Annotated in this window: 52 protein-coding genes and 1 tRNA gene (1 of these 53 only partly in view); 25 read left to right on the forward strand and 28 right to left on the reverse strand. The window is 67.9% G+C overall.

Translation table 11 applies throughout. The annotated features are described in order from the left end of the window. Together AC5Y5B_RS19340 and AC5Y5B_RS19345 are read left to right on the forward strand one after the other, a co-directional pair. On the forward strand, positions 1-787 hold the 3' portion of the coding sequence (locus AC5Y5B_RS19340; protein WP_112633862.1) for an Rv0792c family HTH-type transcriptional regulator. It extends 35 nt beyond the left edge of the window; only the last 787 of its 822 coding nucleotides appear in the window; its start codon lies off the left edge, out of view; it ends in the stop codon at positions 785-787. Positions 788-876: 89 nt separating this feature from the next. After that, entirely contained in the window at positions 877-1,344 is a 468-nt protein-coding gene (locus AC5Y5B_RS19345) for a YbjN domain-containing protein (RefSeq protein WP_112633861.1), read from the forward strand. Positions 1,345-1,356: 12 nt separating this feature from the next. Here the strand turns inward: AC5Y5B_RS19345 and AC5Y5B_RS19350 are convergent, their stop codons facing one another. Continuing rightward, entirely contained in the window at positions 1,357-2,430 is a 1,074-nt protein-coding gene (locus tag AC5Y5B_RS19350) for an NAD-dependent epimerase/dehydratase family protein (RefSeq protein WP_500006145.1), read from the reverse strand. A 148-nt stretch (positions 2,431-2,578) separates the two neighbouring features. Between AC5Y5B_RS19350 and AC5Y5B_RS19355 the strand changes: the two genes are divergently transcribed. Beyond that, complete coding sequence (locus tag AC5Y5B_RS19355) at positions 2,579-3,394, forward strand: lysophospholipid acyltransferase family protein (protein ID WP_112633859.1); 816 nt, start codon at positions 2,579-2,581, stop codon at positions 3,392-3,394. Between the two features lie 49 nt (positions 3,395-3,443). Then, positions 3,444-4,859, forward strand: coding sequence for a WS/DGAT/MGAT family O-acyltransferase (locus tag AC5Y5B_RS19360; protein WP_500006146.1), 1,416 nt, complete (start codon positions 3,444-3,446; stop codon positions 4,857-4,859). On the opposite strand, the gene purQ is transcribed toward AC5Y5B_RS19360, so the two are convergent. The 3 genes from purQ to AC5Y5B_RS19375 all read right to left on the reverse strand — a co-directional run bounded on the left by purQ (position 4,826) and on the right by AC5Y5B_RS19375 (position 6,535). Beyond that, positions 4,826-5,500: a phosphoribosylformylglycinamidine synthase subunit PurQ gene (purQ, locus tag AC5Y5B_RS19365; RefSeq protein WP_112633857.1), complete on the reverse strand. Its 675-nt coding sequence runs from the start codon at positions 5,498-5,500 to the stop codon at positions 4,826-4,828. The genes AC5Y5B_RS19360 and purQ overlap by 34 nt on opposite strands. Continuing rightward, a complete protein-coding gene (purS, locus tag AC5Y5B_RS19370; RefSeq protein ID WP_112633856.1) occupies positions 5,497-5,736 on the reverse strand; it encodes a phosphoribosylformylglycinamidine synthase subunit PurS in 240 nt (79 codons plus the stop codon). Before purS ends, purQ begins: the two co-directional genes overlap by 4 nt. 64 nt (positions 5,737-5,800) lie before the next feature. Next, positions 5,801-6,535 carry an ATPase gene (locus AC5Y5B_RS19375; protein ID WP_205869143.1) on the reverse strand — a complete coding sequence of 245 codons (735 nt, stop codon included), beginning with the start codon at positions 6,533-6,535 and terminating at the stop codon, positions 5,801-5,803. Between AC5Y5B_RS19375 and AC5Y5B_RS19380 the strand changes: the two genes are divergently transcribed. Then, complete coding sequence (locus AC5Y5B_RS19380; RefSeq protein WP_112633854.1) at positions 6,512-7,150, forward strand: MBL fold metallo-hydrolase; 639 nt, start codon at positions 6,512-6,514, stop codon at positions 7,148-7,150. The genes AC5Y5B_RS19375 and AC5Y5B_RS19380 overlap by 24 nt on opposite strands. Positions 7,151-7,216: 66 nt before the next feature. Here AC5Y5B_RS19380 and AC5Y5B_RS19385 read toward each other — a convergent pair whose 3' ends face one another. Further along, positions 7,217-8,884 (reverse strand): FAD-binding dehydrogenase, encoded by a 1,668-nt coding sequence (locus tag AC5Y5B_RS19385; protein ID WP_112633853.1) that lies wholly within the window; start codon positions 8,882-8,884, stop codon positions 7,217-7,219. Positions 8,885-8,931: 47 nt separating this feature from the next. Further along, on the reverse strand, positions 8,932-9,636 hold the full coding sequence (locus AC5Y5B_RS19390) for a DUF2334 domain-containing protein (RefSeq protein WP_112633852.1): 705 nt from the start codon (positions 9,634-9,636) through the stop codon (positions 8,932-8,934). A 156-nt stretch (positions 9,637-9,792) separates the two neighbouring features. Between AC5Y5B_RS19390 and AC5Y5B_RS19395 the strand changes: the two genes are divergently transcribed. Continuing rightward, positions 9,793-11,400 carry a DHA2 family efflux MFS transporter permease subunit gene (locus AC5Y5B_RS19395; protein ID WP_430919410.1) on the forward strand — a complete coding sequence of 536 codons (1,608 nt, stop codon included), beginning with the start codon at positions 9,793-9,795 and terminating at the stop codon, positions 11,398-11,400. Positions 11,401-11,541: 141 nt separating this feature from the next. Further along, on the forward strand, positions 11,542-13,155 hold the full coding sequence (locus AC5Y5B_RS19400) for a DHA2 family efflux MFS transporter permease subunit (protein WP_112633850.1): 1,614 nt from the start codon (positions 11,542-11,544) through the stop codon (positions 13,153-13,155). Between the two features lie 12 nt (positions 13,156-13,167). On the opposite strand, the gene AC5Y5B_RS19405 is transcribed toward AC5Y5B_RS19400, so the two are convergent. Next, a complete protein-coding gene (locus tag AC5Y5B_RS19405; RefSeq protein WP_112633849.1) occupies positions 13,168-15,291 on the reverse strand; it encodes a S9 family peptidase in 2,124 nt (707 codons plus the stop codon). After that, positions 15,288-16,178, reverse strand: coding sequence for a phosphoribosylaminoimidazolesuccinocarboxamide synthase (locus tag AC5Y5B_RS19410; protein ID WP_112633848.1), 891 nt, complete (start codon positions 16,176-16,178; stop codon positions 15,288-15,290). Before AC5Y5B_RS19410 ends, AC5Y5B_RS19405 begins: the two co-directional genes overlap by 4 nt. A gap of 52 nt (positions 16,179-16,230) precedes the next feature. Here AC5Y5B_RS19410 and AC5Y5B_RS19415 point away from each other — a divergent pair, with 52 nt between their 5' ends. Further along, positions 16,231-16,851 carry a hypothetical protein gene (locus tag AC5Y5B_RS19415; protein WP_112633847.1) on the forward strand — a complete coding sequence of 207 codons (621 nt, stop codon included), beginning with the start codon at positions 16,231-16,233 and terminating at the stop codon, positions 16,849-16,851. Here AC5Y5B_RS19415 and AC5Y5B_RS19420 read toward each other — a convergent pair. Genes AC5Y5B_RS19420 through purB form a run of 3 tightly spaced genes read right to left on the reverse strand, consistent with a single transcriptional unit; the run spans position 16,816 to position 20,506 of the window. Beyond that, complete coding sequence (locus tag AC5Y5B_RS19420) at positions 16,816-17,838, reverse strand: tellurite resistance/C4-dicarboxylate transporter family protein (protein ID WP_112633846.1); 1,023 nt, start codon at positions 17,836-17,838, stop codon at positions 16,816-16,818. The genes AC5Y5B_RS19415 and AC5Y5B_RS19420 overlap by 36 nt on opposite strands. Further along, positions 17,835-19,091, reverse strand: coding sequence for a cytochrome P450 (locus AC5Y5B_RS19425; RefSeq protein WP_112633845.1), 1,257 nt, complete (start codon positions 19,089-19,091; stop codon positions 17,835-17,837). Before AC5Y5B_RS19425 ends, AC5Y5B_RS19420 begins: the two co-directional genes overlap by 4 nt. Then, positions 19,088-20,506 (reverse strand): adenylosuccinate lyase, encoded by a 1,419-nt coding sequence (purB, locus tag AC5Y5B_RS19430; RefSeq protein WP_112633844.1) that lies wholly within the window; start codon positions 20,504-20,506, stop codon positions 19,088-19,090. The genes AC5Y5B_RS19425 and purB overlap by 4 nt, the downstream gene beginning before the upstream one ends. Before the next feature lie 49 nt (positions 20,507-20,555). Here purB and AC5Y5B_RS19435 point away from each other — a divergent pair, with 49 nt between their 5' ends. Next, entirely contained in the window at positions 20,556-21,302 is a 747-nt protein-coding gene (locus tag AC5Y5B_RS19435; protein ID WP_112633843.1) for a DUF429 domain-containing protein, read from the forward strand. 7 nt (positions 21,303-21,309) lie between these two features. Here the strand turns inward: AC5Y5B_RS19435 and AC5Y5B_RS19440 are convergent, their stop codons facing one another. After that, positions 21,310-21,927, reverse strand: coding sequence for a TetR/AcrR family transcriptional regulator (locus tag AC5Y5B_RS19440; RefSeq protein WP_430919403.1), 618 nt, complete (start codon positions 21,925-21,927; stop codon positions 21,310-21,312). Positions 21,928-21,988: 61 nt separating this feature from the next. On the opposite strand from AC5Y5B_RS19440, the gene AC5Y5B_RS19445 reads away from it, so the two are divergent. After that, positions 21,989-22,906 (forward strand): alpha/beta hydrolase-fold protein, encoded by a 918-nt coding sequence (locus tag AC5Y5B_RS19445; RefSeq protein ID WP_112633876.1) that lies wholly within the window; start codon positions 21,989-21,991, stop codon positions 22,904-22,906. A 39-nt stretch (positions 22,907-22,945) separates the two neighbouring features. Continuing rightward, the gene (locus AC5Y5B_RS19450) at positions 22,946-24,529 is read left to right on the forward strand and encodes a gamma-glutamyltransferase family protein (RefSeq protein ID WP_112633842.1); all 1,584 of its coding nucleotides are present in this window, start codon (positions 22,946-22,948) and stop codon (positions 24,527-24,529) included. 7 nt (positions 24,530-24,536) lie between these two features. On the opposite strand, the gene purD is transcribed toward AC5Y5B_RS19450, so the two are convergent. Together purD and AC5Y5B_RS19460 are read right to left on the reverse strand one after the other, a co-directional pair. Next, complete coding sequence (gene purD / locus AC5Y5B_RS19455; RefSeq protein WP_112633841.1) at positions 24,537-25,805, reverse strand: phosphoribosylamine--glycine ligase; 1,269 nt, start codon at positions 25,803-25,805, stop codon at positions 24,537-24,539. A gap of 50 nt (positions 25,806-25,855) precedes the next feature. Then, the gene (locus AC5Y5B_RS19460) at positions 25,856-26,263 is read right to left on the reverse strand and encodes a MarR family winged helix-turn-helix transcriptional regulator (RefSeq protein WP_112633840.1); all 408 of its coding nucleotides are present in this window, start codon (positions 26,261-26,263) and stop codon (positions 25,856-25,858) included. 74 nt (positions 26,264-26,337) lie between these two features. Here AC5Y5B_RS19460 and AC5Y5B_RS19465 point away from each other — a divergent pair, with 74 nt between their 5' ends. Next, positions 26,338-27,432: an aldo/keto reductase gene (locus AC5Y5B_RS19465; protein ID WP_112633839.1), complete on the forward strand. Its 1,095-nt coding sequence runs from the start codon at positions 26,338-26,340 to the stop codon at positions 27,430-27,432. Between the two features lie 10 nt (positions 27,433-27,442). Here the strand turns inward: AC5Y5B_RS19465 and AC5Y5B_RS19470 are convergent, their stop codons facing one another. The 4 genes from AC5Y5B_RS19470 to AC5Y5B_RS19485 are packed head-to-tail and all read right to left on the reverse strand — an operon-like array spanning position 27,443 to position 30,985. After that, positions 27,443-27,880, reverse strand: a complete 438-nt coding sequence (locus AC5Y5B_RS19470; protein WP_112633838.1) for a carboxymuconolactone decarboxylase family protein — start codon at positions 27,878-27,880, stop codon at positions 27,443-27,445. After that, positions 27,880-28,740: an NAD(P)-dependent oxidoreductase gene (locus AC5Y5B_RS19475; protein WP_112633837.1), complete on the reverse strand. Its 861-nt coding sequence runs from the start codon at positions 28,738-28,740 to the stop codon at positions 27,880-27,882. Before AC5Y5B_RS19475 ends, AC5Y5B_RS19470 begins: the two co-directional genes overlap by 1 nt. Then, positions 28,737-29,486: an SDR family oxidoreductase gene (locus AC5Y5B_RS19480; protein ID WP_112633875.1), complete on the reverse strand. Its 750-nt coding sequence runs from the start codon at positions 29,484-29,486 to the stop codon at positions 28,737-28,739. Before AC5Y5B_RS19480 ends, AC5Y5B_RS19475 begins: the two co-directional genes overlap by 4 nt. 29 nt (positions 29,487-29,515) lie before the next feature. Beyond that, complete coding sequence (locus tag AC5Y5B_RS19485) at positions 29,516-30,985, reverse strand: aldehyde dehydrogenase (RefSeq protein ID WP_112633836.1); 1,470 nt, start codon at positions 30,983-30,985, stop codon at positions 29,516-29,518. 210 nt (positions 30,986-31,195) lie between these two features. Between AC5Y5B_RS19485 and AC5Y5B_RS19490 the strand changes: the two genes are divergently transcribed. From AC5Y5B_RS19490 to AC5Y5B_RS19530, 9 genes are all read left to right on the forward strand, one after another. Next, entirely contained in the window at positions 31,196-31,831 is a 636-nt protein-coding gene (locus AC5Y5B_RS19490; RefSeq protein WP_112633835.1) for a TetR/AcrR family transcriptional regulator, read from the forward strand. Continuing rightward, positions 31,832-33,052 (forward strand): cytochrome P450, encoded by a 1,221-nt coding sequence (locus tag AC5Y5B_RS19495; protein WP_112633834.1) that lies wholly within the window; start codon positions 31,832-31,834, stop codon positions 33,050-33,052. Beyond that, entirely contained in the window at positions 33,053-33,880 is an 828-nt protein-coding gene (locus AC5Y5B_RS19500; RefSeq protein ID WP_112633833.1) for an SDR family oxidoreductase, read from the forward strand. A 57-nt stretch (positions 33,881-33,937) separates the two neighbouring features. Continuing rightward, positions 33,938-35,290, forward strand: coding sequence for a lanosterol 14-alpha demethylase (gene cyp51, locus AC5Y5B_RS19505; RefSeq protein WP_112633832.1), 1,353 nt, complete (start codon positions 33,938-33,940; stop codon positions 35,288-35,290). 12 nt (positions 35,291-35,302) lie between these two features. After that, the gene (fdx, locus tag AC5Y5B_RS19510; RefSeq protein ID WP_112633831.1) at positions 35,303-35,512 is read left to right on the forward strand and encodes a ferredoxin Fdx; all 210 of its coding nucleotides are present in this window, start codon (positions 35,303-35,305) and stop codon (positions 35,510-35,512) included. Between the two features lie 3 nt (positions 35,513-35,515). Beyond that, positions 35,516-36,070: a nuclear transport factor 2-like protein gene (locus AC5Y5B_RS19515; protein ID WP_112633830.1), complete on the forward strand. Its 555-nt coding sequence runs from the start codon at positions 35,516-35,518 to the stop codon at positions 36,068-36,070. Between the two features lie 144 nt (positions 36,071-36,214). Next, positions 36,215-37,342 carry an NDMA-dependent alcohol dehydrogenase gene (locus AC5Y5B_RS19520; protein ID WP_112633829.1) on the forward strand — a complete coding sequence of 376 codons (1,128 nt, stop codon included), beginning with the start codon at positions 36,215-36,217 and terminating at the stop codon, positions 37,340-37,342. A gap of 45 nt (positions 37,343-37,387) precedes the next feature. After that, positions 37,388-39,421, forward strand: a complete 2,034-nt coding sequence (locus AC5Y5B_RS19525; protein ID WP_500006151.1) for an oxidoreductase — start codon at positions 37,388-37,390, stop codon at positions 39,419-39,421. A 16-nt stretch (positions 39,422-39,437) separates the two neighbouring features. Then, positions 39,438-39,866, forward strand: coding sequence for a ketosteroid isomerase family protein (locus tag AC5Y5B_RS19530; protein ID WP_112632239.1), 429 nt, complete (start codon positions 39,438-39,440; stop codon positions 39,864-39,866). 17 nt (positions 39,867-39,883) lie between these two features. On the opposite strand, the gene AC5Y5B_RS19535 is transcribed toward AC5Y5B_RS19530, so the two are convergent. Then, positions 39,884-40,543 (reverse strand): dihydrofolate reductase family protein, encoded by a 660-nt coding sequence (locus AC5Y5B_RS19535; RefSeq protein WP_112632238.1) that lies wholly within the window; start codon positions 40,541-40,543, stop codon positions 39,884-39,886. Between the two features lie 158 nt (positions 40,544-40,701). Between AC5Y5B_RS19535 and AC5Y5B_RS19540 the strand changes: the two genes are divergently transcribed. Then, positions 40,702-41,106, forward strand: coding sequence for an HIT family protein (locus AC5Y5B_RS19540; protein WP_112632237.1), 405 nt, complete (start codon positions 40,702-40,704; stop codon positions 41,104-41,106). Here AC5Y5B_RS19540 and AC5Y5B_RS19545 read toward each other — a convergent pair. Beyond that, a complete protein-coding gene (locus tag AC5Y5B_RS19545) occupies positions 41,094-42,536 on the reverse strand; it encodes a sensor histidine kinase (RefSeq protein ID WP_112632236.1) in 1,443 nt (480 codons plus the stop codon). The two genes, AC5Y5B_RS19540 and AC5Y5B_RS19545, sit on opposite strands and share 13 nt — an antisense overlap. A gap of 38 nt (positions 42,537-42,574) precedes the next feature. Then, positions 42,575-43,294: a two-component system response regulator PhoP gene (phoP, locus tag AC5Y5B_RS19550; RefSeq protein ID WP_112632235.1), complete on the reverse strand. Its 720-nt coding sequence runs from the start codon at positions 43,292-43,294 to the stop codon at positions 42,575-42,577. A 158-nt stretch (positions 43,295-43,452) separates the two neighbouring features. Here phoP and AC5Y5B_RS19555 point away from each other — a divergent pair, with 158 nt between their 5' ends. Both AC5Y5B_RS19555 and AC5Y5B_RS19560 read left to right on the forward strand, forming a co-directional pair. After that, positions 43,453-44,169, forward strand: coding sequence for a hypothetical protein (locus AC5Y5B_RS19555; protein WP_112632234.1), 717 nt, complete (start codon positions 43,453-43,455; stop codon positions 44,167-44,169). 28 nt (positions 44,170-44,197) lie between these two features. After that, a tRNA-Thr gene (locus AC5Y5B_RS19560) sits at positions 44,198-44,269 on the forward strand. Between the two features lie 45 nt (positions 44,270-44,314). Here the strand turns inward: AC5Y5B_RS19560 and AC5Y5B_RS19565 are convergent. From AC5Y5B_RS19565 to AC5Y5B_RS19575, 3 genes are all read right to left on the reverse strand, one after another. Further along, positions 44,315-44,815: a DUF309 domain-containing protein gene (locus AC5Y5B_RS19565; RefSeq protein ID WP_500006147.1), complete on the reverse strand. Its 501-nt coding sequence runs from the start codon at positions 44,813-44,815 to the stop codon at positions 44,315-44,317. A gap of 68 nt (positions 44,816-44,883) precedes the next feature. After that, positions 44,884-45,147 carry a hypothetical protein gene (locus AC5Y5B_RS19570; protein ID WP_112632232.1) on the reverse strand — a complete coding sequence of 88 codons (264 nt, stop codon included), beginning with the start codon at positions 45,145-45,147 and terminating at the stop codon, positions 44,884-44,886. 225 nt (positions 45,148-45,372) lie between these two features. Further along, positions 45,373-46,158, reverse strand: coding sequence for a DUF732 domain-containing protein (locus AC5Y5B_RS19575; RefSeq protein WP_112632231.1), 786 nt, complete (start codon positions 46,156-46,158; stop codon positions 45,373-45,375). Positions 46,159-46,305: 147 nt separating this feature from the next. Here AC5Y5B_RS19575 and AC5Y5B_RS19580 point away from each other — a divergent pair, with 147 nt between their 5' ends. Then, positions 46,306-47,247, forward strand: coding sequence for a lytic transglycosylase domain-containing protein (locus AC5Y5B_RS19580; protein ID WP_500006148.1), 942 nt, complete (start codon positions 46,306-46,308; stop codon positions 47,245-47,247). A gap of 179 nt (positions 47,248-47,426) precedes the next feature. On the opposite strand, the gene AC5Y5B_RS19585 is transcribed toward AC5Y5B_RS19580, so the two are convergent. The 4 genes from AC5Y5B_RS19585 to AC5Y5B_RS19600 all read right to left on the reverse strand — a co-directional run bounded on the left by AC5Y5B_RS19585 (position 47,427) and on the right by AC5Y5B_RS19600 (position 50,685). Then, positions 47,427-48,428 carry an MAP_0585 family protein gene (locus AC5Y5B_RS19585; protein WP_500006149.1) on the reverse strand — a complete coding sequence of 334 codons (1,002 nt, stop codon included), beginning with the start codon at positions 48,426-48,428 and terminating at the stop codon, positions 47,427-47,429. A gap of 35 nt (positions 48,429-48,463) precedes the next feature. After that, on the reverse strand, positions 48,464-48,931 hold the full coding sequence (locus tag AC5Y5B_RS19590; protein WP_112632228.1) for a lipoprotein LpqH: 468 nt from the start codon (positions 48,929-48,931) through the stop codon (positions 48,464-48,466). Between the two features lie 121 nt (positions 48,932-49,052). After that, positions 49,053-49,721, reverse strand: a complete 669-nt coding sequence (locus tag AC5Y5B_RS19595; RefSeq protein WP_500006150.1) for a S1 family peptidase — start codon at positions 49,719-49,721, stop codon at positions 49,053-49,055. 88 nt (positions 49,722-49,809) lie between these two features. Further along, on the reverse strand, positions 49,810-50,685 hold the full coding sequence (locus AC5Y5B_RS19600) for an alpha/beta fold hydrolase (protein WP_205869055.1): 876 nt from the start codon (positions 50,683-50,685) through the stop codon (positions 49,810-49,812). Between the last annotated feature and the right edge of the window lie 117 nt (positions 50,686-50,802).

Consider the following 50,802-nt stretch of genomic DNA (forward strand, 5'->3'; position numbering starts at 1 on the left):
CCTCCGGATATCCCGCGGCAGCGTCCCGGCCAGCACCCAACTCGCCGAGGCCCTCAAGGCCGCGATCGTCAAACAGCGCCTGCCCCGCGGCGCGCGATTGCCCACCGAGCGAGAGCTCATCGATCGCACCCGGGTGAGCCGGGTGACCGTGCGCGCGGCGGTCGGGCTGCTCGAACGTCAGGGATGGCTGGTACGAAAGCAGGGCCTGGGCACCTTCGTCGCCAACCCGGTCAAACAAGAACTTGGCCCCGGGGTGCGCACCATTACCGAGGTATTGGCCGGCTCCGGCATCACGCCGAACGTCGACGTGTTGTCGCACCGCGTCGAAGATGCGCCGCAGCGAATCGCCGAAATACTCGGCCTGTCCAAAGTCCTCTGTGTCCACCGGCGCTTCCGCGACGGTGAGCAGCCGCTGGCCCTGATGATCGCTTACCTGCCAACCGGATTGGGCGAGGCCGTGCAACCGCTGCTGAAGAGCGCGATCGAGGAGCAGACCGCGCAGGCCATGGAAAGCACCTACACCATGTGGGAGCGCCGACTCGAGGTCCCCATCGCGCGGGCCAACTATGAGATTCATGCGGCCGGCGCATCGCTGGAGGTGGCCGGCGCCCTGAACCTGCCGCTCGGTTCTCCCGTGCTGGTCCTCGAACGCACCAGCTACGGCCATGACGACAAGCCCCTCGAGGTGGTCGAATTCCACTACCGCCCCGAGCGATACCGGTTCTCGGTCACGTTGCCGCGCACGGTGCCCGGCCCCGGCGCCGGCATCTTGGAACGGCGGGCGTGACGGCCACTCAGCGAATTCTCAACGAATTCTTTCCTACCGCATCGCCTGGCTCCCAGCCTCTGCAAAGCCATCGGCCGCAACATTTATTCATGACGAATGAGCAGCTGTGCGCGAACCTGGTCGAGCGTTACCTGCGCACCCGCGGTCGACGCTATTTTCGCGGCCACCACGACGGCGAATACTTCTTCGTCACCAGCGCTCCGCGGCGCCTGCACATCCACTTCGAGGTTTCGCCGGCGCATGACGACGTGCTGATCATCCGCGTCAGCCCCGGGTGCTACTTCCCGGCGGCCGACCGCCCCTGGCTGACGTACTTCGCCGACAGGTGGAACCGTCTTAACCGTCACGTCACCGCGATCGTGCACGGCTCGTCGGATCCGCAGCGCATCGGCGTGGTGGCCCGCAAGTCGCAATGGGTCCGAAACGACGTCTCGTTCAACGATTTCGCGTCGTTCGTCGACCGGACCATCGCGGACGCCACCGAGCTCTTCGAGGAGCTGAGCCCCACCGCCGAGTTGCCGTCCATCGAACGGTCGTGGTTGCGCGACGCCGGCTGAAGGCCGGGCGAGCTACTCAACCGACGGGGCATCCGGGCGCGGCTCGCCCAACTTGGCGCGTATCGCGCCCCACGGGTCGGCGTAGCGTCCCGGCGTATTGCGGTAGGCCGCACGACTTTTCAGGAATCGCCGCGCCAGCGGCGAAATCACCCGCATCGGGTAGCGCCGCCACCCCGCGGTGGCTCGCATCTCGGTGAGCATGTCCGGCCACGAGTGGTGCTGGAATTGCAGAACCTGTTGGGAGCGATCGGTATCCATCCAGTCCGTGACAAACCAGTCGTCGTCGCTGTCCGGATCGCCCGGGCGGCCCCCGGGCAAGACGTCGACCAGACCCCGCGCGGCCGCCAGCGCCTTGCCGACCTCCCCCTGGCGAAGCCGATGCGACTCGTCACCGGCGATCAGCAGCGTCTCACCGGCGACGTCGGCGGTCACCGCCGCCGCGAACGCGCGCGCGACGTCGCGCACGTCGACGGTGTGGATGCGACCATCGGTCGGCAGGGCGCTTTCGAAGTACAACGCGTCGACGCTGAACGGCATCGCGTCCGGCTCCACGCTCATCACCCCGGCCAGGCGCAAGATGACCCACTCGAGATCCGCGGATCGGATGTGCCGTTCGGCTTCGGCCTTGTGGGCACCGTAGAGGTCGGCCGGCTTCATCGGGGAGTCCGGACGTAACAGCTCGCGATGGCGGTGGGGGTTGCGCGCGCCGTACACGGCGTTGCTCGACGCCTGAATGAACCGCACCGGATGCGACCGCGATTGCGCCGCGCTCAGCAATGCGACGGTCGCGTCGACGTTGACGCGGCGCCCCAACGCGGGCTGGCGATAGATCACCGGCGGGATCACCGCGGCCAGGTGAACGATGGCCGTGGGCGACGTCGCGGCGAGCAGCCGATCAACCTGACCCGGGTCGGTCAGATCCGCCCAGTGCGCCTCGGCGCCGGCCGGCAGCGACTTCGCGGCCTTGCGCTGGGCGGCGGTGCCGAGGTCGGTCGCGACGACCCGATGGCCGTCGGCAACCAGCCGCCGCACCGTCTGGGACCCGACCAGGCCGAAACCCCCAGTAACCAGAACCTTTTCGGACATGCTCCCCCACTGCTCGCTTGCCCCCCAGCAAACGGATATGACATTCTCCTAAATGGAGAGTAGCATATGCTAGCCAGGGGTCCAGGTTTGAGACCGGCGTCACACCGGCAACAAATAGCAAAGAGCGCAGTACGGACAGCGGGGAGCCATGACGGGCAACGGTGTGGAGGCGGCGGACAACCAGGAAACCGCCAAATGGGATCCGGCCTTCACCGAACAGGTCACCAAAGTGCTCGGGCCGGCCATCAAACGGTATTACCGCGCCGAGGTGCGCAACATCGACAACATCCCGCCCTCGGGCGGAGCCCTGGTGGTGTCCAATCACTCGGGCGGCATGCTGACCCCGGACGTGTTGATCTTCTCCCCCGCCTTCTACGAACGCTTCGGCTACGACCGGCCGGTCTACACCCTGGGCCACTACGGCCTGTTCATCGGCCCCTTGGACGGCTGGCTCCGCCGCCTCGGGGTGATCGAGGCCAGCCGCGAAAACGCCGCCACCGCACTGCATTCCGGCGCGGTGGTGCTGGTGTTCCCGGGTGGCGACTACGACTCCTACCGGCCGACCTTCAGCGCGAACACGATCGACTTCAATGGCCGCACCGGATACGTGCGGACCGCCATCGAAGCCGGAGTGCCCATCGTGCCGACGGTCTCGATCGGCGCCCAGGAGACCCAGCTGTTCTTGACCCGCGGCAACTGGCTGGCCCGCAAGCTGGGGCTGACCAAGGCCCGGATGGACATCCTGCCGATCAGCGTCGGCTTCCCGTTCGGGCTGAGCGTGATCTTCCCGCCCAACGTGCCCCTGCCGGCAAAGGTCGTCACCGAGGTTCTCGAGCCGATCGACATCACCGCCCAATTCGGCGAAGACCCCGACGTCGACGAAGTCGACACCCACGTGCGCGCCGTCATGGAGGCCGCGCTGCAGCGGCTGGCCGAGCAGCGCCGGTTCCCGATCCTGGGCTGACGATGACCGGGGCGTTTCGCCGGGATGCGTCGGCACGGGGAGGTGACCTGTGAAACGACTCAACGGTATGGACGCGATGCTGCTCTACAGCGAGACGCCCAACCTGCACACGCACACCCTGAAGGTGGCTGTCATCGACCCCGCGGACGTGGACGGCGAGTTCGGATTCGACGCCTTCCGCCGCCACGTGCGTCGCCGGCTCCATCTGCTGGAACCGTTGCGCTACAAGCTCGTTGACATCCCCTGGCATCTGCATCACCCGATGTGGCAGGAAAATTGCGAGGTCGACCTGGACTACCACCTGCGCCGAGTGCGGGTGCCCGCCCCGGGGGGGCGCCGCGAGCTCGACCAGGTGATCGGCGAGGTGGCGTCGGTTCCGCTGGACCGCAGCCGCCCGCTGTGGGAGTTCCATTTCGCCGAGGGGCTGGCCGGTGGGCGGTTCGCCTTGGTCGGCAAGGTCCATCACGCGCTGGCCGACGGCGTCGCCTCGGTCAACCTGCTGGCCCGCGCGATGGACCTGCGCGACGGGCGCACCGATGAGCGCGACAACGACGAAGCCGGCGTCACGATGTCCAACGCCGACCTGTTGCGCGCGGCGGCGCGCGACCATGTCCGGCAGATCGGCGAGCTGCCCGGGCTACTCAAGGACGCGGCCGTCGGGATGATGCGGGTGCGCCGCCGGTCCCGCGAGCGCGGCGATCACCCCGACCTGGCCGACGCGTTCGACGCACCGCCGACCTTCCTCAACCATGTCGTCTCGCCGCGGCGCTGGTTCGCCAGCACCTCGTTGTCGCTGCCCGAGGTCAAGGCGACGGCAAAAGCCTTGGGCATCACGGTGAACGACGTCGTGCTGGCGATGGCGGCCGGGGGGTTGCGAACGCTGTTGCTGGCCTATGACGGCGCGGCCGATCGGCCGATCATCGCCTCGGTCCCGACGGCCACCGACAAGTCGGACCGGATCACCGGCAACGAGATCAGCGGGCTGATGATCTCGTTGCCGGTCCACGTCGACGACGCCGTGGAACGGGCCCGCCTGGTCGCCCTGGCCACCAGGATCGCCAAGGAGGACCACGAAGTCCTGGGCCCGGAGCTCTACGGGAAAATGATGGCCTACCTGCCGAGCGCCTTCGCCCCCGCCGCGTTCCGATGGCTGGGCCTGCGCGACGCGCCGAACAAGCTGATGAACGTCGCGGTGTCCAGCGTCGTGGGCCCGCGCGAACGGGGCCACTTCGGCGGCGCGGCCGTCAGCGAGATCTACTCCACCGGCGTGCTGTCCCCCGGCGCCCCGGTCAACATCACCGTGTGGAGTTATGTCGACCGACTCGGCATCGCGGTGCTCACCGACGACCGGACTTTCAACGACCCGCACGAGGCCACCGACGCCATCGGCGCGTCCTTTGCCGAATTACGCGACGCCGCAGGGGTTTCCGCTCAGCCCGCGAGCACGCCGTCCAGCACCGAATAGAACAGGCCCAGGCCGTCATCCGACGGCCCGGTCAGCGCTTCGATGGCGTGCTCGGGATGCGGCATCAGACCCACCACGCGGCCGTTGGCGGAGCTCACCCCGGCGATGTCGTGCAGCGAGCCGTTGGCGTTCTCGTGGTAGCGGAACACCACCCGCCCCTCGCCCTCGAGCTCCTCGATCACCTCGGCGGGCGCCACGTAACGCCCCTCGCCGGATTTCAGCGGGACCAGCAGATCCGCGTCCGGCTCGAAGCGCGACGTCCACGCCGTCGAGGTCGAGGCCACCCGCAGCCACACGTCGCGACAGATGAAGTGCAGACCCACATTGCGCGTCAGGGCACCGGGTAGCAGTCCCGCCTCGCAGAGCACCTGAAAACCGTTGCAGATGCCCAACACCGGCATGCCGCCCCGGGCGGCCGCCACCACCTCGGTCATCACCGGGGCGAACCTGGCGATCGCACCGGCCCGCAGGTAGTCACCGTAGGAGAAGCCGCCGGGCACCACCACGGCGTCGACGCCCTTGAGATCGGCGTCGGCGTGCCAGAGGCTGACCGGCTCGGCCCCGACGCGGCGCGCCGCGCGGGCGGCGTCCACGTCGTCGAGCGTGCCGGGAAAGGTGATGATCCCGATGCGTGCCGTCACGGTGTCTCCCGGCTGATGGACCAGTCCTCGATCACCGTGTTCGCCAGCAGCGATTCGGCGATCTCGGCGAGCGCCGAATCATCGACGCTGTCGTCGACTTCGAGCTCAAAGCGTTTGCCTTGCCGCACTTCCGAGATTCCCGGATGTCCGAGCCGACCCAGCGCGCCGACAATCGCCTGACCCTGCGGGTCGAGAATCTCCGCTTTGGGCATCACGCTTACGATCACCCGGGCCACCGGCGCTCCTCCTGAAAAGTTGGCGTTTCCGCGCCAACTCTACCGGCGAAAGCGCAGCTCGGGGTCACGGGCACGAGCCAATGTAGGCCTCGCACAGCGGCGCGCTCATGGCGCCCAGCACCGGATCGTCCGCCATCGCCGGCCAGGACGCCTGCGGCGGCGCCGTCGACCAGAGCGTGACCTCGCTGATTGTGCTGCTGGCCGGGTGGGCGAACAGATAGGTGTGCATCACCACCGGGCCGCTGATCACGGCGGCCATCCGGTTCGTCTCGTCGCTGGTCAGCGACGGCGACTCCTGGGGTGCGCGCTGCTGGCAGGCCCGCAGCGCGGCGACGGCGTTGCTGAACGCCGTGACCGCGGTCGCGCCGCCGCGGGCCGTGTCACCACGCCAGTGCAAGATCTGGGCCTGCAGTTGCCACTGCCCGTCGGGATGCTGAACCGTCGAGCGCGCCGCGACGGCCGACTCACGAGAGTCCTGCGGTATCGCCGGCGCCGCGCACAGCTCCTCGAACCGGAAACGCGGCGCGGGCGCCGAACCGGTCGTCTGCACCGCCTGGCCGGCCAGCGCGGGCCAGTGATACACGGCGTCCAGCGGCACCGCATGCTGATCGATCCACGCGGTGTTGGGGATCCGATCGCACAGCGCCGGGCACGTCTCCGGCTCGGCGTGCGCGGGAATGACGACAACCAGGGCGACCGCGAAGCTGCCGGCGACCAGCATCGTGGCCAGGATCATGCGTATCGGCAGCGTGTCCATCAAGGCACAATCGTAGATATGCAACTGACGCATTTCGGCCATTCGTGCCTACTTGCCGAGTTCGACCACACCCGCGTGCTCTTTGACCCCGGTACCTTCGCGCACGGCTTCGAGGGAATCACCGGCTTGACCGCCATCTTGATCACCCATCAGCATCCCGACCATGTCGACGTCAACCGGCTGCCGGCACTGCTGGAGGGTAACCCGGACGCGGTGCTCTACGCCGACCCGCAGACCACCGCGCAACTGGGCGCGCCCTGCCGGGCGGTCCATGTCGGCGACGAGCTGAAGATCGGTGAACTGACCGTGCGCGCCGTCGGCGGCAAGCACGCGGTCATCCACCCCGAAATCCCTGTGATAGAAAACATTTCGTTTCTGGTGGGCGACGCCGACCATCGTGCCCGGCTGATGCACCCCGGTGACGCGCTGTTCGTGCCCGACGAGCCGGTGGACGTCTTGGCCACGCCCGCGGCCGCGCCGTGGATGAAGGTGTCCGAGGCGGTCGACTACCTGCGTGCGGTGGCCCCCCAGCGGGCCGTTCCCATTCATCAGGGGATCATCGCCCCGGACGCGCGGGGCATCTACTACGGACGCTTGACGGAGATGACCAGCACCGACTTCCAGGTGCTGCCCGAGGAAGACGCCGTCACGTTCTAGCGGGTTCGCGATTGGCTCGTGTCATGCTGGCGTGACGCTCGCGGTCCGGCGGGCCACATCAGCCCGCTACGTGATGTCGTCGGCGGCGCCGCGCCCGGCGGCGCGCCCGGAGAAGATGCAGCCGCCCAAAAAGGTGCCCTCCAGCGCGCGATAGCCGTGCACGCCGCCTCCCCCGAACCCGGCGACCTCGCCGGCGGCATACAGACCGCTCAACGGCGTGCCGTCGGCCTTCAGCACCCGCGAGGCCAGGTCGGTTTCGATGCCGCCCAACGTTTTTCGGGTCAGGATATGCAGCTTGACCGCGATCATCGGCCCGGCCTTGGGATCGGTCAGTCGATGCGGGGCGACCACCCGCCCCAGCCGATCACCCAAATAGTTGCGGGCGGCGCGGATCGCCGTGATCTGCCCGTCCTTGCTGAACTTGTTGGCCACTTCCCGATCCCGCGCGGTGACCTCGGCCTCGACCGTCGCGTAGTCCAGCGGCTGCACATCGGGCAGCTTGTTCATCGCAGTCACCAAGTCTCGCAACGAGTCCGCGCTGACGAAGTCCACGCCGCGGTCGACAAACGCCTGCACCGGTCCCGGCGGCCCGGAGCTGGCCCGGTTGCGCAGCAGCTGGCGAATGCTCTGCCCGGTCAGGTCAGGATTCTGTTCCTGCCCGGAGAGCGCGAATTCCTTCTCAATGATCTTGGCGTTCAACACAAACCAGGTGTAATCAAACCCGGATTTGGTGATGTACTCCAAGGTGCCCAGCGTGTCGAAGCCCGGATACAGCGGCACCGGCAACCGGTTGCCGTTCGCGTCCAGCCACAGCGACGACGGGCCGGGGATGATGCGGATGCCGTGCAGCGGCCAGATCGGGTCGTAGTTGGTGATGCCCTCGACGTAGTGCCACATGCGGTCGGGGTTGATCACCCGCGCGCCGGCCCGCTGCGAAATCCCGATCATCCGGCCGTCGACATGGGCCGGCACCCCGCTGAGCAGTTGCTCGGGGACGCGGCCCATGCGTGTGGGCCAATTTTTGCGCACCAGCTCGTGATTGGCCCCGATGCCACCACTGGTGACGATCACGGCATCGGCACGAAACTCGAACTGACCTAACGCTTTTCGCGACGACGCGACGCCCCGCGGGGTGGCGGAGGGCTCCAGCACGGCGCCCCGCACGCCGGTCACCGCCTCGCCCTCGACGATCAACTCGTCGACCTGATGGCGATGCGCGAAGCGCACCGATGAGCGGTCGCGCAACTGACGGGCGAAGATCTCCACCAGCGCCGGCCCGGTTCCCCAGGTGATGTGGAAGCGGGGAACCGAATTGCCGTGTCCCTGTGCGCCATACCCGCCGCGTTCCGCCCAGCCCACCAACGGGAACAGTTTGAGCCCCCGCGAACGCAACCAACTGCGTTTCTCCCCCGCGGCGAAATCGACGTAGGCGTGCGCCCATTGGCGTGGCCAATAATCCTCGGGCCGGTCGAACGCCGCCGTGCCGAGCCAGTCCTGCAACGCCAATTCGTGGCTGTCGCGGATGCCCAACCGGCGCTGCTCGGGGCTGTCGACGAAGAAGAGCCCTCCGAAGGACCAGAAGGCCTGACCGCCGAGGTTGGCGCTGTTCTCCTGGTCGACGATGAGCACCCGCAAGCCGCGATCCACCAGTTCGCACGCGGCGACCAGGCCGGCCAGGCCCGCCCCGACGACGATGGCATCAGCGCCGAACCCCGCAACCGAAGAATCGCTCATGTCGGACCAGGGTAATGCCCCGACGAGCAGGTCAGGCGGTCGCTGCCTCAGGCGGCGTCGAGCACGGCCCTGGCCTGATCCCAGCGGTACACGCTGGGGGCGCAGCCGTGCATCAACGCCAGGTCGACCGCGTCCACCATGGCCTGCAGCGGCCCGGGTTTCCGTAGGTGACGCGCCGCGACGGCAACGCGCACGACGCCACCGCGCCGAGCGATCCGTTCGGCGGACAGCACCACCATCCGGCACCACCACGGCTCGGTGAGGAAGCCTTCGCCGATGCCGAGCACTCGGGCGCGCACGGTGGTGTGACGGACCAGATCGGTGATCCCGTGCAGATCGGCTAGCAACCGGAACCCGTTGCCCGGCAACGCTTTCACGACGCCCGGCGACACCACCCAGCCGGGCGCCGCGAACAGCCGGGTGCGCAGCCCGAGGTGCTCGAGCACCCGGTCGGCGGCCATCAATCGCAGATTGGCCTCGTGCGCCCGCAATATCGCGAACTCGCCGCGGCGCTTCTTCGTGACCGCGTCGTCGTAGCCGTGCAGCACGATGGCGTCACCGCCGGCGCGCCGGGTGGTCAGCCACTCGACGGTTCCCGGGTCGTGGTCGAGCCGGTAGTCGCCGGACAGGCGGGGTGCCACGAGTAACGACACCGGTACCGTGCGGGCGTCCATTTGCGCGCAGAACGCCTCGACGTCAGGCAGGGTGCGTTCACCGATCCCCGAGACCGAGACGATCAATTTTCCAGACACACCAGCAGTTTGCCGATCCCAAGTGTCGGAATGGTGAAGGACACGCAGACAGCAGGCGTATATGCACGCGCCAAGCCCGATAACTGATTTCGGCGACCGGACGAATTCGCGCAGGCCGCCGACGCCGCAAGCGCCAGGCCCGGCGATCAGTTCGATATGCTAAGCAACGCCATGGACGAGGCCTCGTATGCGGCGGCCAAAACGCCGCCGCCCCACGCCCCGGGTGTCGAGGAACGGGTATATCCCGACAAGCTCGATGCCGCGCTGTTGCGGATCTCCGGCGTGTGCATCTTGGCCACGGTGATGGCGATCCTGGACGTCACGGTCGTCAGCGTCGCCCAGCGAACCTTCATCGATCAGTTCGCGTCCTCGCAGGCCGTGGTGGCCTGGACGATGACCGGCTACACGCTCGCGTTGGCGACCGTGATCCCGATAACCGGGTGGGCCGCCGACCGGTTCGGCACCAAACGCCTGTTCATCGGATCGGTGGTGGCCTTCATCCTGGGCTCGTTGCTGTGCGCGATCGCGTCAAACATCCTGCAGCTCATCGTCTTTCGGATGGTGCAGGGAATCGGCGGCGGCATGCTGCTGCCGTTGGGGTTCATGATCCTGACCCGCGAAGCGGGCCCGGGACGGCTCGGGCGCCTGATGTCGATCCTGAGCATCCCGATGCTGCTCGCCCCGATCGGCGGCCCGATCCTGGGCGGCTGGCTGATCGACACCTCGAGCTGGCGATGGATCTTTCTGATCAACGTCCCGATCGGATTCCTCACCGTCGCGCTCGCCGCCATCGTGTTTCCGCGCGATCACCCCGCGCGCTCAGAAACCTTCGACGCCGTCGGCGTGCTGCTGCTCTCGCCGGGCCTGGCGATGTTCCTGTTCGCGGCGTCCTCGGTACCGGGTCGGGGCACCGTGGCCGACCGCCACGTGGTGATACCGGCGATCATCGGCCTGGCGTTGATCGCGGGCTTCGTCGTGCACGCCTGGCATCACGCCCATCACCCGCTGATCGATCTGCGCCTGTTCCGCAATCCCGTGCTCACCCACGCCAACGTGACGATGCTGGTCTTCGCCGGGGCGTTCTTCGGCGCCGGCCTGCTGCTCCCCAGCTACTTTCAGCAGGTGCTGCACCAGACGCCGATGCAGGCGGGCGTGCACATGATCCCGCAGGGGCTGGGCGCCATGCTGACCATGCGGCTGACCGGCCCGCTGGTGGACCGGCAGGGCCCGGGCAAAATCGTGCTGGTCGGGATTGCGCTGATCACCGCCGGCCTGAGCGCCTTCGCCGTCGGGGTGGCCACCCAGGCCCACTATCTGCCGACGCTGCTGGTGGGGCTGGCGATCATGGGCCTGGGCATGGGCTGCACCATGATGCCGCTGTCGGTCGCGTCGGTGCAGGCGCTCGCGCCCCATCAGATCGCCCGGGGGACGACGCTGATGAGCGTGAGCCACCAGGTGGGCGGCTCGGTGGGAACCGCGTTGATGTCGATGATCCTGACGAATCAGTTCAATCGGAGCCCGGACATCGTCGCAGCAAACAAGCTTGCCGCGCTGCACCAGAAGTCGGCCGTCAACGGGGTGCCCGTCGACCAGACCGCGATACCCCCGCAGTCGCTCGCGCCCGGCTTTTGGAGCAATGTCGTGCACGATCTTTCCCACGCCTATACGGCGGTATTCGTGATTGCCGTGGCGCTGGTGGTTTGCACGTTCATTCCGGCGTGGTTTCTGCCGAAAAAACCCGCAAGCGAAACCGCCGCCGAATAATATGTTCGCCCAGGTAGGACCGCCACCAGCCCGTTTATCGGTTTAGTCGCGGTCGCGGCACAAATCGGCGCGCGGTGAATTACACGCGTGCTAATAGGCGAATACGCGTAAAAACGCTTCAGCCGGGGCAACCCTGTGGATATGCTCAGCGGCGCCATGCAGAAGACCCGTTCCGCAAGCTTCAACGTCCCGTTGCCGACCGCTCCGGGACCCTCGCTGCGCGCCGACGAATATCCCGACAAGCTGGACGCGGCGCTGTTCCGGATCGCCGGGGTGTGCGGACTGGCCTGCATCATGGCGGTGCTCGACAGCACCGTCGTCGCCGTCGCGCAACGCACCTTCATCGCGCAGTTCGGGTCCACCCAGGCCGTCGTCTCGTGGACGATCGCCGGCTACATGCTCGCGTTCGCCACCGTGATCCCGGTTACCGGATGGGCGGCGGATCGGTTCGGCACCAAACGACTCTTCATGGGTTCGGTGCTGATCTTCACGGTGGGATCGCTGCTGTGCGCGATCGCGCCGAACATCTTGCTGCTCATCCTGTTCCGGGTGGTCCAGGGCATCGGCGGCGGCATGCTGCTGCCGCTCAGCTTCGTCATCCTGACGCGCGAGGCGGGACCGAAACGGGTCGGTCGGCTGATGGCGGTGGGGGGAATCCCGATTCTGCTCGGCCCCATCGGTGGGCCGATCCTGGGCGGCTGGCTGATCGGCGCGTACGGCTGGAAATGGATCTTCCTGATCAACCTGCCGATCGGGCTGACGGCGTTCGCGCTCGCGGCGATCATGTTTCCGAAAGACCGCTCCGCCCCGTCGGAGGCCCTCGACATCACCGGCGCGCTGCTCCTCTCGCCCGGCGTGGCGATCTTTTTGTGCGGGGTGTGTTCCATCCCGGGACGACACACCATCGCCGATCGCTACGTGTTGGTGCCCGCGCTCGCCGGCCTGGGCCTGATCGCCGCGTTCATCCTGCATGCCTGGTATCGGACCGATCACCCCCTGATCGACCTGCGGCTGTTCCGCAACCCGGTGGTCACCCAGGTCAATGTCACGCTGCTGGTGTTCGGGGCCGCCTCGGTGGGCGTCGGCCTGCTCGTGCCCAGTTTCTTTCAGATCGTCGGGCACGAGACGCCGATGCAGTCGGGTCTGCACATGCTGCCGATCGGGATCGGTGCGGTGCTGACCATGCCGCTCGGCGGCGCCTTCATGGACAGACGCGGCCCCGGCAACATCGTGCTCATCGGCCTGCCGCTGATGGCGGTGGGCCTGGGCGTCTTCACCTACGGGGTCGCCAGCCAGGCCGCGTACTCACCGGTTCTGCTGACGGGCCTCGCGATCATGGGTCTGGGTATCGGCCTCACCACCACGCCGCTGTCCGCGGCGCTCATGCAGGCGCTGGCCCCGCATCAGGTCGCCCGCGGGACGACGCTGATCAGCGTCAACCAGCAGGTGGGCGGATCCATCGGGGCCGCGCTGATGGCGGTGATCCTGACCAACCAGTTCAATCGCAACGAGGCCCTGATGGCGGCGAACGAGATGGGCGGGGCCCGCCCCGGCGCCGGCAAGCGGGGCCTGCCGGTCGATCCCTCGGGCGTCCCGCAGCAGCAGCTCGCCCCCGACCTGGCCAGCCACGTGTCCCACCACTTGGCGCACGCCTACGCGGTGGTGTTCGTGCTGGCCGTCGTGCTGGTGGCGTTCACCATCGTCCCGGCGTCGTTCCTGCCCAAGAAGCCGCCGACCCCGCCGGTGGGCGACTAGCGCGAAAGTGGCCTACGCCGACGTCGGCGCGCCCGCGGCGGCCAACAGCCACGCGTATTGGAACGCCGCTTCCTCCCACGCCTTGTAGCGTCCGCTGACGCCGCCGTGCCCGGCGTTCATCTGGGTCTTCAACAGGACGGGGCTGCCGTCGCCGTTGGCGTGCCGCAGCGCCGCCACCCACTTGGCCGGCTCCACGTAATAGACCCTCGTATCGTTGAGCGACGTCATCGCCAAGATCGCCGGATACCGCTTGGCCGCCACGTTCTCATACGGCGAATAGGACTTCATGTAGGAGTAGACGTCCTTGTCCGCCAACGGGTTTCCCCATTCGTCCCACTCGGTGACGGTCAGCGGCAATGAGGGATCCAAGATGGTGGTCAGCGGGTCGACGAAGGGAACCTGCGCGAGAATTCCGGCGAAGAGCTCCGGCGCCAGGTTGGCCACCGCGCCCATCAGCAAACCACCGGCGCTGCCGCCCAACGCGACCAGTCGATCAGGCCGGGTGACGCCGCTGTCCACCAAATGCTTTGCGACGGCGACGAAGTCGGTGAACGTGTTCTTCTTCTCCATGAGCTTGCCGTGCTCGTACCACAGCCGGCCCATTTCGCCGCCGCCACGCACGTGAGCGATCGCGAACACCATGCCGCGATCCAGCAGCGACAACCGGGCGATGGAGAAGCTCGGGTCGGTGCACAGCTCGTAGGCGCCGTAGCCGTAAAGCAATGCCGGCGCCGGGAATTCGATATCGGCGCGGTGCACGATGGACACCGGGATCCGGGTTCCGTCGTCGGCAACGGCCCAGTCACGCCGTTCCACATAGTCCTCGGGCCGATAACCGCCGAGCACGGGTTGTTCGCGCAGCAGTGTGCGGTCACCCGTCGCGAGGTCGATGTCGTAGACACGCGCCGGAGTCACCAGGGATCCGGCCCTGATCCGCAGCTTGGGCGAGTCCCAGTTGGGATTACCGGCCAGCCCGGACGACATCAGCTCGGAGTCGAAGGAAATCTCCTCGGGCCGACCGTATGTGCCGTCGGCGTGGATGGGCCACAGCTGCAGCCGGGGCAGCGCTTCCCGCCGGTAGCCGACGACGAGGTGGCCGGCGAATGCGTCCACCCCGTCGAGCCGGACGTCGTCGCGGTGCGCGATCAGGGTGCGCTGCTGTGTCGGATCGCTGACCGGCGCCTCGGCGAGGGTGAAGTTGACTGCGCCGTCGTTGTGCAGGATCAAGAACCGGTCCTGGCCGCCGATGACCGCGTGTTCGACCGCGTACTCGACGCCCTCGCGGCGCGGCAGCACGACCGTGAACGATGCCTGCGGGTCGGCGGCATCGGCGTAGCGATACTCCGAGGTGATCGAGGATCCCGAGGCGATGAAAACATAGGCCTCGCTGCGCGTCAGACCCACACCCAGCCAATACTTTTCGTCGGCTTCGTGATACACCAGCTCGGGGTCCGCACCCGAGCCCACCCGATACCGCCACACTTTGTCGGGACGGTGGGCGGCATCCAGGGTCAGGTAGTACACGGTGCGGTTGTCGGCGGCCCAGGTCGCGCCCGCCCCGATGTCGGCGATCTCGTCGGTGTACAGCTCGCCGGTGCGTAAGTCCTTGAACCGCAACGTGTAACGCTCATCGCCGAGGGTGTCGACCGAATAGGCCAGCAGATTCCCATCCAGGCTCACCGTCGCGGCGCCCAGGGAGAAGAATTCGTGTCCCTCGGCCTCGGCATTGGAATCGAGCAGGACCTGCTCACCGGGGATCTCGGTGCCCTCGTCCAGGATCGGCGGGTCCCAGTCGCCGGATCCGCTTATCGGACAACGGCACTGGACGCGGTACTGCTTACCCTCATAGGTCCGCGCGTAGTACCACCACTGGCCCTGCCGGGTGGGCACCGACAGATCCGTCTCCTTGGTGCGCGCCTTGATCTCGGCGAAAATCTGCTGCCGCAGCGGCTCGAGGTGCGCGGTCATCCGATCGACGTAGTCGTTTTCCGCCTCGAGATGGGCGATGACTTCGGGGTTGGTCTTTTCGCGCAGCCACTCGTACGGGTCGATGAAGACGTCGCCGTGATGCTCGCGCCGACTCTCCACCCGCTTGGCGACCGGGGGCACCGCTCCCTCATGCAGCGTTTCGGTCATGCGCCGGGACCAATCCAGTCATCGAAGCTCCGGCCGGAAATGCGTTCGTAGGCCTCGATATAGCGATTACGGGTGGCCTCGATGATGTCGGCGGGCAGCGGCGGCGGGGGCTGCGAACCGTGGCGGTCCCAACCGGACTCGGGACCGGTCAGCCAGTTGCGGACGAACTGTTTGTCGAAGCTGTTCTGGACGACGCCGACCTGGTACTCGTCGGCCGGCCAGTACCGCGACGAATCCGGCGTGAAGATTTCGTCGGCCAGCAGCAGGTTGCCGTCGCGGTCGGTGCCGAACTCGAACTTGGTGTCCGCGATGATGATTCCCTTCCGGAGCGCGTGATCGGCGGCCTGAACGTAGATTTGTAGGGTGCGGTCACGGAGTTGGTTGGCGGGCACGGCACCGACCATCTCGATCACCCGCGCGAAGGAGATGTTCTCGTCGTGGTCGCCCAGCGCGGCTTTCGTCGCCGGGGTGAACAGCGGCTCGGCGAACCTGCTGGCTTCGACCAGCCCGGGCGGCAGGGTGATGCCGCAGACCTTTCCCGTCGCCTGGTAGTCCAGCAGTCCCGAGCCGGTGAGGTAGCCACGCGCCACGCATTCCACCGGAAGCATGTCGAGCTGACGCACCACCAGCGCGCGGCCCAGCACCTCGTCGGGGATGCGCGGATCGTCGGGCGGCCCGGCCAGATGGTTGGGGGCGTCGACGAGCCCGAAGAAGAAGACGCTCATCGCGGTGAGGATGCGCCCCTTGTCCGGGATGGTGCTGTCCAGGACGAAGTCGTAGGCCGAGATCCGGTCGGTGGCGACCAGCAGCAGGTGGTCGCCATCGACGCGGTACAGCTCGCGGACCTTGCCGCTGGCCAGATGCTCATAGTCGGACAGTGCAGGCATCCGGTCAGCCTAACGGGCACCCGCAAACGGGGTTTGTGCTGGGATCGGGGCTATGACACCGCGGTTTCTGCCCTACTCCACCAGGCCCGGCCGGCTGGCCATCCAGTTGTTCAGCGACCTCGCCGTCGTGGTGTGGACGCTGCTCTGGCTGCTCGTCGGGCTGGCCGTCTACGACGCCATCGCCACCATCGCCGACGCCGGCCGGCAGGTGGAGAGCGGCGCGAAGGGCATCGCGGGCAACCTGGAGTCCGCCGGCCACGGCGCCCAGCACATCCCGGTGGTGGGCGACGCGGTCAGCAAGCCGCTCAACTCGGCCAGCCACGCCGCGCTGGACATCGCGGGCGCGGGCCACGACCTGGACAGCGCGGCGAGCTGGCTCGCGGTGCTACTCGCGATGGCCGTCGTCGCGGTCCCGATCCTCATCGTGGTGCTGCCGTGGTTCTTTCTGCGGCTGCGCTTCTTTCGCCGCAAGCTGACGGTGACCGCGCTGGCCGCGACCCCGGCCGGGGCGCAATTGCTGGCGCTGCGCGCGCTGACCAACCGCCCGCCCCGCAAGTTGATCGCCGTCAGCGCGGATCCGGTCAGCGGGTGGCGCCGTGAGGATCCGGCCACCATCGGAGCCCTGGTCGCGCTCGAACTACGGTCGGCCGGCATCGCGTTGCGTGGGGGCTAGCAGCAGCGCCCGCGCCAGCATCAGCAGCCCGGCGACCACCACAATGAGCCACGCGGCCAACGCATCCCAGAAGAACACCAGCGACACGGTGAGCAGCGGGTGCTCGCGAAGCTCGACCGCCATGGCGAAGCTGGCCGCGGAGTACATGCCGAGCGGGAACACGAACGCCCACCACACACCGGTGAATTGCAGCATGTTGGGATGCCGCCGGATGCGGTGCAGCGCAAAGTAGATCAGCGGCGGTATCCACAGGGTGGCCGTCACCCAGGTCACGATGCTGACCGCGCGCACCGGGCCCGCCAGCCAGGCGGGGGCCACGGCGTGGATGGTGTCGCCGGCCAGCGTCGCAATCGCCATGCCGCCCATCAGGATCCAGGTGTCCGGTTCGAAGCCGTCGCGGTCCTGGCGCTCGTTGACCACCCGCCACATGGTCAGCCAGGTCATCAGGCCGTAGATGCACAGCGCCGCCACCCACCCGGCCACGGCCACCGCCAGCCACCAGTGATGGCCGGTCTGCCGGGCAGCCCGGGCGATCACGATCGCCAAGCCTGACGTTCCCACGCTGCCCAGCTGCCAGGGGCCGTGGGCCCGGTCGCGCAGCTCTGTCCACCGGTGCGCCAACATGTTTCGTGCGCTGATCAGGATCAGCGCCAGCCAGGCCGCCAGGGCGACCGCGCCGAGCACCCGCGCCACCCAGACCTTGGACGATAGGCGGGTGTCGATCACCGCGCAGGCGGCCACGAAGGTGATCAGGCGCAGGGTGACGTCGGGATCGGTCAGGTCCCACCGCAACCCCTGGCCGGGGATCGCGGCCTTCGCCAGGACCAGGGCAACCAGAAACACCAGCCCGAGCGTGGCGATGATGCCCATGGTGTCGCTGATCAACCGGTACCCGTGATCGTGCGCGCCGACCGACAAGATTCCCGTCGCCATCACCGCGGCGAACACATCCGGTGAGGGCTCGACATCGGCGAATCGGATCGTCACGGTTGTTCGTATAGCTCCACGACGAGGTGCCGAATGCCGGTGTGCCGGTTGCTGCGGGCCCATTCGACCGGCCGCACGACACGCACCCCGCCGAACCGGGACAGCAGCTCTTCGAACAGCACCCGCAGCTCCAGCCGGGCCAGATTCGCGCCCAAGCAATAATGCACACCCTGACCGAAGCCCAAGTGCGGGTTAGGCTTTCGGGCGATGTCGAATTCGTCGGCGCGCTCGAACACACCGGCGTCGCGATTCGCCGAGCCTTCCCAGATCTGTATCTTCTGGCCGGCCTCGATCGACTGCCCGCCCAGCGTGACGTCGCGGGTGGCGGTGCGGCGCTTCGAGGGTGACGGCGACGTCCACCGCACCATCTCCTCCACGGCCGTCGGCAGTGCGCCGAGATCGCCGCGCAGCGACTGCATTTGGTGCGGGTGGTGGGCCAGCGCCAGCAGGCCACCGGCGACCGCGTTGCGGGTGGTCTCCGCGCCGGCGCTGAACAAGAGACTGAAGAACAGGTACAGCTCGAGGTCGGACAGCGCCGATCCGTCTTCACCTTCGGCGTCATCGAGCATCGCGTTGGCCACCACCGACAACATGTCATCCGTGGGATTTGCGCGCTTGGCCGCGATCAGCTGTTGACCGTACTCATACATCCGCGATCCGGCCTCTTCGACCGAAAGCTGCGACAGGGACGCCTTTCGTGAACCACCGAAATCGAATTGGGGCTCGATGGCCTCGAACAACCAATGCCGTTCGGATTCGGGGACTCCCAGCAGGATGCAGATCATCTGCATGGGAAGCTCGGCGGCGATGTCGACGAGGAAGTCGAACGGCTCACCCGGGACCACCGCGTCGAGCAACCGGCGCGCGCGGGTCCGCAGGTCGTCCTCGACGAGACGGATCATTCGCGGTGTCAGGCCGGAGCTGACCAGTCGCCGAATCTGCGAATGCCGCGGATCGTCCATCATGTTGAGCACCTGACCGGCAATCGCCAGGTCCTGCAGCAGCGTCCCCCCATAGGGCCTGCTGCCGCCCGTGACGGATGAATAGGTCACCGGATCCTTAAGCACCTCAAGCGTTTCCGCGTAGGTTGCGACCGACCAGAAGCCTTCACCGTCGGGGGTGTTGTCGGTCGGTGAGTGCCAGTACACCGGCGCCTCTCGCCGATGGATGGCGAACAGCTCGTGCGGAAACCCGTTGGCGAAGTTGTCCAGATCGGTGAAGTCGATCTCCGCGAGCGCGCCGGCCAGCGTCACAGGATCGCACCCGGGGCGTACTTGGCCGCGTCCGGGTAGCGGTTCACCAGCGCGTCCACCTGCGCCGCCACCTCGTCCACCTGATCACCCGCGGCGCCGATGAAGGCCTTCTTGTCGGCCAGTGCCGCGTCCAGCGCCGCCCGGTCCAGCGGCAGCCGATCGTCGGCGGCCAGCCGGTCCAACAGGTCGGGCTCGGCTCCCTGCTCGCGCATGGCCAGCGCGGTTGCCACCGCGTGTTCGCGGATCACATGGTGGGCGGCCTCGCGGCCCACGCCGGCGCGCACCGCGGCGATCAACACCTTGGTGGTGGCCAAAAACGGCAGGTAGCGGTCCAGCTCGCGGCCGATCACCGCCGGATAGGCGCCGAACTCGTCGAGCACCGTCAAGAAGGTCTCGATCTGGCCGTCGATGGCAAAGAAGCTGTCCGGCAACGCGACTCGGCGCACCACCGAACAGAACACGTCGCCCTCGTTCCACTGTGCGCCCGCCAGTTCGGCGGCCATGGACGCGTAACCGCGCAGCACCACCTGCAACCCGTTGACCCGTTCGCAACTGCGCGTGTTCATCTTGTGCGGCATCGCCGACGAACCGACCTGCCCCGGCGCGAACCCCTCGGTGACGAGTTCATGGCCGGCCATCAGCCGGATGGTGTGCGCCAGCGACGACGGTCCGGCGCCCAGCTGCACCAGCGCGGAGAGCACGTCGTGGTCCAGCGAACGCGGATACACCTGGCCCACACTGGTCAATACCGTTGCGAATCCCAGGAATTCGGCGACGCGCCGCTCGAGTTCGGCGAGCTTGGCCGCGTCGCCGTCCAGCAGGTCGAGCATGTCCTGCGCGGTGCCCATCGGGCCCTTGATGCCGCGCAGCGGGTAACGGTCGATCAGCTCCCGCAGCCTGGTCAACGCGATCAGCGTCTCCTGCGCCGCCGAGGCGAACCTCTTGCCCAGCGTGGTGGCTTGCGCGGCGACGTTGTGGCTGCGTCCGGCCATCACCAGGTCGCGGTAGGCCACCGCGCGCTCGGCGAGCCGCGCCGCGACCGCCACGCCGTGGGCGAAGACCAGTTCCAGCGAGCGCTTGATCTGCAGTTGCTCCACGTTCTCGGTCAGGTCGCGACTGGTCATGCCCTTGTGCACGTGCTCGTGCCCGGCCAGCGCGTTGAATTCCTCGATGCGCGCCTTGACGTCGTGGCGCAGCACCCGTTCGCGGTCCGCGATCGAGGCCAGGTCGACGTCCTCGATCACCCGCTCGTAGTCGGCAATCGCCTCGGTAGGCACCGCCACGCCCAGTTCGGCCTGCGCGCGCAGCACCGCCAGCCACAGCCGGCGCTCGCCGATGACCTTGGCCTCCGGCGACCAGATCGCGACCATCTCGGCACTGGCGTACCGGGTGGCCAGCACATTCGGAATGCTCACTTGGTCCTCACGAACACACAGCTTACGGTCGCGGCCATAGCCTATGCGGATGTACTTCGCCGGCGTCGACCTCGCCTGGGCGGGTCGCAACCCGACCGGCGTCGCCGTCGTCGACTCCGGCGGCGCCCTGGTGGGCGTGTGCGCGGTCCGCGACGACGACGAGATCCTGGCCGCGCTGCACCCCTACGTGCAGGGCGAGTGCCTGGTCGCCTTCGATGCCCCCCTGGTGGTCACCAACCCGACCGGACAGCGTCCGGCCGAGACCGCGCTCAACCGCGATTTCCGCAGGTACGAGGCCGGAGCCCACCCCTGCAACACGGGTAAACCCGAATTCGTCAACGGCCCGCGCGCGGCCCGGCTGGCCGGGGCGCTCGGCCTGGACCTGGACCCGCGATCGCCGGCCGCCCGCCGCGCCATCGAGGTCTACCCCCACGCGGCCACCGTCGCGCTGTTCCGCCTGGAGCGCACCCTGAAATACAAGGCGAAGCCCGGACGCAGCGTCGAGCGGCTCAGATCCGAGCTGTCGCTGCTGATGGACGGCGTGGAGCGGCTGGAACGGGCGCCGGTGCCGCTGCGCGTGGCCGGGCACGACGGATGGATCGCGCTGCGCCTGGCCGTCGCGGCCGCGCGGCGCAAGAGCGAAATGCGCCGCGCCGAGGACCCCGTCGACGCCGTGGTCTGTGCCTATGTGGCGTTGTACGCGCAGCGCAGCCCCCAGGACGTGACGATCTACGGCGACCTCGACACCGGCTACATCGTGACGCCGTCGCCGCCGATGAATCGGAGCCGTGCGTGACAAGCGGTCAGATCTGCACGGGCCGCTGATCGATGGGCGCGAGCACCTCGATGAGATCGACCACCGCGCCCTGCGCCGCCGCGCGTGGGTCCCGGCCCTCCACCAGTGCCGACACCACGGAGCCATCGACCGCGCAGATCAACGTGCACACCAGCTCGATGCGCACCGACCGGCCCGAGCGCTCGATGGCCTCGGCCACCGCCTCGGCGCGCTGGCGCAGGCTCCGGCGCATGGTCTCGCGCAGCGCGGGCAGCCGGGTGCACGCGATGTGCCGTTCGTAGCGCGAGATCAGCTGATCGGTAAGACCCGGTCCGGACACGTCCCCGACGAGCAGATCGGCCAACACCTCGGCGATGGTCTCCGGTCCCCGGCGCCGGCGCGACATGGCGCTGACCCGCGACCGTAGCTGCGCCACCTCGATCATCGCGATGTGTTCGACGGCGCGTGCGATCAGATCGTCGAGAGACGAGAAGTAATAAGTGGTGGAGGCCAACGGCAATCCGGCCCGCCGCGCGACCGCCCGGTGTCGCACCGCTTCGAACCCGCCCTCGGCCAGCAGCTCGGCGGCGGCGCTGACGAGCGCATACCGTCGACGTTCTCCTTTTGGAGTAACCGCTGCAGTCACGAGTAGCCATCGTGCCAGCCAAAGTGGTACTGCATTGCCATTTCGGCCAAACGGCCGGGGCATAATGGCCCGCATGCCCGACTTGAGCCGACGCGCCCTGCTCGGCCTCGGCGCCAGCGCGGCCCTCGGGGCGGTCGGCGCCTACGGGCTCGACATCCTGTTAGAGCCCCGCACATCTCACGCCATGCCGGCATCGACGGCCGGCACCCGGATGCCGTTGGCCCCGCCGCCCAGCCCACCCCGCGATCCGGCTCCGCCGGCGGCGCCCGCCCCCACCATGGTGACCGGTTCCTTCGCTTCCGCGGCCCGCGGCGGGGCCAACACCAACTGGGCCATCGCGCGCCCTCCGGGCCAGACCAAGCCGCTGCGACCGGTGATCGCGCTGCACGGCAAGGGCAGTGACGCGTCCACCGTGATGGCCGGCGGCGTCGAGCACGGTCTGGCGCAGGCCGTCGACGCCGGACTACCGCCGTTCGCGGTGGTCGCCGTCGACGGCGGCGGTGGGTATTGGCACAAGCGGTCTTCCGGGGAGGACAGCGGCGCCATGGTGCTCGACGAGCTCATCCCGATGCTGGGCAATCAGAATCTGGACACCTCGCGGGTGGCGTTCTTGGGGTGGTCGATGGGCGGCTACGGTGCCCTGCTGCTCGGTGGCCGGCTGGGACCGGCCCGCACCGCGGCGATCTGCGCGGTGAGCCCGGCCCTGTGGATGTCCTCGGGTGCGGCCGCGCCGGGAGCGTTCGACGGACCGGATGATTTCGCCGCGAACTCGGTGTTCGGCATGCCCGCCCTGGCCTCGATCCCCATCCGAATCGATTGCGGCGACAGCGATCCGTTTTACTCCGCGACAAAGCAATTCATCGCGCAGCTGCCCAATCCGCCGGCCGGTGGCTTCTCGCCCGGCGGGCACGACGGCGCTTTCTGGAGCTCGCAGTTGCCCGCCGAGCTGACCTGGATGGCGCCGCTGCTGACGGCGTGAGGGCACCTCGAGCGTCACGCCGGCGTTACGCTCGGGGAGGTGACCGCACCTTTCGACTGGACCTTCCCGTACGCCTGGCCACGCAAGCCCATCCTGGCGGAAAACGTTGTGTGCACATCGCAACCGCTGGCCGCCCAGGCGGGGCTGCGGATGCTCGCGCAAGGCGGCAGCGCGGTCGATGCGGCCATCGCCACGGCCATCACGCTGACGATCGTGGAGCCGGTATCCAACGGCATCGGTTCGGACGCCTTCGCCATCGTGTGGGACGGCAGGCAACTGCACGGCCTGAACGCCTCCGGCCGGTCGCCGGCGGCCTGGACACCGGAATACTTCGGCGGGGCCGCCGTTCCGATCCTCGGCTGGAATTCGGTGACCGTGCCCGGCGCGGTGTCGGCGTGGACCGAACTGCACGCCAAGTTCGGCAAGCTGCCGTTCGAGCGGCTGTTCGAACCGGCAATAGCCTACGGGCGCAACGGCTTTCTGGTATCACCGACGGTCGCCGAGCAGTGGGCGGCCCAAGTGCCGCTCTTCCGGGACCAGCCCGGTTTCGCCCAGGCGTTTCTGCCGGGCGGGCGGGCACCGAAACCCGGCGAGCGATTCAGCCTGCCGGATCATGCCGCGACGCTCGAGACGATCGCGGCGACCAACGGTGAGGCGTTCTACCGCGGTGAACTGGCGGCCAAGCTCGAGGCGCACGCGTTGTCGCACGGCGGGGCCCTGCGGGCCGGGGATCTGGCGGCCCACCGTGCCGACTGGGTGGGCACGGTCGACGGCGGCTACCGCGGTTACACCGTGCACGAGATCCCACCCAACGGGCAGGGCATCGTCGCGCTGATCGCTTTGGGCATCCTGGAACACTTCGACTTGGCCGCCCTGCCAGCCGATTCCGCCGACAGCGTGCACCTGCAGATCGAGGCGGTGAAGCTGGCCTTCGCCGACGCCCAGGCCTATGTCGCCGACATCGAGCACATGCCGCTAGGTCCGGAACGCCTGTTGGACAAGGAGTATCTGAAGCAGCGCGCGGCACTGATCGACCGCGCACGCGCCAAGCCGGCGTCCGCCGGCGCGCCGGCGGACGGAACCGTCTACCTGACCGCCGCCGACGCCGCGGGGATGATGGTGTCGATGATCCAGTCGAACTACATGGGGTTCGGTTCGGGCGTGGTGGTGCCGGGCACCGGGATCTCCCTGCAGAACCGCGGCGCGAATTTCGCTGCCGCTCAGGGACATCCGAATGCCGTGGGACCGAACAAGCGCCCCTACCACACCATCATCCCGGGGTTTGTGACCAAAGACGGCGAACCGGTCATGAGCTTCGGCGTGATGGGCGGATTGATGCAGCCCCAGGGTCACGTGCAGGTGATGGTGCGCATCGCCGACCACGGGCAGAACCCACAGGCGGCATGCGACGGCCCGCGGTTCCGGTGGGTGGAGGGCATGCAGGTGAGCTGCGAAACGGGGCTCCCCGCAGCAACACTCGACGAGTTGCGCCGCCGCGGGCACGACCTGGTTGCCGTCGACGACTACAATCAATTCGGCAGCTGCCAGGCGATCTGGCGTCTCGATGGCGGCTATGTCGCCGCCAGCGACCCGCGACGGGACGGTCAGGCCCTGGGATTTTGAGGGCCTTCTAGACGCGGATCTTCCCGTCAGCGGCCAGCTGGGCGATGTCGCTGCGGAAATGACTGCCCGGCAGCCGAATTGAATGCACCACCTCGTAAGCCCTGGTCCGCGCGGCGGCCAGGTCGGCGCCGGTGCCCACCACCGACAGCACCCGCCCACCCGAGGACACGATTTCGCCGTCAGCGCGCCGGGCCGTCCCGGCGTGCAGCACCCCATCGGCTTCCGAGCCGACGATGACGTCTCCGACGCGGGGACGGCCGGGATAGCTTTCCGCCGCCACCACCACCGTCACGGCGGCACCGTCATGCCAGCGCAACTCGCCGAAGTCCGCCAAGGTGCCGCTGCCCGCCGCGTACAGCAGCTGGCCGAGCGGCGATTCCAGCAGCGCCAGCACCGCCTGCGTCTCGGGATCGCCGAAGCGACAATTGAATTCGACCACGGCGGGCCCGTTCGCCGTGATCGCGAGCCCGGCGTACAGCAATCCGCTGAAGGAGCTGCCCCGCGCAACCATCTCGGCCGCAACGGGTTCGACGATGTTGCTGACCACGTCGCGGTACACCTCGTCGGGCAGCCACGGCACCGGCGCGTAGGCGCCCATGCCCCCGGTATTGGGTCCGCTGTCCCCGTCACCGACGCGCTTGAAATCCTGCGCCGGCAGTAACGGCACCACGGTTTCGCCGTCGACCACGCAGAACAGCGACACCTCCGGGCCGTCCAGATAGGACTCCAGCAGCACCGGGTGTCCCGCCTCGAGGAGCCCGGCGGCGTGCGCGCGCGCGACAGCGCGATCCGCGGTGACCACCACGCCCTTGCCCGCGGCCAGGCGGTCGTCCTTCACCACCCAGGCCGCGTCGCCCGCCGGCGGGCCGAACCGCTGCAGGGCGGCGTCTAAATGTGCCGGGGTATCGACGATTTCGCTGGTTGCGGTGCGCACCCCGGCCGCGGCCATGATCTCCTTGGCGAAAGCCTTGGAGCCCTCGATGCGAGCCGCGTCCTTGCTGGGACCGAAGCAGACGATCCCGGCGGCCCGCACCGCGTCGGCCACCCCGAGGACCAGCGGCACCTCGGGACCGATGACGACCAGGTCGGCGCGGACCTCGCGCGCCAGGGCCACGACGTCGTCGGCCGAGGTGACGTCGACGTCGTGCTGGTCGGCCAGCCGCGCGGTGCCGGCGTTGCCGGGGGCGATCGCCAGCCCCGTGACCTCGGGGTCTTTGCGAAGCGCCAGCAGCAACGCATGCTCACGGGCACCGGAACCAATCACCAGGACGCGCACGACACGTCAGACTAGCCCGGTCAAACGGCTCCCGCCCACCGTCCCCACGTTCAAAGGATTTTCTCCAGCAGCGCCCTGAGGTCGTTGCGCTGCGCGGCGGTGAGGCGGCCGAGGCGCTTGTCGAACTCGCCGGAGAGCAGGGTCAGGCCCTTCCTGACCGCCTGGCGTCCGGCCGGGGTGAGCAGCAGCCGGTGCCGGCGCAGATCGCACGGATCGATCTCGCGTCGCACGAAGCCCGCCGCCTCGAGGCGTTTCAGGTACAGCGTCACCGTCGCCTTGGGCATGCTCAGCGTCGCGGCCAGCTCGGCCGGATAGGGATGCTCGTCGATCTCGGCGAGCAGAAACAGCTCCTTGGACTCGAGGCCCAGCGCGCAGATATCAGCCTCGGCGCACGAGATGACCGAGAGCAGCACCCGGTAGTTCAGTGACCAGATCTTGGCCGCATCGACTGCAGACATCCGACTTGCCAGATCGTTCAGCTATGAACTAGTTTTGTTATGAACAACCTCATAGCCGAACAATCTACCAGGGAGTGGGCCTCATGCCGCTGGATCAATACGTGACACTCGGGCGGTCCGGTCTGCGCGTCAGCCCTTTGTGCCTGGGCGCGATGACGTTCGGCGAAGACCTCGGCTGGGGCACCAGTGTGGAGGAGTCCCAACAGATCATCGACCGCTACCTCGAACTTGGCGGCAACTTCATCGACACCGCCAACTTCTACACGCGAAGCCACTCCGAGAAGATCATCGGTGACCACATCGGGCGCCACCCCGCCCGCCGCGATCGGCTGGCGATCGCGACCAAGTTCAGCGGCAACCTGTATCCGGGTGATCCCAACGGCGGCGGTTCGGGCCGCAAGTCGCTGATCAACGCCTGCGAAAACTCGTTGCGGCGCTTGCAAACCGACTACATCGACCTGTACTGGCTGCACATCTGGGATGCGAACACCCCCATCGAGGAGACCATGGCTGCGCTCGAGGACCTGGTTCGGGCCGGCAAGGTGCGCTACATCGGGGTTTCGGACACCCCGGCGTGGAAGATCGCGCAGGCCAACCTGATCGCCGATTTCCGCGGCTGGTCGTCGTTCGTCGGGCTGCAGGTCGAGTACTCGCTGCTGGAGCGCGCCATCGAACAGGACCTCGTCCCGATGGCCTCCGAATTCGGCCTCGGCATTACGCCATGGTCGCCGCTGAAGAGCGGCGTCCTCAGCGGCAAGTACACCCGCGCCAACAGCGGCCGGCACAACGCCGACCGCGGCGCGATGGTCGACGCCTTTCTCAACGAAAAGACCTACGCCGTCATCGACGAACTCGAGGCCATCGCGACAGCGCACGACACCACCGTCGCCAGCGTGGCGCTGGCCTGGGTGCGTGCCCAGCGCGCCGTGTCGTCGGTCATCATCGGGGCGCGCAGGCTCTCCCAGCTCGAGGACAACGTCCGGGCCGTGGACGTGACGCTCGGCGCCGACGAGCTGGCCCGGCTGGACGCGCTGACCACACCGAGGTTCGGGTTCCCGCACAACATGCTGGAAATGGCGCCGGGCATCATCAATGGCGGCACGACTGTCAACGGGGTCGCCGCACCGATCTCCGAATACGTGATGCCCGAAGGCGTTCAGCCGTACTGAGGTTGGTGGATCAGTCGCCCTTGTCGCCCGAGTGCATCTTCAGCGCGGCGTCGACATTGCCCTTCTTGTCCTCCCCGGCGCCCTTCGCCGCGGCCTTCTTGCGTTTGGCCACGACGGCGTCGACGGCGCCGTTGAGCGCCGAACCCAGCGGGAAGCCCAGGTAATGGGTGAGGAAGACCGCCATCTCCTTGAGTTCGGTCTCGGTGAGCTCGCCGTTGAGAAGCGCGGCGTTGATCTGGATCTCGGCCAGGTCGCGGTTGCCGATCGCGGTCACCGCGGTCAGCGTCATGATGCGCTTGTCGCGCATCGACAATCCCGGTCGCGTCCAGATGCTGCCGAACAGGTGGTCTACGGTCAGGTCGAAGTACGGGTCGCCTTCGATGTTGGGCATCTCCCAGCCGTAGACCTCGTTCATCTTCGCGAGGCCCTTGCTGCGCAGCTCGTCCATCACGCCTCTTCCTGTGTGTGTGGCACCCCGAGGCCCGCGGCCAACCGCTGGTAGGCCAACTGGGCAAGCGGTAAATCGACCGACACCGACTCGCCGAGAGCCAACGCCAGGCTCAGGTCCTTCTCCCCCAGTTCGCGAGCGTGCAGGAAGGACTGATACAGAAAATTGTCCGGCTCAAGGTCTTTCATGTTGTCGCGGACGATGATCGCTCCTGGGCCGCTGGTGAGCGCGTCGGTATGGCGCACCACCCGGCCCAGCGCCTGCAGATCCAAGCCGGCGGCCTCGGCGAGTTTCATGGCCTCGCACGCCGCGGCGTACGAGGTGAACGTCAACATGTTGCGGGCCAGCTTCATTCGGGTCCCCGCCCCCGGCTCACCGGCGTGGATGACCACCGCTGCCCAATGTTTGAAGGCCGGCTTGATCCGCTCGTACACCTCGCGCTCGGCGCCCACCATGGTGGCCAGCTCGCCCTTCGCCGCGGCGGCCGCCCCACCGCTGACCGGCGCGTCGACGATATGAACGCCGCGCGGCTTGTGCTCGGCCGCGAGCTCGACCGCCGTGGTGTCGCTGATCGTCGAGTGGATCGCGATGACGGTGCCCGGCTTGGCGTGCGCCGCCAGTTCACCGACCACCTCCCGCACCTGGGCGTCGTTCAGCACGGTGATGTGGATGATGTCGGCGGCGGCGACGTCGGCAACGCTGTCGGCCAGGCTCGCGCCCCTTTCGGCCAGCGGGGTCATCGCCTCGGTCCGGATGTCGTAAACCGTTACCCCACCGGGCCATTCGGTCATCTTGGTGGCCATCGGCGCGCCCATGTTACCGAGGCCGATGTATCCGAGGCGCGCGTGCTGTTGGCTCATGACCGGATTATCTGTCCGCCGTCGACGTTGAAGATCTGTCCGGTGATCCACGAGGCCTCGTCGGAAAGCAGGAACAGACACATGCCGACCAGGTCCTCGGGCGTGCCCATCCGCGACAGCGGTAGGCCCTTGACGATGTCGTCGACCATCTCCTTCGGGGTGGTGGTCCGATTGGCCTCGGTGTCGATGGGGCCGGGGGCGATCGCGTTGATCCGGATCTTCTGGCCGCCCAGTTCGCGGGACAGTTGCTGGGTCAGGCCGTTGAGCCCGACCTTGGCCAGGGCGTAGTAGTTCGCGTAAAGCCAGGCGGCGGTGGATGATTGGTTGACGATCGCGCCGCCGCCGCGCTTGGCCATCTTCTTGTACACCGCACGGGTGCACCACAGAGCGCCGTCGAGGTTCACGCTCATGAACTTGCGGTAGTACTCCGGGTCGATGGTGAGCAGGAAGTCCAGCTTCATGCCGCCGAAGATCGCGGCGTTGTTGACGAGGTAGTCGATGCCGCCGAATTCCGCGAACGTGCGGTCGGCCATCTCCTTGGCCGACGCGGGGTCGGACACGTCGACCGGAATGCTGATGGCCGTTCCGCCGTCGGCGACGATCTGTTTGGCGACCGCGTCGGCGGCCTCGGCGTTGATGTCGGCGACCACCACCGCCGCGCCCTCGCGGGCCAGCGCCTCGGCGTACGCCTGCCCGATGCCGCCACCGGACCCGGTGACGATGCCGACTTTGTTCTCGAATCGCATGTTTTCCTTTCGGTCGCCCCGTGGCGCGGTCACTGCACCGCGGTGGCGATGGTTTTGATTTCCAGGTATTCCTCGAAGCCGGCCACGCCCATTTCGCGCCCGTTGCCGGATTGCTTGTATCCACCGAACGGCGCGTCGGCGGAGTACCAGACACCACCGTTGACATTGACGGTGCCCACCCGCATCCGCGACGCGAAGTTGGCAGCGCGCTCCGGGTCGGCGCTGAAGACGGTGCCGGACAAGCCATATGGCGAGTCGTTGGCGATGCGCAGCGCGTCGTCCTCGCCGTCGTAGGCGATCACGGTGAGCACCGGTCCGAAGATCTCCTCACGGGCGGGCCGGGCGTCGTTGGTCAGGCCCGCGATGACGGTCGGTTCGATGAAGAAGCCGCGGTCCCTGTCCGCCGGACGCCCGCCACCGCAGGCGAACGTCCCGCCCTCGGCGATCGCCAGATCGAGGTAGCTTTGCACCCGCTCCCGCTGCCGCGCGGAAATCACCGGCCCGCAAACGGTTCCGGCGTCGTTGGGGTCGCCGGGCTTGATCGAGCCCATGGTGCCCGCCGCGATGGCGACGGCCTCGTCGTAGCGGGCCCGCGGCACCAGCAGCCGGGTGGTGATGGCGCAGCCCTGCCCGGCGTGCATGGCCGCGGTGAACGCCGACACCGAGCATGCCCCGCCCAGGTCGGCGTCGTCGAGAACCACGAACGCCGACTTGCCGCCGAGCTCCAGAAACACCCGCTTGATGGTGGCGGCGGCGTCGCCCATGACGCTGCGACCGGTGGCGGTCGAGCCGGTGAACGAAACCATATCCACCCGAGGGTCTTTCGAGAGCAGCGCCCCGACTCGGTGATCGTCGGACGTGATGATGTTGACGACGCCGGGCGGAAAGTCGGTGTGTTCGGCGATGATTTCGCCGAGCACCGCCGCGCACCAGGGTGTGTCCGGCGCGGGCTTGAGCACCACGGTGTTGCCGGCGGCCAGCGCGGGTCCCAGTTTGGCGAGGTTGATCTGGTGCGGAAAGTTCCACGGCGTGATGGCGCCGACGACGCCGACGGCTTCGCGCGCGATCGTGCGCCGGGTCGGGATGCCCATCGGGGATGCCTGGCCGAGGTCGCAGTTCCACTCGTAGGACTCCGCGGTGTCGGCGGCGAAGCTCAGGTCAGCGACCGGTCCCTCCAATTGGGCGGCCGAGGTGAGCATCCGCGGGGCGCCGACCTCGGCGATGGTGATGTCGCGCAATTCTTCGATGTGCTCGCGCATCGCATCGCGCAGCTGGCGGATGCACCGCACCCGCAATTCGGTGTTGCGCGACCAGTCCGTCTCGTCGAAGGCGCGCCGCGCGGCGTCAATGGCACGGTCCATGTCGGTGGCGTCCGCATTGGCGGCGACGCCCAGCATTTCCTCGGTCGCCGGGTTCACCGTCGCGAAGTTGCCGGCGCCGCCGGGCGACAGCTTGCCGTCGATGAACAGTTCACTCACGCCGTCGGCCAACAAGGCCATCTCCCGCTCCCGTCTTTGCGCGGCCAACCCGGCACGCCAATCTAGTGGACAGTTGTCCGATATAGTCCGATCGAACCATAGCCGCCAGGGCGTCGGCGGTGCAAGAGCCGATCTCGGATATTGGCCGTCGAACGCGTTGAAAGGCGCATTGAACTGCGTATTCCTGTCACGGGGTTGCCTCGCGGTGATCCGATCATCTAGCTTGGACATGTGTCCAGCGATGCACTGGTGACGATCACCTCCGGCGGCGACCGCCAGGCCGGTCAACCGGCGCGCAACCGTCGCCAGGAGGAGACCTTCCGCAAGGTGCTCGCGGCGGGCATCGAAACCCTGCGCGAGAAGTCCTACGCCGACCTGACGGTGCGCGCGGTCGCGGCGCGGGCCAAGGTCGCACCGGCCACCGCGTACACCTACTTCTCGTCGAAGAACCACCTGATCGCCGAGGTCTATTTGGACCTGGTGCGCCAGGTTCCGTTCTTCACCGACGTCAACGACCCGATGCCGGTCCGGGTGGACAAGGTGTTGCGGCACCTGGCGCTGGTGGTCGCCGACGAGCCCGAGGTCGGCGCCGCCTGCACGACGGCCTTGCTCGGCGGGGGCACGGATCCCGCGGTGGGGGCGGTGCGCGATCGCATCGGCGCCGAGATCCACCGCCGCATCGCGACGGCCATCGGGCCGGGGGCCGACCCCAACACGGTGGCCGCGCTCGAAATGATGTTCTTCGGCGCATTGGTACAGGCGGCCAGTGGCCAGTTCACCTATCACCAGATCGCCGACCAGTTGGCCTACGTAGTGAGTCTGATCTTGCCCGGCCCCGGGAACACAAGCCAGGAGACACGAACCTAAATGACCGTCCATGTGGGCGACCACGAGCTGGTCCTCGATCCCTACGACTACGACTTCCACGAAGATCCGTACCCGTACTACCAGCGGCTGCGCGACGAGGCGCCGCTGTACCGCAACGACGAACTGAAGTTCTGGGCGTTGTCGCGGCACCAGGACGTGCTGCAGGGATTCCGTAACAGCACAACGCTTTCCAATAAGTACGGCGTCTCGCTGGACCCCGCCTCGCGCGGCCCGCACGCCAGCAAGACGATGTCGTTCCTGGCGATGGACGATCCCGCCCACCTGCGGCTGCGGACGCTGGTGTCAAAAGGCTTCACCCCGCGCCGGATTCGCGAACTCGAGCCGCGGGTCACCGAGATCGCGACGCAGCATCTCGACACCATGCTGGACAAGGCCAGGGACGGCAACGGTGTCGACTACGTCGACGAGTTCGCCGGCAAGCTGCCCATGGACGTCATCTCCGAGCTGATGGGCGTCCCCGAGCCGGATCGCGATCAGGTCCGGGCCTGGGCCGACGGGGTGATGCACCGCGAGGAGGGCGTCACCGACGTGCCGCCGGAGGCCGTCGAGGCCTCCCTCAACCTGATCGTCTACTACCAGCAGATGGTGGCCGAGCGGCGCGAGAAGTTGACCGACGACCTGACCTCCGCGCTGCTGGAGGCCGAGATCGACGGCGACCGGCTCACCGACGACGAGGTGCTCGGCTTCATGTTCCTGATGGTGATCGCCGGCAACGAGACCACCACCAAACTGCTTGCCAATGCCGCGTTTTGGGGTCACAAGAACCCGGATCAACTGACGCCGGTCTACGAGGACCTGTCGCGGGTGCCGCTGTGGGTCGAGGAGACCCTGCGCTACGACACCTCCAGCCAGATCCTGGCTCGCACCGTGTCCGGGGAGCTCACCCTCTACGACACCACCATCCCCGAGGGCGACGTCCTGCTGCTGTTGCCCGGGTCCGGGCATCGCGACGAGCGGGTCTTCGACAAGCCTGACGACTACCTCATCGGGCGCGAAATCGGGCCCAAACTACTGAGTTTCGGTAGCGGCGCACACTTCTGCCTGGGCGCGCATCTAGCGCGGATGGAAGCCCGGGTCGCGCTCACCGAGTTGTTCAAGCGAATCCGCGGCTACGAGGTGGACGAGGCCAACGCCGTCCGCGTTCACTCGAGTAACGTCCGCGGATTCGCTCACCTACCAATGATCGTGGAGGTCCGCTGAATGCCCCGCTTTGAACCCTTGCCCGAACGTCGGCCCGCCATCGTGGCCGGCGCTTCCTCCGGCATCGGAGAGGCAACCGCCATCGAGCTCGCGGCGCACGGATTCCCGGTCGCGCTGGGTGCCCGCCGGGTGGAGAAGCTCGACGACATCGTCGGCAAGATCAACGCCGACGGCGGCGAGGCGGTCGGATTCCACCTCGACGTCACCGATCCCAACTCGGTGAAATCGTTTGTCGCGCAGTCGACCGACGCCCTCGGCGATATCGAGGTGCTGGTGGCCGGAGCGGGCGACACCTACTTCGGCAAGCTCGCCGAGATCACCACCGACGAGTTCGAGTCGCAGCTGCAGATCCACCTCGTCGGCGCCAACCGGCTGGCCACCGCGGTGCTGCCCGGGATGCTCGAGCGACAGCGCGGCGACCTGATCTTCGTCGGATCCGATGTGGCCCTGCGTCAGCGCCCGCACATGGGCGCCTACGGCGCGGCCAAGGCCGCGCTGGTCGCGATGGTCACCAACTTCCAGATGGAGCTCGAAGGCACCGGAGTGCGGGCCTCGATCGTGCACCCCGGCCCCACGAAGACGTCGATGGGGTGGAGCCTGCCGGCCGAGAAGATCGGCCCGGCTCTGGAGGACTGGGCCAAGTGGGGCCAGGCCCGGCACGACTACTTCCTGCGCGCGGCGGATTTGGGACGGGCCATCACGTTCGTGGCCGAGACACCGCGCGGTGGCTTCATCGCCAACATGGAGCTTCAGCCCGAAGCACCGCTAGCCGACAACAAAAACCGCCAGAAACTCGCACTCGGCGAAGAGGGGATGCCAGGACAGTGACTACGACCGCGAATCGACGATGCGGCGCGCGGCACGCGCGGCGAGGAGAGTGAGCACGTGACCACCGCGACCGTGCCCCGGGTGTCCGGCGGCGAGGAAGAACACGGCCACCTCGAGGAATTCCGCACCGACCCAATCGGTTTGATGAAGCGTGTCCGCGAGGAGTGCGGGGACGTCGGCTGGTTTCAGCTGGTTGACAAGCATGTCATCCTGCTCTCGGGCGCCGGGGCCAATGAGTTCTTCTTCCGCTCGGCCGATGAGGACCTCGACCAGGCCGAGGCGTACCCGTTCATGACGCCCATCTTCGGCAAGGGCGTGGTGTTCGACGCCAGCCCCGAGCGGCGCAAGGAGATGCTGCACAACTCCGCGCTGCGCGGCGAGCAGATGAAGGGCCACGCGGCCACCATCGAGGGCGAAGTCAAGAAGATGATCGCCGATTGGGGCGAGGAAGGCGAGATCGAGCTGCTCGACTTCTTCGCCGAGCTGACCATCTACACCTCGACCGCCTGCCTGATCGGGCTGAAGTTCCGTGAGCAGCTCGACCATCGGTTCGCCGAGTACTACCACGAGCTGGAACGCGGCACCGACCCCCTGTGTTACGTCGACCCCTACCTGCCGATCGACAGCTTCCGGCGCCGCGACGAGGCCCGGGTGAAACTCGTTGCGCTGGTGCAAGAAATCATGGATCAGCGGCTGGCCAACCCGCCCACGGACAAGGCCGACCGCGACATGCTCGACGTGCTGGTCTCGATCAAAGACGAGCAGGGCCAACCCCGGTTCTGCGCCGACGAGGTCACCGGGATGTTCATCTCGCTGATGTTCGCCGGACACCACACCAGCTCGGGGACCTCGGCGTGGACCCTGATCGAGTTGATCCGCCACCCCGAGGTCTACGCCGAGGTGCTGGCCGAGCTCGAGGACCTCTACGCCGATGGCCAGGAGGTGAGTTTCCATGCGCTGCGCTCGATTCCGAAGCTGGACAACGTGGTCAAGGAGACGCTGCGCCTGCACCCGCCGCTGATCATCTTGATGCGGGTCGCCAAGGGCGAGTTCGAGGTCGAGGGATTTCCGATCCATGCCGGGGACTTCGTCGCGGCCTCCCCGGCGATCTCCAACCGGATTCCCGAGGACTTTCCCGACCCGGACGCGTTCAACCCCGACCGCTACAACAAGCCCGAGCAGGCCGACATCGTCAACCGGTGGACCTGGATTCCGTTCGGCGCGGGCCGGCACCGCTGTGTGGGCGCGGCGTTCGCCCAGATGCAGATCAAGGCGATCTTCTCGGTTCTCCTGCGCGAGTACGAGTTTGAGATGGCCCAGCCGGCTGACAGCTATCACAACGACCACTCCAAGATGGTCGTGCAACTCGCGCGGCCGGCCAAGGTGCGCTACCGCAAGCGCAGCGCGTAAGGAGTAAGTCCAATGGGCGGCTTCAGGATCGAAGCGGATCTGGATCTGTGTCAGGGCCACGCCATGTGCGAACTAGAGGCACCCGACTACTTCCGGGTGCCCAAGCGGGGCAAGGTCGAGATCGTCGACCCCGAACCGCCCGAAGACGCCCGCGACGAAATTGAGCGCGCCGTCGACATGTGCCCAACGCAAGCACTATTCATCAAAGAGAAAGAAGACTGACCCATGAATTCACAGGCGTCACACTCGCGTGCAGACCTCGAGGCATGGGTCGACCGCTGGCTGCAGGCCAACAAGGACTGCGAAAAGGCCGGCGACTGGCGGCCGTTGGCCGACTTCTACACCCAAGACGCCACCTACGGCTGGAACATCGGCCCCAAGGAAGACGTGATGTGCGTCGGCATCGACGAGATCCGCGACATCGCCCTCGGCCTGGAGATGGAGGGGCTGGAAAACTGGGTGTACGAATACCAGAAGGTGCTCATCGACGAGAAGCAAGGCGAGATCGTCGGCTTCTGGAAGCAGATCGTCAACAAGACCGACGGCACCCAGGACGAGATCTACGGCATCGGCGGCAGCTGGTTCCGCCTCAACAGCGACCAAAAGATCGAGTGGCAGCGCGACTTCTTCGACTTCGGCCACGTCGCGCACATGTTCGGGAAGCTCATCGAGTCCGGGGACCTCAGCGACGGCATGCAGAAGCGGATCGAGCGCAGCGTCGCCGGCGAAAAGCTGCCCGGCTACTACCCGCTTGGCCAGGCACCCGTCCCCATCTGGTGAGGGGGAGCCAACCAAGCATTTGATTTGTTGCACGCGCTATGCTGACGCGACAAGAGTGCCTGTGGCACTCGTCACCTAGCTGGCCGGCATGAAGGGGCCGGTCAGCTCTGATCAATTCAAAGGCGAAATGGGGTCAGGACCATCGTGAAGACAAAAGGCGCACTGATCTGGGAGTTCAACCAGCCCTGGTCCATCGAGGAAATCGAGATCGGCGACCCGCAAGCGCATGAGGTCAAGATCCAGATGGAAGCGGCGGGCATGTGCCACTCCGACCATCACCTGGTCACCGGGGGCATCCCGATGGCCGGTTTCCCGGTGCTCGGCGGCCACGAGGGCGCGGGCATCGTCACCGAGGTCGGTCCGGGCGTGGACGACATCGCCCCGGGTGACCACGTCGTGCTGTCGTTCATCCCGTCGTGTGGGCAGTGTCCGACCTGTCAGGCGGGCATGCGCAACCTGTGCGACCTGGGCGCCGGCCTGCTGGGCGGCGCCGCGGTGTCCGACGGCACCTTCCGCATCCAGGCCCGCGGCCAGAACGTCTACCCGATGACGCTGCTGGGGACGTTCTCCCCCTACATGGTCGTGCACCGCAGCTCCGTGGTGAAGATCGACCCGTCGGTCCCGTTCGAGGTCGCCGCGCTGGTCGGCTGCGGCGTCACCACCGGCTACGGCTCGTCGGTCCGCACCGCCGACATCCGGCCCGGCCAGGACGTCGCGATCGTCGGCGTCGGCGGGGTCGGCATGGCCGCGCTGCAGGGAGCCGTCAACGCCGGCGCCCGCTACGTCTTCGCGATCGACCCGGTCGAGTGGAAGCGCGACCAGGCGCTGAAGTTCGGCGCCACCCACGTCTACCCCGACATCATGGCGGCGATGGCGGGCATGGCCGAGGTGACCTACGGCCTGATGGCCCACAAGGTCGTGGTCACGGTGGGCGAGCTGCAGGGCGCCGACATCGACAACTACCTGAACATCACCCAAAAGGGCGGCACCTGCGTGCTGACCGCCATCGGTAGTCTGCTGGACACCAACGTCAACCTGAACCTGGCGATGTTGACCCTGATGCAGAAGAACCTGCAGGGCACCATCTTCGGCGGCGGCAACCCGCAGTACGACATCCCGCAGCTGCTGTCGATGTACAAGGCCGGCAAGCTGAACCTGGACGACATGATCACCCGCCAGTACAAGCTGGAGCAGATCAACGACGGCTACCAGGACATGCTGGACGGCAAGAACATTCGCGGCGTCATCCGGTTCACCGACGCCGACCGGTAAACGCTTGTCAGCCGCGTCCGCTCAGTGACCGGCTTCGGCCACCTCATGGCGCCGGGACGAATCGGCGCCATGAGCGTGCGCAACCGCCTGGTCATGTCTCCGATGGAGACGATGTACGGCACCCCGGACGGGCTGCCGTCGCAGCGCACCCGCGACTACTTCGCGGCACGCGCCCGCGGCGGGGTGGGGCTGATCACCGTGGGCGCCACCGGGATTGACCACCGCCACCCCGAGACACCCGGCGGCCTGCATCTGGCCACCGACGAGGCAGTCGCCGCGCACCGGGCGCTGGTGGAGGCGGTGCACGAGCACGGCGCCAAGATCCAGCCCCAGATCGTGCACGCCGGGCCCGACGGCCTGGGGCCGGAGGTCTTCGGCGTCGAATCGCTTGGCCCGTCGGTGATTCCGTCCTACCTCACCGGGCGCCCGTCGGCCGAGATCAGCGCGCGGCAGCTCAGCGAGGTGTTCGATCTGTTCAAGGCGGCGGCCCGGCGCGCCGTGGAGGCCGGCTATGACGGCATCGAGCTGCACGCCGCGCACGGCTACATGCTGCTCGGGTCCTTCCTTGCCCCGCAACGCAATCGTCGCACCGACGACTACCGCGGCGACTCGGCGCGCGGCCGGGTGCGGGTGGTGCTCGAGGCGCTGGCCGCGATCCGCTCCGAAATCGGCAAGGCCATGCCGATCACGTTGCGCATCTCCGGGTATGAACGCGTCGCCGGCGGCCGGGCCATCTACGAAACCGCCCGGCTCGCACCCGAACTCGTCGCCGCCGGCGTCGACGCGTTCCACGTCAGCGGCGGCGTGATCGATCGGCTGGTCACCGGCATGGTCAACGGCGCGGACGACGGCGACGAACTCAACGTCGGCGCGGCGGCCGCCGTCAAGCAGGTGGTCGACGTGCCGGTGATCGCCGTCGGCCGCATCCACGACCCGGCACGCGCCGAACGGATCCTGGCCGACGGCCGTGCCGACTTCATCGCCATGGGACGCCCGCTGCTGGCCGACCCCGACCTGCCCCGCAAAATCTCGTCCGGTCAGGCGCACCGGGTCCGCAAGTGCATCTCGTGCGAAAACTGCATCGACGCAATGGAGCAGCGTTTCTCGGTCGATTGCGCGGTCAACCCCCGCACCGGCAAGGAGCGGCAACTGGCCGCGGCCCGCGCCGACCGCACCAAACGGGTGGTGGTGATCGGCGGCGGCCCGGCGGGACTGGAGGCCGCGCGGGTCGCCGCCGAACGCGGCCATCGCGTCACGCTGTTCGAGCGCAGCGCGCAGCTGGGCGGCGCGCTGCGCTGGGCCTCGGTGCTGCATCCGGAAAACCAGCCGTTCCTGCGGTACCTGTGCGACGAGCTCAGGGTGAGCGCAGCCACAGTGCATGCGGGCCATGCCGTTTCGGCCGATGACGTCGTCGCGTCCGCACCGGATGCGGTGATCGTGGCCACCGGCGGCCGCGTCGTCGTGCCGTCCGTTCCCGGGGCCGAGCGCGCCGGTGTGCTCACCGGGCCGGGACTGCGCGAATTGCTCGGCGGCCGTGCCCGATCCGGCGCCCCGGCCTGGCAGCGCCTCGGCGCCGCGGCGCTGTCCGGCCGGCGACAGCGGCTGCTGCGGCCCGCCGCGATCCGGTTCGCCAGCCGGGCCTGGATGCCGCTCGGCCGGCGCGTGGTGATCGTCGGCGGTGATCTCGTCGCCCTGGAATTGGCGGAATTCCTTGCCGCGCGGGGCCGCTTGGTGGCCATACTCGAAGCCGGCAAGGACATCGCCCCCGAAGTGGGCAACAAGCGCAAGACCGAACACATGGATCGTCTCGACCGGCTGGGCGTCACCGTGCACGTGCGCGCCGTCACCGAACGCATCACCGCCGACGCGGTGGAATTCACCCCCGCCGGTGCAACGACCCGGCGCCTGGCGGCCGACAGCGTCGTCCTGGCCGGCACGGTCGAGCCCGACACCACCCTGTTCGACGCCCTCGTCGACGCCCTGCCGGACGCCGAGGTGCACGCCGCAGGCGACTGCACCGGACTGGGCCTGATCCGCAAAGCCACCGAGGAAGGCGCGCGCGCCGCGTGCGCAATCTAGTGACAGGAGAACAGAAATGACCGACACCGAGCAATCCCAGGCCTCGCCGGCCCTGGCCGCGTCGCAGTCGTCGTGGCGGTGCGTGCAGGCGCACGACCGCGAGGGCTGGCTGGCGCTGATGGCCGACGACGTCGTCATCGAGGACCCGATCGGCACATCCGTCACCAACCCCGACGGCACCGGGGTTCGCGGCAAGGAGGCCGTCCGTGCCTTCTTCGACACCAACATCGCCGCCAACCAACTCTCCATCACCTGCGAGGAGACCTTTCCGTCGAGTTCGCCCGACGAGATCGCCCACATCCTGGTGCTCAACAGCAAGTTCGAAGGCGGCTTCACCAGCTCGGTGCGCGGCGTGTTCACCTACAAGGTCAACGACGCGGGACTGATCACCAACATGCGCGGCTACTGGAACCTGGATATGATGCAGTTCGGCAAGGAGGACTGAGCCGAACGGCGAGTTGCCTAGCGGCGCGTCAAGATCAGATGCGTGACGCCGCTGGGGCTGGTCACCGACTCCACCGTGTCGAATCTGTGCTCGAGGCCCTCCAGCCCCTCCCACACGGACTCCCCGCGCCCCAACACGATCGGCACCACGGCGATGTGCAGATGGTCGACGAGGTCCGCGGCAAGGAATTGCCGGACGCTCGACGGTCCCCCACCGAGACGAATATCGCTGTCGCCGGCAGCTTTTCGTGCGATCTCGAGGGATTCGGCGGGGCTGGCGTCGACGAAGTGGAAAGTGGTGCCGCCTGCCATCTCGATCGAGGGCCGAGGGTGGTGGGTGAGCACGAAGACCGGGGTGTGAAATGGCGGCTCGTCGCCCCACCAGCCTTTCCACTCTGGAGCGCCTGCGTGGCCCGTCCACGGTCCGCGCTGCGGCCCGAACTTGTTGCGGCCCATGATTTCGGCGCCGATGCCCGGCGCCCATTGGCTGGCTAACGCGTCGTCGATGCCGGTGGTCCCGCCCGACTCCCCGTGCATTGCGCGGAAGGTCCGCGTCGCGAAAAACCACTCGTGAAGCCGCCCGCCCGCGTGGCCGAACGGCGCATCCAGGGTTTGGCCGATCCCCGTGCCGAAGCCGTCGAGGGAAACCGAAAAGTTGTGCACGCGCACTCGGGACATGGGGAACTCTCCTGACTTCGTCCGCCTGGTGGGTCGTCGCCAGGAATGACTCCCGACGGCGGCCAAACTCATCGAAGTGGTGTGAGACCGCGCTGCGGGTCGGGGTCCGAGGGCGACCACAGCCCCTGACGCAATTCGGCCGAACCTATGCTGGGCCCATGGCGTCGATCTTCACCAAGATCATCAATCGTGAACTTCCCGGCCGCTTCGTCTACGAGGACGACGACGTCGTCGCGTTCCTGACGATCGAGCCGATGACGCAGGGCCACACGCTCGTGGTGCCGCGCGCCGAGCTCGACAACTGGCAGGACGTCGACGGCGCGGCCTTCGCCCGGGTCATGGCCGTGAGCCAGCTGATCGGCAAGGCGGTGTGCAAGGCCTTCAGGACCGAGCGGTCCGGCCTGATCATCGCCGGGCTCGAGGTGCCGCACCTGCACGTGCACGTCTTCCCCACCCGCAGCCTCAGCGACTTCGGTTTCGCGGGAGTCGACCGCAACCCGTCGGCGGAATCGCTGGACGAGGCCCAGGCCAAGATCAAGGCGGCGCTGGCTCAGTTGACGTGAACGGGCTCGGGTGCCGGCACGTCACTGATGCGCGGCAGCGTCACCCGGAAGCGGCAGCCCTCGCCGGGCGCGGTGGTCACGCTCACGACGCCGCCGTGCGCGCGCACCAGCGATTCGACGATGGATAGCCCCAGCCCCGTACCGCCGCTGGCGCGTGCCCGCGACGAGTCCGTCCGGTAGAACCGCTCGAACACGCGCGACGCGTCCTCCTGGTTCATGCCCGGGCCCTTGTCCGCCACTTCGAGCACGGCGTCCGCGCCGTCGGTGCCGACCCGCACGGTGACGTCGGCGCTTTCGGGGGTGTGCTGCAACGCGTTGGCGATCAGGTTGCTCAACACCTGCCGGAGCCGCGCCTCGTCGCCGAGCACCTCCGGGGTGCCGGGCCCGTCGAGGACCTCCATGGTGATGGTGCGCTTGGGGTCCATCGCCTGCCCGTCGTGAACGGCGTCGCTGGCCAGCGCCAGCAGATCCACTCGATGGTGTTCCAGCGGTCGTTGCACATCGAGCCGGGCCAGCAGCAGCAGGTCGTCGACCAGCAGACCCATCCGGGAGGCCTCGCTTTCGATCCGCGACAGCAGCATGGCGACGTCGCGGGCGGCGCCCTGGCGATACAACTCCGCGAAGCCGCGAATGGTCGTCAGCGGGGTGCGCAGTTCGTGGCTGGCGTCGGTGATGAAGCGCCGCATCCGGTCTTCGGAGCCACGCGCCTTCTCCGCCGAGGACTCCGAGGACGCCAGCGCCTGCTGAATCTGCGCCAGCATTCCGTTGAGCGCGAGCGACAGCCGGCCCACCTCGGTCCGCGGATCACGTTCTGGCACACGGCGATCCAGTTGGCCCGAGGCGATCGCCGCGGCGGTCTGCTCGACCTCGGCCAACGGGCGCAGGCTGCGCTGCACCACCGCGAAGCTGGCGATTCCCACCACGACCAGAACCGCCACCCCGATGCCCATCTGCAGCCACACCAGCGAGGTGAGCGTGTGCTGGACGTCGGACAGGTCGATCGCGACGGTGGTCAGCCCGTGCGGGCCGTGCACCGAAACGGCCCGCCATTGAATGTCCGAGCCGTTGACCGACGGCAGCGTCGTGGGATTGGGCCCGACGTCGTTGTTGGCCGGCAACGCCGGTTCGGCGTTGCGGTCATTGATGGCGGTGAACGGGGTCCCGTCGGTGCTGACGCCGCGGACGTAGAACTTCGACGGCGGCCGGCCCGGGTCGGGACCTTCGTAGGGCGGCGGCGACTGCCGCCGCGGGTTCTGCGCCCAGCCCCTCGACGCGTCGAGCAGTGTGGAGTCGATGCGGCTGACCAGGCTGTGGCGCAGGATCGACGTCACCGCAATGCCGGAGACGGCGAGGCCGCAGGCGACCAGCACCAGAGTCGCGGCGACGAGCCCTATCCGAAGGGGCAATCCGCGTCGGGGCTTGGTGACCATCGACCTACTTCTCTCACCGCCGCCGGCCGCGGGCCGGCTCAGCGCGGCTCCCGCAATACATAGCCGACCCCGCGCAGCGTGTGCAGCAGCCGCTTCTCGCCAGTGTCGATCTTGCGGCGCAAGTACGACACGTAGGACTCGACGACATTGACGTCACCTCCGAAGTCGTAACGCCACACGTGGTCGAGGATCTTCGGCTTGCTCAACACCGTGCCGGCGTTGATCACAAAGTAACGCAGCAGCGTGAATTCGGTCGGCGACAGCGACACCGGTTGGCCGGCCTTCCACACCTCATGGGTTTCTTCGTCGAGTTCGATGTCGGCGAAGGACAGCCGCGCGCTGCGTTGTTCGGCCCCGCCCTTGCCCGCGCGGCGGAGGATGACGCGCAACCGGGCGACGACCTCTTCGAGGCTGAACGGCTTCGTCACGTAGTCATCGCCGCCCAGCGTCAGGCCGGCGATCTTGTCCTGCAGGGAATCCCGGGCCGTCAGAAACAGTGCCGGGGCGTCGATGCCGTCGGCCCGCAGCCGCCGCAGCACCCCGAACCCGTCCATGCCCGGCATCATCACGTCGAGGATGACCGCGTCGGGCCGGGCCTCGCGCGCTCGATCGAGCGCTTGGGCGCCGTTGGTTGCCGTGTAGACCTCGAAACCCTGGAACTTCAGGCTCACCGAGAGCAATTCGACGATGTTGGCTTCGTCGTCGACCACGAGAACGCGTGCCTCGGGTTTCGTGTCGTTGGGGGTTGCCGATGTCATCAGATGCTTCCGTCCCTTGCTTGAACGTTTGCTATGCGAATGTTGTGTACTTCCTGAAAGCTCAGTGCCAACCATCTGATAGTAGTCTGCCAGGAATCATCGCGTTGCCTTGGGACGTAAGCGGCTTTCCCGGGCGGCGTCGCGAATAGACTCGAGGAATGAACCTCGCCAAAAGCATCGTGTCGGCCGCGACGGCGCCGGCCCGGGTCGGCCTGGCCGCCGCGGATGCGAGCCTGAGCGTCGCGAGCACGGCCGTCGGCGTGGCGAAGCGAGCCCTGGGTGATGGGGGGACCGCGGGCACCAACGCGATGACGTCCATGCTGGGGATCGACGACGCGATCGTGCGGGCCAATCGGCTGGCGAGGCTGCTCGACGACGACGCCCCGCTGGGCCGGGCGGTGGCCCCGGACGGACCGATCGACCGCTTGCTGCGCCCGGGTGGGGTGGTCGACCTGCTCACCGCGGAGGGCGGCCTGCTGGACCGGCTGACCGCCGAGGGCGGCGCCCTGCAACGCACCCTGCAGCCCGGCGGCCTGGCCGATCAGCTGGTCGCCGAGGAGGGTCTGATCGAGCGGCTGCTGGCCGAGGACGGGCTGGCCGACCGGCTGCTCGCGGAGGGCGGTCTGGTGGACAAGCTGACGGCCAAGCACGGGCCGCTGGATCAGCTCGCCGACGTCGCCGACACCCTCGCTCGGCTCACGCCCGGGATGGAGGCGCTCGAGCCCGCCATCGCCACCCTGCAAGACGCGGTCATCGCGCTCACCATGGTGGTCAACCCGCTGAGCAACATCGCCGACCGGATCCCGCTGCCCGGGCGCCGGCGTCCGTCGTCGCGCGCGGTGCGCTCCGCACGCGTGATCGACAGCGACCAGTGACCGATTAGGCTGGGCACGGTTTTACCCCGCCTCCTTAGCTCAGTGGTAGAGCACTCGCCTTGTAAGCGAGCGGTCGTCAGTTCAATCCTGACAGGGGGCTCTGCCTGCCGTAGCTGACCGCCCGGTGCGGTGTCGACCTGGCGGACTAGCGATGCTGACTGGTCGGGCCGGACGACACAAGCAGACGAGGTCGCAGGCACTGCGCTGTGACCCGAGCGCCATCAGCAAGGTAATTGATCAGCACATCAGCGAATTCGGCCAAACCCTCGGCGTCGATTGCGTATGGCGCCGGCACGTCATAGTCCGACAGGCGGTCCGAGGCACGACGAAGCAGCGTAAGTGCGCCGTTGAGGTTGCCGCGTTGGACGTGGGTGATGCCGACCGCGAGCTGAGCCAGCCCTTGCCAGAGCGTGCGCTCTTCGTCAGGCCCGTTCTTCCATGCGGCCTCAAACACTTCGTGGGCGTTAAACGCCAGTCCGCGGTCTAGCAGATCCTGGGCGTAGGCGAGGGTTTCGACGGGCGGCAGCTCCAGGTCGTCGGGGATACGTGCGATGCCCTCACTGCCTGCCGGAAGCGGGCGGCCGAGAGAGTCGCGCGGGCGCCTGCTTCGAGGTCTGCCGGACTCGTCGCGATCACGGTCGGCCATCCGTCCATCATCGCAGGCGAAGCCGAGTCACTCCGCGATCGTCCTGCTCGGCCGGGGCGGTCACACGATCAGGTGGGCCTCGAGGACCTCACTTCGCGCCGCAGCTCGATCACCTCTTTCTCGAGGTCGATGACACCCTTGGCGCACATGGCGGTGAGGCCGATGAGTTTCACCACGGCGGCCCACAGCGGGTTCTTGCCGGTAAAGGACTGATCGAGGTGAGCGAACCGGTCGTGGAGTTCCTTGCCCACGACCGATTCGGGGTCGAGCTCGATCTCTCTCATCTTGTGGAACGGCGAGAAGTCGGGGACTGCCTCTGGTTCGGGTGCCATGGCGAAAAAGCGTAGGCCCGAAGTCCCAGAGTCGTGTAGGCCCAGAGTCAGAACCCCAGCCGCAGTACGGCGTTCGGGGTGCCGCTGTCCTGGGGGCAGTTGGAGGGCGGACGGCGGCCCAGAACGCACTGGCTCCGGGGCCGGCGAACAGGACAACGCGCCGGGGCGGGCTATCCGCTGACCTGCTGGCCGGAATACCGATTGGACGCCACGGGCACGGTGCCATCACTGGCCGGGAATGGCGTCCAGGCCGCCTTCAATGTCGTGCAGCTTGCCTTGGATGCCTTGCAGGTTGCGCTCGATGTCCTGCAAGTCGGACAGCGATTTCTGATAGTCCGGCTGCGTCGGGTCCGGGCTCTTCGGCCGCGACTGCGGGCAGTACGCGACGATGGCGCCCGCGGTGACCTTCGCGCTTTGATCCGCGTCCCAGACCGACCGTCGCTGCACGAACCCGGCCGCGTCCGCGAAGTTCGGTTGGTGCGCCAGGAAGTCACAGACCGCGTGCCCCTGGCTCATCACGTAGTCCGGACTGGGAACCGGCACGCCCTCCTGCTTCAGCGCGGCGATGAAGGCCGAGTCGACGGCGCCGATCACCGGACCGGATGCCTTCGGCGCAACGGGTTTGGCGGGCGCGGCCGACGGTGGGGAGTCCTGCGGCTGCACCAACGAATTGTGTTGGCGGAGCGCGAACATCACCAGCACCGCGGCGACGACGCCCACCAGGGACAGCGGTAGAGCCGCGAACAGACCCAACCGGCGCAGGGCGGCGACCTTGCCTGGCCGGGACGCGATGGCGCGGGTGTTGCCGTCCCGCGACCGGGTTGCGGCGGCGGCCGCGGTCTCCCAGTCGTCGAACGCGGCGACCGTAGCCGTCCCCGCCCCCTGGGCCAGGAGTTCGTCGAGCAGTTCGTCAGCCTCGTAGGACGACAGCTGACCGCCTTGCTCGCGGATCTGTTGGCGCCGCAGCGCGATGAGCCGCAATTCCGAATCGATCTTCTCGCGGTCGCGCATATCAACCAGTTTGAGAGCGTCGCGCCGTTGTTACAACTCCCGGTTCACAGATGGCCGTCACCGCATTGATGTCACCTGCCCTCATGCGAAAGACTCGGTTGAGCCGGCCAACCGGCGTCGTGGGATTCGAGGCAAGGGACGGACGTGATGACCGTGAGCCGTGACCGCATCGGGCCGCTCGTCGTCGGCGCGATCGCGTTCGCGCTCGTCGGTTGTTCGGCGCCGCATCCGGCGGCCACCCCCGGGTCGGCCACAACGACGCGGGCCGCCCCATCGCCGGCGCGGATGGTGCCCGCCGACGCGGAAACGCCCGGCGGCGCGCAACCCCGACTGGCGCCGGATCCGGCACAGCTGGCCGACGACCTGGTGGCCGACGAGCGCGCGCTACGTGATCCCGGCACACCGGACGCGGCGCTCACGGCGGCGGCGCGGCGCGAGCAGGCGGCCTACCGCGCCATCGGGCGCCACCGCGACTGGGACGCCACCACGCGCGGCCGCATCCCGCCGGAGCTGGCCGACGTCTACGACCGCAACGTCGACGCCCGGCGGCAACTCACCGCCCTGACGCCAGTGCGAGAAACCCTGCCCGCGTGGCGCATCGAGCCGCCGGCGCCGCCCGACGAACTGATGAACTACTACCACCAGGCGGAAGCCGAATCCGGCGTCGGCTGGAACTATCTGGCCGCGATCAACTTCGTCGAGACCCGCTTCGGCAGCATCGTCGGCGCGAGCACCGCCGGCGCGCAGGGCCCCATGCAGTTCCTGCCCTCGACGTTCGCCGGCTACGGCCAGGGCGGCGACATCCACTCACCGCACGACAGCATCCTGGCGGCGGGCCGGTACCTGGCCGCCAACGGCTTCGCCACCGATCACGATCACGCCATCTACGGGTACAACCACGCCACCCAATACGTGCGCGCGGTCGACCAATACGCCGCGCTGATCGCCGCCGATCCCGCCACGTTCGCCGCGTACTACCGGTGGGACGTCTATTGCCTGACGACGGCGGGCGACGTGTTGCTGCCCATCGGGTATGACGCATCGTCGCCGATCCCGGCGGCCGATTACGTCGCGGCCCACCCGCAGTAAACCGGCGCTAGACGTATTTGCGGGCGATCTCCTGCAGGTGCGATCCGACATCTGACGTCCATCCCCGAAACCTGCCATGGGAGCGCACGCGCCGCAGGGCGGCAGAGCGCTGGAGACGCGTCAGCGGGCGTGCCGATGCCGGCAACGCCCGCTGACGGTTCAACCGATGGGCACCCGGGTCAGTACAGCGGCACCCAGACACCGAAGAACCAGTAACCCCAACCGCCGTACTGCCAGTTGAAGACCGGGATGACGGTAAAGGTGTTGTAGCTGAACGGTCCGAAGTCGGCCCGCGCCACCGCCACATCACGCGGCGGCCCGTACCACGGCCGGTTCCAGCCTCCCGGAGGCGGCGGACCGTCCCAGCCACCCGGAGGCGGCGGGCCCTCCCAGTGCGGCGGCGGGCGGTGCGGAGCCGGGCCATCGTTCCAGCCGTAGCCGTGCTCGCGCGGCGGCGGCGGCGCACCGCGGCCGACGATGCTGAACTGGACGTTCGGACCCGCGGGACCACCGATCTGCGCGCTGGCGGTGACCACGTCGTGGCGCGGAATGTACGGCGGGTGCGGCGGCTGCGTGGCCGGCGGGTTCAGCGATGCATACCGCTGGCGGTCCCTCTGCGGTGGGGTGGTCTGCCCACTCGCGGGCGCGGTGGTTTGGGCACTCGGTTGCGTCGTTTGTGCACCGGGTTGCGTGGTCTCCGCGCTCGGCTGCTGACTGCTCGGCATCGACGACGGCTGCGTGGTCTGTGCCGGCGCTTGGGTCGTCTGCGTTGCCGGCGCTTGGGTCGTCTGCGTTGCCGGCGCTTGGGTCGTCTGCGTTGCCGGCGCTTGGGTCGTCTGGGTCGCCGGCGGCTGGGTGCTCTGGGCGGTCGGCGGCTGGCTTTGGGTCGCCGGCGGTTGGGTGCTTTGGTTGGCTGGCGGCTGGGTTTGGGTGCTCGGCGCTTCGTGAGTCGACGGCGGGTTTTGCGGGAGCTGCGCCCCGCCGCCGGCCTGCACGCCGCCGCCCGCTTGCACGCCCGCCCCGCCGGGGTTACCGCCACCACCGCCCCCGCCGTGGCAGTTAGGGCACGGCGGCGGCGGGTCGAGCGGGGCGGAGTACGCCGGCCCGGCGTTCAGCGTCGCCGCGGAAATGCTCAGCCCGGCGGCCAGCGCGGCAGCGCTGACGACACGTTTCATAGACATAACTGCGTCCCCTCTTGGGAGTTCTCGCACCTGCACTACGGGCAGGTGAGGTCCAACTCGAATGGCTTGGTGACCTGCTGCGGCTGCTGCGGGTTGCTCATGTCGGTACCGGTAGCCGTGCCCTTGATGGCCCAGTCCTTGCCCTTGACCGCGGCGCCGGCGCTGCCGCTCTGGTTGGGCGCTGCATCGGAGAAACCGAGCGCGACGCCGTTGACGGTGCCCAAGCCGACGGAGTGGACCAGCGGCGGATTGCCGTTGCTGACCACGGCACCGAGGCCGGCGGTCGGGTCGCCGATGCCGATGTTGATGTTGTCGCCCGCGGCGGTGCAGGTGACCTGGCCGCTGACGTTCTGGTTCTGACCGTCGACGATGAGTACCGGACCCGCCGGCGCAGAGGACGACGAGCCCGCCGCCCCGGTATTGGATTTGTTACTCGAACAACCGGCGCTGGCCGCGACCACCAGGGCCACGCTGGCAACGCCGACCACGATCCCACGCTTCACTACTACTTCCCTTCGTGTCGCTGACTGCGCCGCCTTCTGCTGGGCCGCGTCCCCAATACCCGGTTCCCAGGAGTTGCAAACCCTACGTTACGGCCCGCCGGGTGCGCCAGGGGCCGTGCACTCACGGCAGAACACGCAACCCCCACTTGCCCAGCAGCGGATTGATGAGCATGAAGTAGGTCGTGTAGTCATCACCGTCGGGTGATGACATCAATAGGCCGACCGCGCTGACGGTGCCGTCCGGGTTCATCACGAAGCCGGGACTGCCGCTGTCACCGTCCAGGCTGAACACGCTGGCTTCGACGACGTCACCATTGATGCCTTTGACGGCGCCGCACGTCTCACCGGTCACCGCACCGATCTTGCAGAACGGCATCCCGACCTGAATCTGCTGGCGGCTCAACACATCTCGCACCTGGTACCGGCCGCCGACGTCGCCCACCGGCATGCCGACACTGGGCTCGAGCCGGATGATCGCGGCGTCCCTCTTATCGCCCTCATGCTCGCTGACGGAGATCCTGCCGAGCGGGGCATCGTTGCCGTAGGTCCATTCGGTGCCGTCATGGGAATCGCAGTGCCCGCTGGTCATCAGGTAGTAACTGCCGTCAGAACCCTGCGCGGCGAATCCGGCTGTGCACCTTCCAGCTTCATGATCGACCCCGATGCCGGGCGCCGGCGGAGGCGACGGCAGGGCCGGGGGCGGCGCTGCCACAGCGGTTTTCGCCATCGCCGTGGCGGCCATCAGCACGGCCGCCAAGAGTCCCAAACCCCGTAACCGCGGCATGGTCACGCCGTCCCCCTCCGCTTGTGCCCGGCAGATAGTAGCAGCGCTGCCCCTGTGAAATGAGATGGCGACCAATCTATTCCGTGCACGCGGGTCACCCGGCGTCGACATGCCGGGCGAGGAAGTCCAGCACAGCGTCGGCGAAGATGTCGTTGCGGTCACCGGCCACCATGTGCCCCGCACCGCGGACATCGGTGAATTCGACTTGCGGGAAACGCGCCAAGAATTCGTCGGCGCGCTCCTGGCTGACCAGGTCGCTCATCTGGCCGCGGATCAGCAGGATCGGCACTCCGCCGCGCAGGATGGCCTCGACCGCGGTGTGCATCCGGTCGGGGTCGGTGACCTCGAAAGGAGGGAAAGCCGCAGTGCCGCTGATGAACTGCGGATCCCAATGCCAGTACCAGCGATCGCCGCGGCGACGCAGGTTGGTGGTCAGGCCATCCAGATCGGTCGGTCGCGGCCGATGCGGGTTGTATTCGGCGATCGCGTCGGCGACCTCGTCGAGTGAGCTGAAGCCCGACTCGACCCGGTCGGCCATGAAGGCGTGTATCCGGTTGGCGCCGGACTGATCCATGTTCGGCACGATGTCCACGAGAACGACCGCGCTGGCGATGCCCGGCGCGAGCTCCCCGGCGAGCAGCATCGAGGTGAAACCGCCCAGGGAGGCGCCGACGAGAACGGGGTGTGGGGGCAGCGTGCGCAGCACTTCTTGGACGTCGGCGGCGAAACTGACGACGCGATAGTCGCCGTCGTCGGACCAATCCGATTCGCCGTGGCCGCGCAGGTCGACGGTGACGGCTTGCCACCCACGGGCGGCGACAGCGGCGGCCGCCTTGCCCCAGGACCGGCGGGTCTGCCCGCCACCGTGCAAGAACACCACGGCGCGTGCCTGCGGATCCCCGAGGCGGTCAGCGACGATCTGCACCCCGCCGGGGCCTTGGATCGTGAACGGTTCAGCTGCCGTGGGCATCAGGTGATACTAAGGCGCGCCCACGAAAAGCTCGCGTTGGCTTAACGTCAACGACATGCGGCGGCGTCAATAAAGATGTCGGGCGTTGCCGGCGCCGCGCCGACTCGGACCGCAGCG

Source organism: Mycobacterium sp. NGS33 (assembly GCF_059812885.1).

Bases quoted from the DNA above. Each gene is read 5' to 3' on its own strand.
- AC5Y5B_RS19345 (WP_112633861.1), top strand. From the start codon at position 877: ATGACGAATGAGCAGCTGTGCGCGAACCTGGTCGAGCGTTACCTGCGC.
- AC5Y5B_RS19350 (WP_500006145.1), bottom strand. From the start codon at position 2,430: ATGTCCGAAAAGGTTCTGGTTACTGGGGGTTTCGGCCTGGTCGGGTCC.
- AC5Y5B_RS19355 (WP_112633859.1), top strand. From the start codon at position 2,579: ATGACGGGCAACGGTGTGGAGGCGGCGGACAACCAGGAAACCGCCAAA.
- AC5Y5B_RS19380 (WP_112633854.1), top strand. From the start codon at position 6,512: ATGCAACTGACGCATTTCGGCCATTCGTGCCTACTTGCCGAGTTCGAC.
- AC5Y5B_RS19375 (WP_205869143.1), bottom strand. From the start codon at position 6,535: ATGGCCGAAATGCGTCAGTTGCATATCTACGATTGTGCCTTGATGGAC.
- AC5Y5B_RS19385 (WP_112633853.1), bottom strand. From the start codon at position 8,884: ATGAGCGATTCTTCGGTTGCGGGGTTCGGCGCTGATGCCATCGTCGTC.
- AC5Y5B_RS19395 (WP_430919410.1), top strand. From the start codon at position 9,793: ATGCTAAGCAACGCCATGGACGAGGCCTCGTATGCGGCGGCCAAAACG.
- AC5Y5B_RS19400 (WP_112633850.1), top strand. From the start codon at position 11,542: ATGCTCAGCGGCGCCATGCAGAAGACCCGTTCCGCAAGCTTCAACGTC.
- AC5Y5B_RS19405 (WP_112633849.1), bottom strand. From the start codon at position 15,291: ATGACCGAAACGCTGCATGAGGGAGCGGTGCCCCCGGTCGCCAAGCGG.
- AC5Y5B_RS19410 (WP_112633848.1), bottom strand. From the start codon at position 16,178: ATGCCTGCACTGTCCGACTATGAGCATCTGGCCAGCGGCAAGGTCCGC.
- AC5Y5B_RS19415 (WP_112633847.1), top strand. From the start codon at position 16,231: ATGACACCGCGGTTTCTGCCCTACTCCACCAGGCCCGGCCGGCTGGCC.
- AC5Y5B_RS19435 (WP_112633843.1), top strand. From the start codon at position 20,556: ATGTACTTCGCCGGCGTCGACCTCGCCTGGGCGGGTCGCAACCCGACC.
- AC5Y5B_RS19460 (WP_112633840.1), bottom strand. From the start codon at position 26,263: ATGTCTGCAGTCGATGCGGCCAAGATCTGGTCACTGAACTACCGGGTG.
- AC5Y5B_RS19470 (WP_112633838.1), bottom strand. From the start codon at position 27,880: ATGGACGAGCTGCGCAGCAAGGGCCTCGCGAAGATGAACGAGGTCTAC.
- AC5Y5B_RS19475 (WP_112633837.1), bottom strand. From the start codon at position 28,740: ATGAGCCAACAGCACGCGCGCCTCGGATACATCGGCCTCGGTAACATG.
- AC5Y5B_RS19480 (WP_112633875.1), bottom strand. From the start codon at position 29,486: ATGCGATTCGAGAACAAAGTCGGCATCGTCACCGGGTCCGGTGGCGGC.
- AC5Y5B_RS19485 (WP_112633836.1), bottom strand. From the start codon at position 30,985: ATGGCCTTGTTGGCCGACGGCGTGAGTGAACTGTTCATCGACGGCAAG.
- AC5Y5B_RS19495 (WP_112633834.1), top strand. From the start codon at position 31,832: ATGACCGTCCATGTGGGCGACCACGAGCTGGTCCTCGATCCCTACGAC.
- AC5Y5B_RS19500 (WP_112633833.1), top strand. From the start codon at position 33,053: ATGCCCCGCTTTGAACCCTTGCCCGAACGTCGGCCCGCCATCGTGGCC.
- fdx (WP_112633831.1), top strand. From the start codon at position 35,303: ATGGGCGGCTTCAGGATCGAAGCGGATCTGGATCTGTGTCAGGGCCAC.
- AC5Y5B_RS19515 (WP_112633830.1), top strand. From the start codon at position 35,516: ATGAATTCACAGGCGTCACACTCGCGTGCAGACCTCGAGGCATGGGTC.
- AC5Y5B_RS19525 (WP_500006151.1), top strand. From the start codon at position 37,388: ATGGCGCCGGGACGAATCGGCGCCATGAGCGTGCGCAACCGCCTGGTC.
- AC5Y5B_RS19530 (WP_112632239.1), top strand. From the start codon at position 39,438: ATGACCGACACCGAGCAATCCCAGGCCTCGCCGGCCCTGGCCGCGTCG.
- AC5Y5B_RS19535 (WP_112632238.1), bottom strand. From the start codon at position 40,543: ATGTCCCGAGTGCGCGTGCACAACTTTTCGGTTTCCCTCGACGGCTTC.
- AC5Y5B_RS19540 (WP_112632237.1), top strand. From the start codon at position 40,702: ATGGCGTCGATCTTCACCAAGATCATCAATCGTGAACTTCCCGGCCGC.
- AC5Y5B_RS19545 (WP_112632236.1), bottom strand. From the start codon at position 42,536: ATGGTCACCAAGCCCCGACGCGGATTGCCCCTTCGGATAGGGCTCGTC.
- phoP (WP_112632235.1), bottom strand. From the start codon at position 43,294: ATGACATCGGCAACCCCCAACGACACGAAACCCGAGGCACGCGTTCTC.
- AC5Y5B_RS19555 (WP_112632234.1), top strand. From the start codon at position 43,453: ATGAACCTCGCCAAAAGCATCGTGTCGGCCGCGACGGCGCCGGCCCGG.
- AC5Y5B_RS19565 (WP_500006147.1), bottom strand. From the start codon at position 44,815: ATGGCCGACCGTGATCGCGACGAGTCCGGCAGACCTCGAAGCAGGCGC.
- AC5Y5B_RS19570 (WP_112632232.1), bottom strand. From the start codon at position 45,147: ATGGCACCCGAACCAGAGGCAGTCCCCGACTTCTCGCCGTTCCACAAG.
- AC5Y5B_RS19575 (WP_112632231.1), bottom strand. From the start codon at position 46,158: ATGCGCGACCGCGAGAAGATCGATTCGGAATTGCGGCTCATCGCGCTG.
- AC5Y5B_RS19580 (WP_500006148.1), top strand. From the start codon at position 46,306: ATGACCGTGAGCCGTGACCGCATCGGGCCGCTCGTCGTCGGCGCGATC.
- AC5Y5B_RS19585 (WP_500006149.1), bottom strand. From the start codon at position 48,428: ATGTCTATGAAACGTGTCGTCAGCGCTGCCGCGCTGGCCGCCGGGCTG.
- AC5Y5B_RS19600 (WP_205869055.1), bottom strand. From the start codon at position 50,685: ATGCCCACGGCAGCTGAACCGTTCACGATCCAAGGCCCCGGCGGGGTG.